Annotated in this window: 49 protein-coding genes, 1 tRNA gene, 1 rRNA gene and 1 other RNA gene (1 of these 52 running past the window's edge); 30 read left to right on the forward strand and 22 right to left on the reverse strand. The window is 53.9% G+C overall.

Going from position 1 to position 57671, the window contains the following annotated elements:
• The 3 genes from rrf to GNT65_RS18495 all read left to right on the forward strand — a co-directional run.
• Window positions 1-112 (forward strand): 5S ribosomal RNA (rrf, locus tag GNT65_RS18485); the annotation flags it as partial.
• A 36-nt stretch (window positions 113-148) separates the two neighbouring features.
• Window positions 149-225: transfer RNA gene (locus GNT65_RS18490), tRNA-Asp, on the forward strand.
• 607 nt (window positions 226-832) lie between these two features.
• Window positions 833-2107, forward strand: a complete 1275-nt coding sequence (locus GNT65_RS18495; protein WP_160798676.1) for a CinA family nicotinamide mononucleotide deamidase-related protein — start codon at window positions 833-835, stop codon at window positions 2105-2107.
• Between the two features lie 109 nt (window positions 2108-2216).
• Here the strand turns inward: GNT65_RS18495 and GNT65_RS18500 are convergent, their stop codons facing one another.
• The 3 genes from GNT65_RS18500 to argE form a co-directional block, all read right to left on the reverse strand.
• On the reverse strand, window positions 2217-2726 hold the full coding sequence (locus GNT65_RS18500; RefSeq protein WP_160798677.1) for a YceB family lipoprotein: 510 nt from the start codon (window positions 2724-2726) through the stop codon (window positions 2217-2219).
• 28 nt (window positions 2727-2754) lie between these two features.
• The gene (ppc, locus tag GNT65_RS18505) at window positions 2755-5391 is read right to left on the reverse strand and encodes a phosphoenolpyruvate carboxylase (protein ID WP_160798678.1); all 2637 of its coding nucleotides are present in this window, start codon (window positions 5389-5391) and stop codon (window positions 2755-2757) included.
• A 117-nt stretch (window positions 5392-5508) separates the two neighbouring features.
• Window positions 5509-6666 (reverse strand): acetylornithine deacetylase, encoded by a 1158-nt coding sequence (argE, locus tag GNT65_RS18510; protein WP_160798679.1) that lies wholly within the window; start codon window positions 6664-6666, stop codon window positions 5509-5511.
• A 268-nt stretch (window positions 6667-6934) separates the two neighbouring features.
• Between argE and argC the strand changes: the two genes are divergently transcribed.
• The 5 genes from argC to argH all read left to right on the forward strand — a co-directional run bounded on the left by argC (window position 6935) and on the right by argH (window position 12445).
• Window positions 6935-7915 carry an N-acetyl-gamma-glutamyl-phosphate reductase gene (gene argC, locus GNT65_RS18515; RefSeq protein WP_160798680.1) on the forward strand — a complete coding sequence of 327 codons (981 nt, stop codon included), beginning with the start codon at window positions 6935-6937 and terminating at the stop codon, window positions 7913-7915.
• Between the two features lie 28 nt (window positions 7916-7943).
• On the forward strand, window positions 7944-8729 hold the full coding sequence (gene argB / locus GNT65_RS18520; RefSeq protein ID WP_160798681.1) for an acetylglutamate kinase: 786 nt from the start codon (window positions 7944-7946) through the stop codon (window positions 8727-8729).
• Window positions 8730-8771: 42 nt separating this feature from the next.
• Complete coding sequence (locus tag GNT65_RS18525; RefSeq protein ID WP_160798682.1) at window positions 8772-9677, forward strand: ornithine carbamoyltransferase; 906 nt, start codon at window positions 8772-8774, stop codon at window positions 9675-9677.
• A 53-nt stretch (window positions 9678-9730) separates the two neighbouring features.
• Window positions 9731-10954, forward strand: coding sequence for an argininosuccinate synthase (locus GNT65_RS18530; RefSeq protein WP_160798683.1), 1224 nt, complete (start codon window positions 9731-9733; stop codon window positions 10952-10954).
• Between the two features lie 129 nt (window positions 10955-11083).
• Window positions 11084-12445 (forward strand): argininosuccinate lyase, encoded by a 1362-nt coding sequence (gene argH, locus GNT65_RS18535; protein WP_160798684.1) that lies wholly within the window; start codon window positions 11084-11086, stop codon window positions 12443-12445.
• 171 nt (window positions 12446-12616) lie between these two features.
• Here argH and GNT65_RS18540 read toward each other — a convergent pair whose 3' ends face one another.
• Window positions 12617-15181, reverse strand: a complete 2565-nt coding sequence (locus GNT65_RS18540) for a PBP1A family penicillin-binding protein (RefSeq protein ID WP_160798685.1) — start codon at window positions 15179-15181, stop codon at window positions 12617-12619.
• Between the two features lie 184 nt (window positions 15182-15365).
• On the opposite strand from GNT65_RS18540, the gene GNT65_RS18545 reads away from it, so the two are divergent.
• The 9 genes from GNT65_RS18545 (at window position 15366) to GNT65_RS18585 (ending at window position 24439) form a co-directional block, all read left to right on the forward strand.
• A complete protein-coding gene (locus tag GNT65_RS18545; RefSeq protein WP_160798686.1) occupies window positions 15366-16445 on the forward strand; it encodes a pilus assembly protein PilM in 1080 nt (359 codons plus the stop codon).
• Window positions 16433-17014, forward strand: a complete 582-nt coding sequence (locus GNT65_RS18550) for a PilN domain-containing protein (protein WP_160798687.1) — start codon at window positions 16433-16435, stop codon at window positions 17012-17014. Before GNT65_RS18545 ends, GNT65_RS18550 begins: the two co-directional genes overlap by 13 nt.
• The gene (locus GNT65_RS18555) at window positions 17011-17634 is read left to right on the forward strand and encodes a type IV pilus inner membrane component PilO (protein WP_160798688.1); all 624 of its coding nucleotides are present in this window, start codon (window positions 17011-17013) and stop codon (window positions 17632-17634) included. The genes GNT65_RS18550 and GNT65_RS18555 overlap by 4 nt, the downstream gene beginning before the upstream one ends.
• A complete protein-coding gene (locus tag GNT65_RS18560) occupies window positions 17631-18146 on the forward strand; it encodes a pilus assembly protein PilP (protein ID WP_160798689.1) in 516 nt (171 codons plus the stop codon). Before GNT65_RS18555 ends, GNT65_RS18560 begins: the two co-directional genes overlap by 4 nt.
• Window positions 18147-18168: 22 nt before the next feature.
• Window positions 18169-20220, forward strand: coding sequence for a type IV pilus secretin PilQ (locus GNT65_RS18565; protein ID WP_160798719.1), 2052 nt, complete (start codon window positions 18169-18171; stop codon window positions 20218-20220).
• A gap of 215 nt (window positions 20221-20435) precedes the next feature.
• The gene (gene aroK, locus GNT65_RS18570; protein ID WP_011864020.1) at window positions 20436-20951 is read left to right on the forward strand and encodes a shikimate kinase AroK; all 516 of its coding nucleotides are present in this window, start codon (window positions 20436-20438) and stop codon (window positions 20949-20951) included.
• A gap of 15 nt (window positions 20952-20966) precedes the next feature.
• Window positions 20967-22043: a 3-dehydroquinate synthase gene (aroB, locus tag GNT65_RS18575; protein WP_160798690.1), complete on the forward strand. Its 1077-nt coding sequence runs from the start codon at window positions 20967-20969 to the stop codon at window positions 22041-22043.
• Between the two features lie 16 nt (window positions 22044-22059).
• Window positions 22060-23547 carry an AAA family ATPase gene (locus tag GNT65_RS18580; protein WP_160798691.1) on the forward strand — a complete coding sequence of 496 codons (1488 nt, stop codon included), beginning with the start codon at window positions 22060-22062 and terminating at the stop codon, window positions 23545-23547.
• Between the two features lie 52 nt (window positions 23548-23599).
• The gene (locus tag GNT65_RS18585; RefSeq protein ID WP_160798692.1) at window positions 23600-24439 is read left to right on the forward strand and encodes a Dam family site-specific DNA-(adenine-N6)-methyltransferase; all 840 of its coding nucleotides are present in this window, start codon (window positions 23600-23602) and stop codon (window positions 24437-24439) included.
• Window positions 24440-24473: 34 nt separating this feature from the next.
• Here the strand turns inward: GNT65_RS18585 and GNT65_RS18590 are convergent, their stop codons facing one another.
• A complete protein-coding gene (locus GNT65_RS18590; protein ID WP_160798693.1) occupies window positions 24474-24647 on the reverse strand; it encodes a DUF2970 domain-containing protein in 174 nt (57 codons plus the stop codon).
• 8 nt (window positions 24648-24655) lie between these two features.
• The gene (locus GNT65_RS18595; protein ID WP_160798694.1) at window positions 24656-25000 is read right to left on the reverse strand and encodes a hypothetical protein; all 345 of its coding nucleotides are present in this window, start codon (window positions 24998-25000) and stop codon (window positions 24656-24658) included.
• Between the two features lie 211 nt (window positions 25001-25211).
• On the opposite strand from GNT65_RS18595, the gene rpe reads away from it, so the two are divergent.
• The 3 genes from rpe to trpS are packed head-to-tail and all read left to right on the forward strand — an operon-like array spanning window position 25212 to window position 27588.
• Window positions 25212-25886, forward strand: a complete 675-nt coding sequence (gene rpe, locus GNT65_RS18600) for a ribulose-phosphate 3-epimerase (protein WP_160798695.1) — start codon at window positions 25212-25214, stop codon at window positions 25884-25886.
• Window positions 25887-25888: 2 nt separating this feature from the next.
• On the forward strand, window positions 25889-26584 hold the full coding sequence (locus GNT65_RS18605) for a phosphoglycolate phosphatase (protein WP_160798696.1): 696 nt from the start codon (window positions 25889-25891) through the stop codon (window positions 26582-26584).
• Between the two features lie 5 nt (window positions 26585-26589).
• Complete coding sequence (gene trpS, locus GNT65_RS18610; RefSeq protein ID WP_160798697.1) at window positions 26590-27588, forward strand: tryptophan--tRNA ligase; 999 nt, start codon at window positions 26590-26592, stop codon at window positions 27586-27588.
• A gap of 64 nt (window positions 27589-27652) precedes the next feature.
• Here the strand turns inward: trpS and GNT65_RS18615 are convergent, their stop codons facing one another.
• Window positions 27653-28528 (reverse strand): LysR substrate-binding domain-containing protein, encoded by an 876-nt coding sequence (locus tag GNT65_RS18615; RefSeq protein WP_160798720.1) that lies wholly within the window; start codon window positions 28526-28528, stop codon window positions 27653-27655.
• A gap of 126 nt (window positions 28529-28654) precedes the next feature.
• On the opposite strand from GNT65_RS18615, the gene GNT65_RS18620 reads away from it, so the two are divergent.
• Entirely contained in the window at window positions 28655-29524 is an 870-nt protein-coding gene (locus tag GNT65_RS18620) for a DMT family transporter (protein ID WP_160798698.1), read from the forward strand.
• 21 nt (window positions 29525-29545) lie between these two features.
• On the opposite strand, the gene GNT65_RS18625 is transcribed toward GNT65_RS18620, so the two are convergent.
• From GNT65_RS18625 to GNT65_RS18640, 4 genes are all read right to left on the reverse strand, one after another.
• The gene (locus GNT65_RS18625) at window positions 29546-30115 is read right to left on the reverse strand and encodes a BON domain-containing protein (protein WP_160798699.1); all 570 of its coding nucleotides are present in this window, start codon (window positions 30113-30115) and stop codon (window positions 29546-29548) included.
• Window positions 30112-30705 carry a phosphoheptose isomerase gene (locus GNT65_RS18630; protein WP_160798700.1) on the reverse strand — a complete coding sequence of 198 codons (594 nt, stop codon included), beginning with the start codon at window positions 30703-30705 and terminating at the stop codon, window positions 30112-30114. Before GNT65_RS18630 ends, GNT65_RS18625 begins: the two co-directional genes overlap by 4 nt.
• Before the next feature lie 68 nt (window positions 30706-30773).
• Window positions 30774-31100 carry a YraN family protein gene (locus GNT65_RS18635; RefSeq protein ID WP_160798721.1) on the reverse strand — a complete coding sequence of 109 codons (327 nt, stop codon included), beginning with the start codon at window positions 31098-31100 and terminating at the stop codon, window positions 30774-30776.
• 14 nt (window positions 31101-31114) lie between these two features.
• Window positions 31115-33013, reverse strand: coding sequence for a penicillin-binding protein activator (locus GNT65_RS18640; protein WP_160798701.1), 1899 nt, complete (start codon window positions 33011-33013; stop codon window positions 31115-31117).
• Window positions 33014-33101: 88 nt separating this feature from the next.
• Between GNT65_RS18640 and rsmI the strand changes: the two genes are divergently transcribed.
• Window positions 33102-33944 carry a 16S rRNA (cytidine(1402)-2'-O)-methyltransferase gene (gene rsmI, locus GNT65_RS18645; protein ID WP_160798722.1) on the forward strand — a complete coding sequence of 281 codons (843 nt, stop codon included), beginning with the start codon at window positions 33102-33104 and terminating at the stop codon, window positions 33942-33944.
• Window positions 33945-34015: 71 nt separating this feature from the next.
• Window positions 34016-34361: RNase P RNA component class A (rnpB, locus tag GNT65_RS18650), an RNA gene on the forward strand.
• 124 nt (window positions 34362-34485) lie between these two features.
• Here rnpB and GNT65_RS18655 read toward each other — a convergent pair.
• The 3 genes from GNT65_RS18655 to GNT65_RS18665 form a co-directional block, all read right to left on the reverse strand.
• On the reverse strand, window positions 34486-35292 hold the full coding sequence (locus tag GNT65_RS18655; protein WP_160798702.1) for a substrate-binding periplasmic protein: 807 nt from the start codon (window positions 35290-35292) through the stop codon (window positions 34486-34488).
• A gap of 81 nt (window positions 35293-35373) precedes the next feature.
• A complete protein-coding gene (locus tag GNT65_RS18660; RefSeq protein ID WP_160798703.1) occupies window positions 35374-37062 on the reverse strand; it encodes a BamA/TamA family outer membrane protein in 1689 nt (562 codons plus the stop codon).
• A 181-nt stretch (window positions 37063-37243) separates the two neighbouring features.
• The gene (locus GNT65_RS18665; RefSeq protein ID WP_160798704.1) at window positions 37244-38464 is read right to left on the reverse strand and encodes a threonine/serine exporter family protein; all 1221 of its coding nucleotides are present in this window, start codon (window positions 38462-38464) and stop codon (window positions 37244-37246) included.
• 232 nt (window positions 38465-38696) lie between these two features.
• Between GNT65_RS18665 and GNT65_RS18670 the strand changes: the two genes are divergently transcribed.
• The 3 genes from GNT65_RS18670 (at window position 38697) to GNT65_RS18680 (ending at window position 41974) form a co-directional block, all read left to right on the forward strand.
• A complete protein-coding gene (locus tag GNT65_RS18670) occupies window positions 38697-39092 on the forward strand; it encodes an MAPEG family protein (RefSeq protein WP_160798705.1) in 396 nt (131 codons plus the stop codon).
• Window positions 39093-39232: 140 nt separating this feature from the next.
• Entirely contained in the window at window positions 39233-41542 is a 2310-nt protein-coding gene (locus GNT65_RS18675; protein ID WP_160798706.1) for a YgiQ family radical SAM protein, read from the forward strand.
• A 72-nt stretch (window positions 41543-41614) separates the two neighbouring features.
• Window positions 41615-41974, forward strand: coding sequence for a YkvA family protein (locus GNT65_RS18680; protein ID WP_160798707.1), 360 nt, complete (start codon window positions 41615-41617; stop codon window positions 41972-41974).
• 37 nt (window positions 41975-42011) lie between these two features.
• On the opposite strand, the gene GNT65_RS18685 is transcribed toward GNT65_RS18680, so the two are convergent.
• Complete coding sequence (locus tag GNT65_RS18685) at window positions 42012-42962, reverse strand: cysteine hydrolase family protein (protein ID WP_160798708.1); 951 nt, start codon at window positions 42960-42962, stop codon at window positions 42012-42014.
• Between the two features lie 113 nt (window positions 42963-43075).
• Between GNT65_RS18685 and GNT65_RS18690 the strand changes: the two genes are divergently transcribed.
• Window positions 43076-43984, forward strand: coding sequence for a LysR family transcriptional regulator (locus tag GNT65_RS18690; RefSeq protein WP_244952229.1), 909 nt, complete (start codon window positions 43076-43078; stop codon window positions 43982-43984).
• Window positions 43985-43994: 10 nt separating this feature from the next.
• Here GNT65_RS18690 and GNT65_RS18695 read toward each other — a convergent pair whose 3' ends face one another.
• The 7 genes from GNT65_RS18695 to GNT65_RS18725 all read right to left on the reverse strand — a co-directional run bounded on the left by GNT65_RS18695 (window position 43995) and on the right by GNT65_RS18725 (window position 52779).
• A complete protein-coding gene (locus tag GNT65_RS18695) occupies window positions 43995-45893 on the reverse strand; it encodes a methyl-accepting chemotaxis protein (protein ID WP_160798710.1) in 1899 nt (632 codons plus the stop codon).
• A 75-nt stretch (window positions 45894-45968) separates the two neighbouring features.
• A complete protein-coding gene (locus GNT65_RS18700; protein WP_160798711.1) occupies window positions 45969-47057 on the reverse strand; it encodes a porin in 1089 nt (362 codons plus the stop codon).
• 138 nt (window positions 47058-47195) lie between these two features.
• Window positions 47196-48176: a formate dehydrogenase subunit gamma gene (locus GNT65_RS18705; protein WP_160798712.1), complete on the reverse strand. Its 981-nt coding sequence runs from the start codon at window positions 48174-48176 to the stop codon at window positions 47196-47198.
• A 64-nt stretch (window positions 48177-48240) separates the two neighbouring features.
• The gene (locus GNT65_RS18710) at window positions 48241-48855 is read right to left on the reverse strand and encodes a TorD/DmsD family molecular chaperone (protein ID WP_160798713.1); all 615 of its coding nucleotides are present in this window, start codon (window positions 48853-48855) and stop codon (window positions 48241-48243) included.
• Entirely contained in the window at window positions 48855-49400 is a 546-nt protein-coding gene (locus GNT65_RS18715) for a 4Fe-4S dicluster domain-containing protein (protein WP_041511798.1), read from the reverse strand. Before GNT65_RS18715 ends, GNT65_RS18710 begins: the two co-directional genes overlap by 1 nt.
• Before the next feature lie 10 nt (window positions 49401-49410).
• The gene (locus GNT65_RS18720) at window positions 49411-51624 is read right to left on the reverse strand and encodes a molybdopterin-dependent oxidoreductase (protein WP_160798714.1); all 2214 of its coding nucleotides are present in this window, start codon (window positions 51622-51624) and stop codon (window positions 49411-49413) included.
• Window positions 51625-51813: 189 nt separating this feature from the next.
• Complete coding sequence (locus GNT65_RS18725) at window positions 51814-52779, reverse strand: LysR family transcriptional regulator (protein ID WP_160798715.1); 966 nt, start codon at window positions 52777-52779, stop codon at window positions 51814-51816.
• A gap of 548 nt (window positions 52780-53327) precedes the next feature.
• Here GNT65_RS18725 and GNT65_RS18730 point away from each other — a divergent pair.
• The 3 genes from GNT65_RS18730 to GNT65_RS18740 all read left to right on the forward strand — a co-directional run.
• Complete coding sequence (locus GNT65_RS18730) at window positions 53328-54023, forward strand: 4Fe-4S dicluster domain-containing protein (protein ID WP_160798716.1); 696 nt, start codon at window positions 53328-53330, stop codon at window positions 54021-54023.
• 9 nt (window positions 54024-54032) lie between these two features.
• Entirely contained in the window at window positions 54033-57071 is a 3039-nt protein-coding gene (locus GNT65_RS18735) for a molybdopterin-dependent oxidoreductase (RefSeq protein WP_160798717.1), read from the forward strand.
• Window positions 57072-57344: 273 nt separating this feature from the next.
• Window positions 57345-57671, forward strand: the 5' portion of a protein-coding gene (locus GNT65_RS18740; RefSeq protein WP_420853538.1) for a hypothetical protein. Its footprint extends 195 nt past the window's final position; 327 of the gene's 522 nt are visible here — the first part of the coding sequence; its start codon is at window positions 57345-57347; the stop codon falls past the right edge of the window.

Consider the following 57671-nt stretch of genomic DNA (forward strand, 5'->3'; position numbering starts at 1 on the left):
GAAACCATAGCATTGTGGTCCCACCTGATCCCATCCCGAACTCAGAAGTGAAACGCAATTGCGCCGATGGTAGTGTGGGGTCTCCCCATGTGAGAGTAGGTCATTTCCAGGCGCCTAATTTAGTATCTCGCGTAAGCGTTTTACTAAAGGAGCGGTAGTTCAGTTGGTTAGAATACCGGCCTGTCACGCCGGGGGTCGCGGGTTCGAGTCCCGTCCGCTCCGCCAACATTAAGACGAAAGCCCTAGCAGTGATGCTAGGGCTTTTTTCGTTGTGTGCTAAAAGCCTATAACCGAGAGCCGGAAGTTCAGTTGGTTAGATTCTTAATAAACAGGAAGCGGGCTGTCTCGCGTGCCGAAGGCACACGGGCCGGAATGCCGGATCATCGGTCCCATCCTCCCCAGCTCGTTAATACTCCGCGCGCATGAGCACATCGCTGTGCGATATGCGCCCACCAACATTAAGACGAAAGCCTCAGCAGAAATGCTGAGGCTTTTTTCGTTTCTGACTTTTCAAAATGCCTATACGTTAAGTCATCTAAATTCTGTATCTAATAGCCTATCCGCATCGCTAGCTTGTGATGCTGGCGGAGATCGTTGAGCCACCACTGCATCTGGCCTTTAAAGTGTACAGCACGAAGGAGTTGAGGCTAACAGGACCATTCCTACTAGTTTGTACATAAGTTCTCTTTTGCTTAGAACTAAAAATGCTGTAAACAGGGCATAACGCCTAGTAGCATGAATATCGAGCGAGCCGCCAGTTTGTCTATTGCTATTCCACGCGGCCTTACCTACCTTATGGCCAAGTGAAATGGCTTAGTTTCAAGGGATGGATATGAAAATAGAAATGATCTGCACCGGTGAAGAGGTGTTGTCCGGACAGATAGTCGATACCAATGCGGCATGGGCGGCAAATGCCTTGATGGACCAAGGTATAGAGATGCAGCAGCGGATCACGGTAGGCGATAGATTGGACGATCTGGTCGAGGTGTTTCGTCAACGCAGCGAGCATGCCGATGTCATCCTTGTGAATGGCGGGCTCGGGCCGACGAGCGATGATATGTCGTCCGAGGCGATGGCGATTGCCAAGGGTGAGCCCTTGGTCGAGTGCACCCTGTGGCGCGAGCGTATTCAGGAGTGGTTTACTCGTAATGGGCGACACATGCCTGAGAGCAATCTGAAACAGGCGATGTTACCCGCTTCGGCCATAATGGTGGACAATCCAGTGGGTACTGCCTGTGGCTTTCGTGTGAAGCTTAATCGTGCCTGGCTCTTCTTTACTCCGGGTGTGCCATTCGAGTTTAAGAAGATGGTTACCGAGCAGTTTATTCCTTTTGTGGAGCAGATCGCCGATAGCCATGTGGAAGTCGAGGTGCAGAAACTACTGACCATAGGTCAGGGAGAATCAGCACTGGCGGATAAGCTCGAAGGCATGTCTTTGCCGCAAGGCATGACCTTAGGCTATCGCTCCTTCATGCCCTATATCGAGATTAAGTTGTTTGCCCGAGGGGAAGCAGCCATCGGCGAATTAGACAGAGTGAAGGGCGAGGTGATCGCCCGTCTAGGTAATGCGGTCGTCGGCCACAACGTCACCTCGCTGGCACAGGTGATCCATAACGGACTGCTGGCTTCGGGTAAGCGTTTAAGTATTGCTGAGTCCTGTACCGGGGGCATGATAGCCAATAATCTGGTGGCCTTTGCCGGCAGCTCCAACTATCTGGACCAGGGACTGGTGACCTATAGCAACGAGTCTAAGGTGCGCGTATTAGGGGTTAAGCCTGCGACCCTTGATGACCATGGTGCAGTATCTATCGCCACGGTTGAGGAGATGGCCAAGGGCGCCAGAAGTCTGCTGGACAGCGATTATGCACTGGCGACCAGTGGTATTGCCGGGCCGGATGGCGGCAGCGAGGCTAAGCCAGTAGGGACTGTTGCAATTGCATTGGCTACCCGCCAAGGTGTCTATAGTCAGATGCTTAAGTTCCCGGCGCGCTCCCGGGAGCTGGTGAGACAGCTGAGTACGGCGGTTGCGCTTGATATGCTCAGGCGTGAGCTGCAAGAGTCGCCCGTATTGGTCGACTACTCCTCTTATCGGCGATTTGCAAGATAGCTAAATAGACTAGCCAAGGCGCCACGCATCATGGCGTCTTAATCTTTAATCCTTAATCAGAGTTGCCTCAAGAAAAGTTGCCTCAAACAGAGAGGCTCGCGAGGTGAGATTAATCCTTAAAGATAAGATTAATCTTGCCCGGAACGACCTGGATACGTTTGGTCATCTCGGCGATAAGCGCCTGATTACCCTCTTGGGTATCGAGCACATACACGGGCTGGGTCTCGAGGAAATGGGTCATGAATCCCATGATCTGAGGACTCACCTGGCCTATGGCCTGTTCGAGTTCCTTTGGGTTAGATCTCAGACTCACCAAGTTGAGTTCCTTTAGGTAGAGACCGTGCAGATCGGCTTCATACCAGGGCTTGGCCTCGAACTCGGCCGTCATGGTAGCATCGATGGGCATCAGCGGGTTGGCCACCTTGATTAGACTGTTGGCCGTGATCGCCATGGTGTCAGCCTTGTGGCCAAGCTTGACCTTCACATCATTGATCTTCATCTCTATGCCAAAGAAACGATTACCCTCTTTGACCTCGAAATGCATCTCGTCGTTCAGGTAGTTGGTGAGCTGGCGCTCGCTGATGCTGTATTGACTGACACATGCAGTCAGACTCAGCATCAGCAGGCCTACTAGGCTAGGCTTCTCATTACCCCGTGTTTCTCATGCCCGCCGCCACACCGGCGATGGTGAGCATCAGTGCCAGCTCGACATTGCTTGAGCCGGCCTCTTCCTTCCGAGTTCGGGCCAGTAGCTCTGCCTGGAGGAAGTTAAGTGGATCGATATAGGGGTTGCGTAGCTCTACCGACTCACGATTCCAAGGCGTGTGCGACATCAGGGCGTCGGATTGGGTTAGTTCCAATACCACCTTGATCCCCGTCGCCATACGGCTACGCAGGGCTTCGCCGAGATGATGTAGCTCTTTTGGCACCAGACAGGTCTCATAGTACTTGGCCAGGTTAGGCTCGGCCTTGGCGTAGACCATCTCTAGCATTGAGATGCGTGTTTCGAAGAATGGCCACTGCTGCTCCATTTCCCTTAATAGGTCGAGCTCGCCGTGGTCGGCGGCCTGTTGTAATGCCTCGCCTGCTCCCAGCCAGGCGGGGAGCATCAAGCGGTTTTGCGACCAGGCGAAGATCCAGGGGATCGCACGCAGGCTCTCGATACCGCCATCCACACGGCGCTTGGCGGGGCGACTACCCAGCGGCAGTTTTCCTAGCTCGACTTCTGGGGTTGCCGCGCGGAAGTAGGCGACAAAGTCGGGCTCCTCACGCACTATGGCGCGGTAGGCGGTGACCGAGTCACTGGCGAGTCGCTCCATCGCCTCACGCCATTCCGGCTTAGGCTCCGGTGGTGGCAACAGGGTGGCTTCCATCACGGCCGAGGTATAGAGCGCCAGGCTCTGCACCGCCAGCTTAGGCAGGCCGAACTTGAAGCGGATCATCTCCCCTTGTTCTGTCACTCGGATGCGGCCATCTACCGATCCTGGTGGCTGTGACAGGATCGCCTTATGGGCTGGTCCGCCACCACGGCCTATGGTACCGCCACGGCCGTGGAACAGGGTGAGTTTTATATCTGCCTGAGAGCAAACCTCAACCAGTTTTTCCTGCGCACTGTATTGTGCCCAGGCGGCGGCCATCACACCGGCATCTTTAGCCGAGTCTGAGTAGCCTATCATTACCTCCTGGCTGCCCTTGCAGTAGCCACGGTACCAGTCGATGGCGAATAGCGCCGAGATACAGCTGGAGGCGTTATTAAGATCCTCTAGGGTCTCGAAGAGTGGCACCACGCGCATGGGGTGCTGACATCCTGCCTCTTTCAATAGTAGGAGGACTGTCAACACATCCGAGGGTTGGCTGGCCATGGAGATGACATAGGAGCCCAGGGCCTTAGGTGACTGGCTGGCGATCAGTTTGACCGTGCTGATCACCTCGGCGACCTCGGCACTCGGCTCCCAGTTGTGGGGGATCAACGGGCGTTTGCCGCTCAGTTCCCGTAGCAGGAAGGCCTGTTTCTCATGCTCGTCCCAGTGGTCGAAGTCGCCAAGGCCCAGGTAGCGGGTCAGCTCGGCGATGACGTCGCTGTGGCGCTGTGCATCCTGGCGGATATCCAGGCGCAGCATATGGATACCGAAGCAGGCCAGACGACGCAGCATATCCAGCAGCAGGCCGTTGGCGATCAGGCTCATGCCCGACTCGGTCAGGCTGCGGTAGAGCAGGGTCAAGGGCTGCTTGAGATCGTCCTCGTGCCAGATAAGGCTATCGAGATCCACCTCAGGCGAATGCCCCTCGAGACGGGCATTTAGGTAATCTATGGTGTCGCGTAGTTTTTGTCTTAGTTCCCGCAGCACCTCGCGGTATGGTTCATGGCTGTTGTCGGTGAGAGCCAGTAGTTCTTCATTGGCCTCCTCCATCGACAGCTCGTTGACCAGCAAAACCACATCCTTGAGATAGAGGCGCGCCGCGGTGTGGCGGTTACGATCGAGCACCTCTTGGGTGACCTTGGCGGTGACGAAGGGGTTGCCGTCGCGGTCGCCGCCCATCCAGCTAGAGAAGCGGATGGGGGCTATGTCGCTGGGTAGCTGTTTGCCGGTGCGCTCTTCGACCTGTTCGTTGAGTTGGCGCAGGAAGTCAGGAATCGCTTGCCAGAGCGATGCCTCTATGGTGCTCAGTCCCCAGCGGGCTTCGTCGACCGGTGTGGGGCGCTCGTGACGTATCTCGTTGGTGTGCCAGATCTGGGCGATAAGCTGTCTGAGTCTGAGGTGATTCTGTTTTTTCTCGCGCTCGGTGAGCTGGGGGTTCTCCAGTGTAGCCAGACAATCGACCACGGCGGAGTATTTTTGAATCAGGGTGCGACGGGAGATCTCTGTAGGGTGCGCCGTAAGTACAAGATCGATATCCAGTGTCTGCAGGCACTCGAGCATCTTATCTTGGTCTATGCGCCCATTTAGCATGCGGCCCAGGAGTTGATCCACAGGATCGGGAACGCAGACCAGCTCGTCGCAGTTGCGGCTGATGGTATGGAACTGCTCGGCGATATTAGCCAGGTTGAGAAACTGGTTGAAGGCCTTGGCAAATGGTACCAGTTCTTCGTCGGGTAATGCGGCCAGTAGGGTAAGCATCTGTTCCCTGGCGGCATCGTTGCCTTGGCGTGAGCTCTTGGCCAGGTGTCTGATCTGTTCAATCTTGTCTAAAAAGGGCTCGTCCATGTGTGTGCGAATGGTATCGCCTAATATTTGGCCTAAAGTGCCCACATTGGATCGCAGCGACGCGTACATATCTGTCATAAATGCTCCATACCCACTAGTTAATCAATCACCATACCTAGGCTATCAGGTTTAGGTCAATACGGCATATCTTCATATCGTATGCTTATGTGTTCTATATCACCTTGCATGAATTTTTTATGGCGTCTTTATGCAGGCGTGGTAAATCAAGTGTTTTAGCAAGTCGACGGTTTTGTTGATGTAGGCGGTGTCCAGGTACTCATCTGGCTGATGTGCCTGCTCTATGCTGCCCGGTCCCCAGACCAGGGTTTGACAGCCCAGTTGCTGAATATAGGGAGCCTCGGTCGCATAGTTGACTACCTCGGGGGCCTGATTCGACAGCTCGGCGACCAGTTGTGACCATTGGGCGTCCGCCTGTCCCGCGAAGGGCTGGGAGCCGGGGTAGAGCTGGCTTATGCTGATGGCGCCAGGATAGCGTTGACTCAGCTCGGCCAGATATTGGGTGAGAAGTTGTTCCAAGACCTCTAACGGCAGGCCGGGCAGGGGGCGGATATCCAGGTGCAGATCGCAGCAGCCGCAGATGCGATTGGCGGCGTCGCCACCGTGGATATGGCCAAAGTTCATGGTGGGATAGGGGACGCTGAAGGCCTCTTCGCGGTAGTGCTCCGCCAGGTGTTGCTTCAGCTTGAGTAGCTGGCCTATCACCTGATGCATGATCTCTATGGCGTTGAGTCCCTTGGCGGGATCCGAGGAGTGACCGCTGCGTCCCGTGATGCGAATGCCTTGGGCCAGGTGTCCCTTATGCATGTAGACAGGCTTAAGGCCGGTGGGCTCACCTATGAGTGCATATTCAGGCGCGATAGCCTTAGACTGGGCGAAGGCCTTGGCGCCATTCATCGTGGTCTCTTCATCGGCGCTGGCGAGTATGTAGAGCGGCCGGATGAAGTCTTGGGTCGGCATCTGGCGCACCGCCTCTAAGACAAGGGCGAAGAAGCCTTTCATGTCGCAGCTGCCCAGTCCATACCAGCGATCATCCTTCTCCGTCAGGGTAAAGGGATCCTGACTCCAGCGTCCCTCATCGAAGGGCACAGTATCTGTATGTCCCGCCAGTAGTAGCCCACCGTGTCCCTGGCCGATCTTAGCCAGCAAGTTGTGTTTGCCCCGTGTGTTGGGAACGGGATGTATCTGGCAGTCGAAACCCAGATCGTCGAGCCACTGGCTCAGCAGGGTTACTACGCCTTGGTTGCTCATGTCGAGCTTGGCTTCGAGGGCACTGATGGACGGCGTGGCGATCAGCTCGCGAAAGGATTGTTTGATGTCGGGAAAGGTTTTCATCATTTGACCCAATTTAATTTAAAAATATCTATTCAATATTATTGCATAATTAGTTTGTTGTGTTAGTCTATCAAACAGCTAAAACGAGCGCCATTATTAAAGGCTTAACTTAGAGATAAAAAATGAACAATTTCTTCTTACTTTTTGCATATAAGGTTAGCTGTAATCACTTCCTGCGACGATAATCTTGTCATATTGGTATCTATACCAGGGCTTAAGCAGTGCCCCTCTCTTTTTTACCGTTAACACAATATAGAAGTCATAAAGTATGAAAAGCATAGCGATAATTGGCGCCAGTGGTTACACGGGTGCTCAAGTTACTTCACTGATCCAGGCCGATGATCAGCTTAAGATTCAAGGCCTCTATGTTTCTGAAAACAGCCTGGATAAGGGCAAAACTCTGGCTAGCCTGTATCCGGTGTACAGCCATATCGATCTTAGCCTGGTGCCGCTGACCGAGCAGGCCAAGCAGACCATAGTCGATGAGGCCGATGCCGTAGTATTGGCGACCGACCATGGTGTGAGTCTACATCTGGCGGCCTGGTTTTATCAGGCGGGGCTGGCGGTGTTCGACCTGAGTGGCGCCTACCGTTTTGTTGATAGCGAGCAATATCCCAAATGGTATGGTTTCGAGCATATCTATCCGGAGGTGTTGGCGGAGGCCGTCTATGGCCTGGCCGAATGGAACGCCGCGGCGATAGCCGCCAGCAAGATGATTGCCGTGCCTGGGTGTTATCCCACGGCCTCACTGACGGCACTAAAACCCCTGAAAGATCTGATGACAGACAGCCTGCCGGTGATCAACGCCGTCAGCGGCGTGACTGGCGCCGGCAGAAAGGCGCAGCTGCACACCAGTTTCTGCGAGGTGAGCCTGACGCCTTACGGCGTACTGGGCCATAGACATCAACCCGAGATAGCGACTCAACTAGGGCAGCAGGTGATCTTTACTCCTCATCTAGGCAATTTTAAGCGAGGCATCCTGGCCACCATTACCGTGCAGATGAAGCCCGGAGTGAGCGAAGCCGATATTGCCAAGGCCTATGAAGTGTATGAGTCGGCACCTCTGGTGAATGTGTACCATAATCAATTTCCTAAGGTTGACGATGTGGTGCATACCCCCAACTGTCTGCTGGGATGGAAGTTCGATCCCCTCAATGGCTATCTGGTGGTGGCGAGCGCAATCGACAATCTGATGAAGGGTGCGGCGAGTCAGGCGCATCAATGCATAAAGATTCATTTCAATTATTAATCTTGTCACCTGTGAGAGAGAAGTAGCTATGTCGGCAAATAAGAAAACCTTAGTGCTCAAAGTGGGTGGCGCCCTGATGCAGTGTGAGATGGGCCTGGCGCGCCTGATGGCAAGCGCGGCGAACATAATCGAGTCAGGACAATCTGTCATCTTGGTGCATGGCGGTGGTTGCCTGGTAGACGAGCAGCTCGAGGCCAATGGCATGGAGACGGTCAAGCTGGACGGTTTGCGTGTCACCCCAGAAGAGCAGGTGCCCATTGTTGTTGGTGCGCTGGCGGGCACCTCCAACAAGATCTTGCAGGCCAGTGCGGTCAAGGCCGGTATTACCTGTGTGGGCATGAGCCTGTGTGATGGCGCCATAGTGAAAGGCAGCATCAAAGACGAACAACTTGGCTTTGTGGGCGAAGTGTCACCCAATGACCCGACTTATTTGAACTTCTTGCTGGCCCAAGGTTGGATGCCGATTGTCAGCTCGATCGCCGTAGATGGCGATGGAAACCTGCTGAACGTCAATGCCGATCAGGCGGCGACCGTGATTGCCAAGTTGGTGGAAGGCCAGCTGGTGCTGCTGTCCGACGTGAGCGGTGTGCTCGACGGTAAGGGGCAGCTGATCAAGACCCTGGATAAGGCCCACGCCGATGAGCTGACCAAGTTAGGCGTCATCGAGAAGGGGATGAAGGTCAAGGTCGAGGCGGCATTAGAGGTTGCACAATGGATGGGACAGCCGGTACAGGTCGCCTCATGGCGCGACGCCGAGCAGTTGAGCGCGCTGGAGAAGGGCGAGTCTATCGGCACTCAGGTTATGCCACATTAATTAAACGGAACATGAGAAGAGTATTCATCTAGGAGTATATATATGAATCACCTACTATCGATAAAAGAGCTTACCCAGCAGCAGCTGATCGACTTACTCGCCCTGGCGAAGACGATCAAGGCCAACCCAGAAGACTATCGCAAGGCACTAGACGGTAAGAGTGTGGTGATGTTATTCGAGAAGCCATCGCTGCGAACCCGCGTAAGCTTCGATATCGGCATCAATAAGTTAGGTGGTCATTGTCTCTACCTGGATCAGCAAAACGGCGCCCTGGGCAAGCGTGAGCCGGTATCCGACTTTGCCGCCAACATCTCCTGTTGGGCCGATGCCATAGTGGCGAGAACCTTTGCCCACTCCACCATAGAGCAGCTCGCCGAGCATGGCAGCGTGCCTGTGATCAACGCGTTGTCGGACATGTATCACCCCTGTCAGGGATTGGCGGACTTTCTGACTCTGGCGGAACAGTTCGATGATGTCAGCAAGGTGAAGCTGGCCTATGTTGGCGATGGTAATAATGTGACCCACTCGCTCATGTATGGCGCGGCGCTGCTGGGTGCCAAGATGACGGTGATCTGTCCTCAAGGACACTTTCCCGACGGTCAGGTGGTGCTCGAGGCGCAAGCTATTGCCGAGGCTCATGGCGGCGAGTTGGTATTGAGCTCAGATGTCGAGGCGATCGCCGGCCATGATGCCATCTATACTGATACCTGGATCTCCATGGGAGACAACGCCAGTCTAGACGAGATCAAAGCCAAATTTGCGCCTTATCATGTGGATACCAACATGATGAACAAGGCGGGTGCCAGATTCTTCATGCACTGCCTACCCGCCTACCGTGGCGTCGAGGTGGCTGCCGAGGTGGTCGACGGGGCCGGCTCACTGATCTTGCAACAGGCAGAAAACCGCATGCATGCGCAAAATGCCGTGTTAGTGACCCTACTGAGTTAACGAACCTTCCCAATGGCGATTGGGTCAACGAATTGAGTATTTAGGAAAACGAAATGTCTATCGAAAACAACAAAGCATCGGTGAAAAAAGTGGTATTGGCCTACTCGGGTGGTCTGGATACATCGGCGATCATTCCTTGGCTGAAAGAGACCTATGATAACTGTGAGATCGTTGCCTTCTGCGCCGACGTGGGTCAGGGCGAGGCCGAGCTTGAAGGCCTGCATGAGAAGGCGATCGCCTCTGGCGCGTCCGAGTGCCATATCGTGGATCTGAAAGAGGAGCTGGTGGCCGATTATATCTACCCTACCATAGCGACAGGTGCTATCTACGAAGGCACCTATCTGCTGGGTACCTCTATGGCTAGACCTATTATCGCCAAGGCTCAGGTGGAAGTGGCACGTAAAGTGGGGGCCGACGCAGTGTGTCATGGTTGTACCGGTAAGGGTAACGATCAGGTGCGTTTCGAAGGCTGTTTCGCCGCCCTGGCACCGGACCTTAAGGTGATCGCCCCTTGGCGTGAGTGGAGCATGGTGAGCCGTGAAGATCTGCTGGACTATCTGGCGGAGCGCAACATAAAGACCACAGCTTCGGCCACCAAGATCTATAGCCGTGACGCCAACGCATGGCACATCTCCCACGAAGGTGGCGAGCTGGAAGATCCGTGGAACGAGCCAAGCAAAGAGGTGTGGACCATGACGGTTGCGCCGGAAGATGCACCCGATGAGCCAGAGTATGTGTCGGTAGAGATGCAAGCCGGCCGTATCACTAAGGTTAACGGCGAAGAGCTCACTCCATATGGCGCTCTGATGGCACTCAACGAGATCGCCGGCGCCCATGGTGTAGGGCGTATCGATATCACCGAAAACCGTCTGGTGGGCATGAAGTCTCGTGGCTGCTACGAAACCCCTGGCGGCACAGTTATGTTCGCCGCGCTAAGAGCGATCGAAGAGTTGGTACTGGACAAGAGCAGCCGCGAATGGCGTGAGCAGGTGGGTGCCAAGATGGCGCACCTGGTCTACGACGGTCGTTGGTTTACGCCTTTGTGTGAGTCCTTGCTGGGGGCCTCTCAGCCACTGGCGAATCTGCTAAACGGCGAAGTGGTGCTTAAGCTTTATAAGGGCCAGGCGCAGGCGGTGAAGAAACGTTCTCCTAATAGCCTGTATTCTGAGGAGTTTGCGACCTTTGGTGAAGACGAAGTCTATAACCAGAAAGATGCGGAAGGCTTCATTCGTCTCTATTCATTGGCGAGCCGTATCCGGGCGTTAAACGTCAAGTAGAGTCGACTAGGTAATGAAGGGGCGGCGCACGCCCCTTCATTTTAAGAGCAGAATTTAGAGCTTATTTGAGAGCTTATTTGAGAGCTTATTTGAGAGCTTATTTGAGAGCTGATTTTAGAGGATAGTGAGATGGCGTTATGGGGCGGAAGATTTAGCCAAGAGAGCAGTGCACTGTTTAAACTTTTCAATGACTCCCTGCCGGTCGACTATCGGCTGGTGGAAGAAGATATCGTCGGCTCCATTGCCTGGGCCGATGCCATTACCGGCGTGGGTATTCTCACCCAGGAAGAGTGTCAGTCACTCAAGCAGGCTTTGCAAGAACTGCTGGCCGAGGTAAAGGAGCAGCCGGAGAGCATCCAGGCTTCGGGCGCCGAAGACATTCATAGTTTCGTCGAGCAGTCCTTGATCGCCAAGGTCGGGGACCTGGGTAAGAAGCTGCATACTGGTCGTTCGCGCAACGATCAGGTGGCGACCGATCTTAAGCTCTGGTGTAAGAAGGAGGGTCAGGCCCTGCTCGAACTGCTGGCACAGTTAAAGGCAGCCTTGCTGTCACTTGCTGAGCGAGAGCTGGATGCCGTCATGCCCGGTTATACCCATCTGCAGCGGGCGCAGCCTGTGGCCTTCGGTCACTGGTGTCTGGCCTATGTGGAGATGTTTGAGCGCGACATCAGTCGTCTGCAAGACTGTCTGCAGCGCCTGGATACCTGTCCGCTGGGTACGGGGGCGCTGGCCGGTACCGCCTATCCCATGGACAGACATGCACTGGCCAAGTCATTGGGTTTCGCCGCACCAACCCTCAATAGCCTAGATACTGTGTCCGACAGGGATCATGTGGTCGAGTTATGTTCAGATGCCGCGATCAGCATGATGCACCTGAGCCGCATGGCCGAAGATCTCATCTTCTTCAACAGTGGTGAGGCGGGCTTTATCGAGCTTGACGATCAGGTGACCTCAGGCTCTTCGCTGATGCCCCAGAAGAAGAACCCTGATGCGCTCGAGCTGATCCGTGGTAAGACGGGCCGGGTCTATGGCAGCCTGATGGGGATACTGACCACAATGAAGGCCCTGCCTCTGGCGTACAACAAGGATATGCAGGAAGACAAAGAGGGCCTGTTCGACGTGATGGACAGCTGGTCTATCTGTCTGGAGATGGCGGCTCTGGTGCTCTCTGGCTTAAAGGTGAACAGAGAGAATACCCTGTCGGCGGCTCAGCAAGGCTATGCCAATGCAACCGAGCTGGCAGACTATCTTGTAGCCAAAGGCATGCCGTTCAGAGAGGCGCATCATGTGGTAGGTGAGGTTGTTGTCGAGGCGATTGCCCAGAAGAAGCCTATCGAAGAGTTTGAGTTGGCTAGCCTGCAGGCGTTTGCTGGTGTCATTGAGGAAGACGTGTATCAATGTCTGACGATTGACTCTTGCCTAGCAAAACGTGAGGCCTTGGGTGGCACCTCACTCACTCAGGTTAAGGCTGCGTTGGCCGCCAAAGGTTAAGTTGGATAACTTTTGTCTATTCAATCGATTAAAAAACCTGCAGTCGCAGGTTTTTTTACATCTAAAGTTTTATCTACACCAAAAAATTGGCGCTATGAATTCACTGAAAAATGGCCTAAGCCTAGAGGATTTCACTGGGCTGGTAGTGAGTGGTACCAGCCCAGTTGGTGACTATTGGAAGAGATCTTCCACAGAATCGTCGATAAAGATATCTTCCTGAGTCTGTGCCTCGGTGGCAAATTCCTTAGGCTCGGTTCCCTGGATGAAGTACTCGAACTTACTGGTGTAGTCTGTTTTACGGCTTAACTTACCCGTGGCCAGATCTATACGGGCCGAGACAATGCCTTCGGGCGGTACAGAGGGGAGTTCGGGTGTGCCTTGAAGGGCATTTTTCATAAACTCGTTCCAACCTGGGCCAGCTGTCTTGGCACCGGCCTCGGCACCCGAGATCTGATCTTTCGCGCCGTTGGTGTTCCAGGCGGTGCGGCCTAATTCTATGCTGTGATCGTCGAAGCCAACCCACACGGTAGTTGCCAATGTGGGTGAGAAGCCACTGAACCAGGTGTCTTTAGACTCGTTGGTGGTACCTGTCTTACCGGCGATATCGCGGCGATTCACCACGCGCGCGGCGCGCCAGGCTGTACCATTCCAACCTGTCCCCTTACTCCAGTCGCCGCCGCCCCAGATAACACTCTTCAGGGCCTCGGTGATCAAGAAGGCGGTCTGCTTGCTGATGATCTGCGGTGCGTGGCGAGCCGTGCTCGGACAGTTAGGATCATCTGACGCCAGATCTTCAGGGGCTGAGAGGTTTTGGTCAGAGAGCTCTTGTGCCATGGCGGCAAAAGGATCGTCCGATGGCATCGCCTGCAGTTCAGGTTGCTCAGGTGTACAGGCCAGAGTGGGATCGGCTTCTTCTAGCATCTGCTCGTAGGCGTTGTCGATACGCTTGATAAAGTAAGGTTCGACTCGGTAACCGCCGTTGGCAAATACAGAGAAGGCGGTGACCACCTGTAGCGGTGTCACCGAAGGAGAACCCAATGCCAAAGATTCATTTTTCGGCAAATCTTCGCGGTCGAAGCCGAACTTGACCAGAGTGTCTATGGCGCTTTCTAGTCCGGTATAGCGCATGGCTCGCACCGACATGACGTTGATCGACTGTGCCAGCCCGACCCTTAGTCGAGTCGGTCCGGTGTACCTATCGGGCGAGTTTTTAGGTCGCCATGCGGTGCCCTGGCGTATGTCGGCATTATTGATGGGAGCGTTGTTGATCAGCGTAGCCAGGGTATAGCCTTTCTCTAGCGCGCCTGTGTAGATAAAAGGCTTGATGTTAGAACCCAGCTGGCGCTTCGCCTGGGTGACGCGGTTGTACTGGCTGGTGTGGAAGCTGTAGCCGCCCACTAGTGTCTTGATGGCACCGTCCTTAGGATCCAGTGAGACGATGGCACTGGCCACCTCTGGAATCTGTGATAGCTGCCAGATGTTCCCGTTGTTGCGGATCCAGATCTGCTCGCCTACCTTGAGGATCTCGCCAGCGGTCTTAGGCGCCTTGCCTTGACGTTTGTTGCTGATAAACTTGCGCGCCCATTTGAGGCCTTCCCAATCCAAGGTGAGGGCCTCGCCCTTAGCATTGATGACCTTGACGCTCTGCTCGGCGACCTCGGTCACGGCGGCGGGCTCTAGCCCTTGGAAACTCTTGGTCTGCTTAAGCTGCGCGACGATTTCGCCTTGTTCTGGTCTGACTTGATTGGCCGACTCGCCTTGCCATAACACCTTGGTTGCGCCGCGGTAGCCGTGGCGTTCGTCATAGGCGTAGACGTTATTACGCAGCGCCTCTTGTGCCAGTAGCTGCAGGCGAGAATCGACTGTGGTGTAGATGTTGTAACCGCCGGTATAGGCCTCCTCTTCGCCAAGCATCTCAACCAGATAGTCGCGTGCCATCTCTGAGATATAAGGCGCGTAGAGCTCTATCTCGGCACCATGATACCTGGCCGTGACAGGGGCCTTGATCGCCTCTTGGTACTCTGCTTGGGTAATGTTCTCTTTCTCCAGCATGCGGTTGAGTACCCAATTACGGCGATTCATTGCACGGGCTGGGTTACGTATGGGGTTGGCGGCAGAGGGTGCCTGGGGCAGGCCCGCAATCATGGCCATCTCTGGCAGTGTGAGTTCTTCGAGCTCCTTACCATAGTAGACCTGGGCGGCGGCGCCGACACCATAGGCACGGTTACCCAGGAAGGAGCGATTGAGATAGAGGGTTAAGATCTCTTTCTTATTCAACGCCTTTTCGATTTTCAGTGCCAGAAAGATCTCTTTGATCTTACGTATGTAGGTCTTTTCTCTGGAGAGGAAGAAGCCGCGAGCAACCTGCTGGGTGATGGTACTCGCCCCCTGACTCTTCTTCCCTGTGGTCGCCAAAATAAAAGCGGCACGAATTATGCCTATAGGATCTATGCCTTTGTGTTCGAAGAAGCGGGCATCTTCTGTGTCGAGGACCGCATTAATTAATTGTTGCGGAACCTGCTCATATTCGACTGGTATACGGCGTTTTTCGCCAAATTGTGAAATGAGTTTGCCATCAGCGCTATAAATTCGTAACGGAGTTTGCAATTTTACAGTTTTAAGAGTGGTAACATCGGGGAGCTCGGGCAGCACATAAAAATAGGCCGCGGCAATTGCGCCAATACCCAAAAGGGCAAGGCTAAATAGAGCGATGGTAATTCGTTTAAACCACTTCACCAGATAATTCCAATAAATTTAGCAGGCACAATAGTATATAAGGCGAGCAGCTATTGGTGAAGCAAAAATGGTTGTCAAAAAAATGGCAATTGTAAAAGTTACAAACATTTTGTACAAATATCTATAACGAGTTGATTTTGTGCTAATCTAATCCCAGAAACTATAACAAAAGTGACGATGGACTATGCTTTCAAATTTATGGAAGCGTCAGGCTCCGCAGATGGTCGGGATCGATATCGGTTCCCACGAGATAAAAGCAATACTGCTGAGTAAGACTGCTGACGGTTATAAAATTTTGAGTCACGCAGCGGTGCCGGTTAAAAAAGGCGCCGTTAATGATCATGAAATAAGAGATGCTGATGCGGTATTAGAGTCCTTAAGGCTGATCAGACGATCTTTGCCTAAGAGTGTGAAATATGCGGCGGCTGCGGTTTCGGGGTCGGCTGTGATGACCAAGGTGATCTACATGGATGCTTCACTCAGTGAAGAGGAAATGGAGACACAGATCGAGATCGAGGCCGATAACCTTATTCCTTATTCACTCGATGAAGTCAGCATAGATTTTGAAACTCTCAGTGTTAACAGCGCCGATCCTTCCAAGGTAGATGTGTTGCTGAGTGCATGTCGTACCGAGAATATCGATGCCAGGGTCGATAGCCTGGACGACATTAATCTCGAAGCCAAAGTGATTGATGTTGAAGGGTATGCTTTGGGGCGTTCTTTCGAGTTGGTCGCGGCTCAGTTACCGGATGGCGCCGAAGATAAGGTGGTCGCCTTGGTCGACATTGGTGCCAACATGACGACCTTCGCCGTGGTAGAGAAAGGCGAGACGACCTTCATTCGTGAACAAGCCTTTGGTGGCGAACAGTTTACCCAATCGATCTTATCTTTCTATGGCATGTCCCATGATCAGGCGGAGAAGGCTAAACTCGAAGGCGATTTACCACGCAACTATATGTTTGAGGTGCTCTCACCTTTCCAGACACAACTGCTACAACAGATTAAGCGCACCTTGCAGATTTACTGTACTTCTAGCGGTAAGGATAAGGTCGATCATATCGTCTTATGCGGTGGTACCTCTAAGTTGGAAGGCATGGCTAATCTGCTGACTAACGAACTCGGCGTTCATACCATTATTGCCGACCCTTTCTTGGGTTGTTTGCATGCGGACGAGCAAGTGAAGACTCAACTACAGCCCAATATTAATAAATACATGGTCGCGTGTGGATTAGCGCTGAGGAGTTACTCTCAATGGCGAACATAAACTTATTGCCCTGGCGCGAAGAAGCGAGAGAAAAACAAAAACGCGATTACCTGGGAATATTAGCTGCTGTATTTATCGGTGCGGCATTAGTCGTTTATTTAGCCTTGACCGTTCTCGATATGATGACCGAAGAGCAGAGGGGAAGAAATGCCTACCTGCAGGGTGAAATTCAGCTATTAGAAAAACAAATTGCCGAAATCAAAAAGATTCGCGAGCGTAAAAAAGATATCGAGCGTCGTACCGAAATCATATTAAATCTACAACAGGCACGAAATTTACCGACCCACGTATTAGATGAGTTGGTGCGCGTCGTGCCGCCTGGAATATACCTATCCAGTATCGAAAAGAAGGGTAGCCTGTTGTGGATCCAGGGACGCAGCGAATCCAATAACAACGTCGCCAACATGATGCGTAAGATCAAGGCCTCTATGTGGTTGCATGATCCCAACATGCAGTCGATCGTGTCGCAAAATGATGAGATGCGTCAATTACAGCGTTTCAGTCTAAGGGTCTCTATCGGTGAAGAAGGTGCAGATGATGCCAAAGCAACACAAGGAGCGAGCAAATGAAACTCGATCTGAGTGAATTCAATGATATCGATTTTGAGAACATTGGTGGTTGGCCGACCCAGGTTAAGGTCGTATTTGCCGCTTTCTTGGCCATTCTGATTTTCGTCGCAGGCTATTTCCTGTTTGTTTCTGACTCCATAGACACTCTAAAGCGTGAGCAAGATAAAGAAATCACCTTAAGGGATGATTTTAAAGCAAAATATCAATTGGCGGCTAACCTCAAGCTGTATCGAGAGCAGTTGGCTGTGATGGAAGTTCAGTTCGCCGAGCTGTTGAAAATGCTGCCGTCGCAAAACGAGATGCCTGGTTTACTCGATGACCTGACCTTTGTCGCGACCGATTCGGGACTGGGGATTCAGAGCCTAGAGTGGCAGGAAGAGATACAGCGTGATTTCTATATCGAATTTCCTATTAGCATGTCGGTAACCGGTAATTATCATGAGATGGGACATCTGGTGAGTGGCGTGGCTAAGCTACCCCGTATCGTCAGTCTGCATGATTTTGTGATAAGACGCAGTGATAGCGGCGAACTCGCGATGGAAATTTTAGCTAAGACCTATCGTTTCAAAGAGGGGGCCCAGCTCCCTAAGAATAAGAAGGCGAAGGGGGCGAAGAAATGAAGAAGCTACCTTTGCTAATCTTAGCCGTGATGCTCGCTGGTTGTATAGGTGACCGCAGTGATCTCGAATTATTTGTCACTACGACCAAGGCCCAACATGTCGCGCACGTGCCTCCTTTGAAGGAGCCGCCAAAGTTTGAACATTTTGCCTATCAGGCAGAGTTGATGCGTAGCCCCTTCGTACCGCCTTCAAGAGAGTTGACCGAAGAAGTGGTCGACACGACCAAAGATTGTTTGCAGCCCGATCTGAAACGGCGCAAGGGTCGCCTAGAGACTTATGCGCTGGATAACCTTAAGATGCGTGGCACCTTGAGCGAAGATAACGATATCTGGGCCTTGATTGAGACGAATGATGGCAGTGTATATCGCTTGGGTGTGGGTGAATATGTTGGCTTGTATCACGGGCGAATTGCTAAAGTTACACAGCAAATGGTCGAAATAGTTGAATTAATTCCAGATGGGACAGGTTGCTGGGCTGAGAGAATGAGCAACATGGAACTGACTGGTGAATAACAAAGCGAAGGATGAGGGAATAATGGAATCTTCTGCCGCGAAAAGCGTTTTATTTAAAAAGTCCCCCCTGTTTAAAGTGGCCTTTGGCTTGGCTTTATTACTGGGTGTGGCGCCGTATTCTTCAGCTGCGAACCGTCTGATTGATGTTAAATACCATTCGATTGTCGATCACCAGTTAGAGTTACAACTGGTGTTTGAGGAAGCGGTCAAGGAGCCTGAGATCAATCTCAATGCTTCACCTGCACAGATCATACTGGGATTTGACGATAGCCTGTCTGGACTGGAAAAAGACAAACTACCGATCAATAACGTGGGCGTTAAGTCCATGTCTACGATGCAAGAAAACGATCAACTCAAGGTTATGCTGGATCTGGCTAAGGTGAAGGCATATCAGGGTAAGGTATTAGGTAATACCTATCGTTTAACGATAAACGATGAGGTGGCCAGTCGTAGTGATACCGCCGCCAATCCTTTTGTAAATGGCATTAAGAACATCGATTTCCATCGTATGGCTGATGGTGGTGGCGAGCTGCTGGTTAAATTGAATAACTCCTCTGTCGCGGCCAATGTGCAGCAGGTTGGCGCCAAGCTTGAACTTAAGTTTTACAACACAGACATTGGCTCAGATCTTCTGTATGTCATGGATGTTCAAGACTTTGCCACGCCGGTTAAGAGCTTCGAGACCTTTAAAGATGAATTGACGTCGCGCTTGCTGGTGGATGTTTCCGGTCAGTATGAGTACAACTATAAGCAGGAAGGTAACCTGTTTAGACTCAACGTACGCAAGGCCGAGCGCGCAGCTGTGGTCAAAGAGGAGAAGAAGTATGAGGGGCGTTCGCTTTCTCTTAACTTCCAAAGCATCTCGGTTCGTACCGTACTGCAGATCATCGCCGACTATAATGATTTTAACTTAGTGACCAGTGATACGGTTGAAGGGGACATCACCCTGAGGCTGGATGATGTGCCTTGGGATCAGGCGCTTGATCTGATTTTACAGACTAAGGGGCTGGATAAGCGTATCGAAGGCAACATTCTGATGGTGGCGCCAGCCGAAGAGATCGCTATTCGTGAGAGCCAAGAGCTGAAAAACCAGCAGGAAGTGAAAGAGCTGGCACCGCTTTACTCTGAATACCTGCAAATCAACTACGCCAAGGCGACCGATATTGCCGAGTTGCTAAAAGGGGAAGATGCTAGCCTGTTGTCTGCCCGTGGCACAGTGGCCGTGGACGACAGAACCAATACCCTTTTGGTGAAAGATACCGAAGAGAGTCTGGAAAACATTCATCGTCTGGTTGAAGTCTTAGATATCCCTATTCGTCAGGTGTTGATCGAATCACGTATGGTCACCGTAAAGGATGACGTCTCCGAAGATCTTGGTATCAAGTGGGGCATTACGGATCAACAAGGTAACAAGGGAACCTCAGGTAGCCTGGAAGGGGCGAACGATATTGCGAACGGTGTGGTGCCCGATATCGGTGACAGACTGAATGTGAACTTGCCGGCCGCAGTTACTAACCCAACCAGTATCGCCTTCCATGTGGCCAAGCTCGCCGACGGTACCTTGTTGGATCTTGAGTTGAGTGCACTGGAGCAAGAGAGTAAGGGTGAGATCATCGCCAGTCCTCGTATTACGACTTCTAATCAGAAGGCTGCTTATATCGAGCAGGGTGTTGAAATTCCTTATGTCGAATCGGCTTCTAGTGGTGCGGCGACGGTTCAGTTTAAGAAGGCTGTATTATCGCTACGGGTAACGCCACAGATCACCCCGGACAATCGCGTGATCTTAGATCTTGAGATCACTCAGGATTCTCAGGGTAAGACGGTAGATACACCGCTTGGTCAGGCCGTATCTATCGATACTCAGCGTATCGGTACCCAGGTGCTGGTGGATCATGGTGAGACGATTGTGCTTGGTGGTATCTATCAGCAACAACTGATCAATCGTATCAGTAAGGTGCCTGTATTGGGGGATATTCCATTCTTAGGTTATCTCTTCAGAAACAGTACTGATAAAAATGAGCGTCAAGAGCTGTTAATCTTTGTGACACCTAAGATCATCTCTGAAGAGCTCTAATCAGAATCACATATCAAATAAAGCCAGTGTCGATACGCTGGCTTTTTTATGCCTGAGTATAATTTCACAGAATTTACTTCCCCTACTTGCCTTTGAGGTGAGATAGCTGAGATAATCCGTGGTCAAGTCTCATTAGAGCAAGGTAACATTTAAGGTCGGCCTGATTTTTTGGCTGGCGTAGGCAAACTTTCCATATAAGATTCAGACGTAAAGCAATGGCTGAAAAACGTAATATTTTCCTAGTAGGTCCTATGGGGGCTGGCAAAAGCACTATAGGCCGTCATCTGGCGCAGATGCTTCATTTAGAGTTCCACGATTCAGATCAAGAGATTGAAAACCGTACTGGTGCTGATATCGCGTGGGTATTTGACGTTGAGGGCGAAGAAGGCTTTCGTCGTCGCGAAACACAAGTTGTTGCCGATTTAACCGAGAAACAAGGCATTGTATTAGCTACTGGCGGCGGCTCTATTCAGAGTAAAGATATCCGTAATAACTTGTCTGCTCGTGGTATCGTGGTTTATCTGGAAACCACTATCGATAAGCAGGTTGCGCGTACACAGCGTGACAAGCGTCGTCCACTACTTCAGGTTGAAGATCCGAGAGAAGTGTTGGAGAAGCTCGCCGAGATCCGCAATCCACTTTACGAAGAGATTGCCGACGTAATCGTCAAAACTGACGAGCAAAGTGCAAAAGTTGTTGCAAATCAAATTATTGACCAATTAGGTTTCTAAACATTAGGCGGTAGAATGGAACGGATTCAGGTTGAACTTGGTGTACGCAGTTACCCTATCTTTATTGGCCAGAATCTCCTCGAAAATAGCGAACATTTCGCCAGCTATCTTCAAGGCAAAAAAATTCTTATCGTGACTAATGACACAATAGCGCCCCTGTATCTCGCCAAGGTGCAGGCGCTATTGGCCTCTTACCAGATTGTCGATCCTGTCATCTTACCCGATGGCGAACAATACAAGACACTGTCGCAGATGGATGCGATTTTTACCTCGTTGCTGGCGCAGAATATGGGGCGTGATTCGGTATTGGTCGCCCTGGGTGGTGGTGTGATCGGCGATATGACAGGTTTTGCCGCTGCCTGTTATCAGCGTGGCGTAGATTTTATTCAGATTCCTACGACCCTGTTATCACAGGTCGACTCTTCCGTTGGGGGTAAGACAGCGGTTAACCATCCCATGGGCAAGAACATGATAGGCGCCTTCTATCAGCCTAAGATGGTCGCCATAGACACGGCTTGTCTGCATACCTTACCTGCTAGGGAATTTGCCGCCGGCATGGCCGAGGTGATTAAGTATGGCATCATCTGGGACGGCGAATTTTTTAGTTGGTTAGAGCAGAATGTTGAGGCGCTCAAGTCTCTGGATGAGGCGGCACTTACCTATGCCATTGCCAAATGTTGTCAAATCAAGGCCGACGTCGTGGCGCAAGATGAGACAGAGCAAGGTGTACGCGCCCTGTTAAATCTGGGGCATACCTTCGGTCATGCCATCGAGGCGGAGATGGGATATGGCGTTTGGCTCCATGGCGAAGCTGTGGCAGCTGGCACAGTACTTGCTGCGCTAACAGCATCTAAGATGGGCTTGGTGGATGAGTCAATTGTTTGTCGAATCGAAGCGATATTCGAGGCATTTGATCTGCCAACTCAGGCCCCTGAGGCGATGAACTTCGAGCAGTTCATCAAGCATATGCGGCGTGACAAGAAAGTACTGAATGGAAAGCTCAGACTCGTACTGCCAAAGGCCATAGGTCAGGCAGAGGTATATGGCGAGGTTTCCGAGTCCCTTCTGCAAGAGGTCATTAGCCGCGCCTAGTTTGTGTGGTGATTAAGTGACATTTCAAACAGCTATTCTCTTACCCAGTCAGGAGTCTCTGCTACACAGATTGCAGCACGTAGTGCTGTACGGCCAGCAGTTGACGGTCTTGACTGGTGAAGTGGGGGCTGGCAAGACCACACTCACCACGGCACTCGTAGATACGCTAGATGATGTCAGCTCTGCCCTGGTCGTGTGTCCTCAACATGTCGATAGCGCCGAGATCCGCCGTAAGATACTGGTGCAACTGCTGAGCGAACCGGTTTTCGACGACGAAGTTCCTCTGCCTGAAACCCTGCTGCGTCTGTGCGACGCCTTACCTACTCACTGTCATGTCGTGCTCGATGATGCCCAATATCTGCCTCTGGAGCTGTGGGCGGAGTGCATAGTGCTGAGCCAGTTGACCCTGCCGGGGAAAAAGCTCTCGTTGACACTAACCGCACCGGCGGATTTCTTGAACCAGATCTTGGCCCAGTTGCCTGAGACTCAGCGTCCGTTATTACTGCCGGTGGCCATAGCGCCATTGACTTCGGCAGAGCGAGAAGGACTCTACTACACCTTGTTACACCGTAGCGAGGAGACGCCTTTCACGCCGCGGGATATAGTCAAAGAACAGCTTCAGCGTCAGCAGGGCACGCCAGCCGAAGTGGTGAATCTACTCTATCTGGCATTGCATGGTGAGCCCGAAGTCCCTAAGAGAAGGCCTTGGCCTCTCTATTTTGCCGTGGGTGCTTGTGTCGCATGCTTGCTCGTTAGTCTCTATTGGCTATGGGGGGGATCTGAGCCGAAGGTTTCTCAGCCTAAGGTGCAGACGGTCGCTGCGGTGCGGGCGGAAGCCTTTAATAAGCGATACGCTCAGGTGCTGCTGAGTGACTATTTTACTCGGCGTGGGCGATTGAGTGAGAGAGTCCTAAAGTCTACAGATGTCACGGTGGAAGCTGCTGAATTAGCTAGGCTGTCAAAGACTCAGCTAGGAGATGAGCTAGAAAGTGAGATAGAAGAAGCGTCTTCTCAAGATGAGGTGCTAGATCATCAGGATGAGCACCAAGCCGAACAAGTGCCTTCATCACAGGAAGAGACGCTAGCACAAACGCAGCAGATGCATGCAAGTCAGGCATCAGGCGAGGCCGAAGCTGCTGATAAGCCGGTGGAAACCTTTGCCGCCGAGCCAGTGAGCGAGCCGAGTGAATCTCGCAATCTGGCAGCATCGACTACGTCATTGCCACATCCCGAAGGCTATACGCTGCAGCTGGCGACGGTGAAACGTCTGCAGTCCCTCGATGCCACGATTGCCAAGCTACCCGATGTTGATCAGGTGCAGATCGCTCGCTATAAAAGCTACTGGGTGCTGCTCTATGGGCAATACTCAGACAGGCAAGAAGGCAAGCAGGCCGCGCTCGATTTAGCCAAGACCGCTCAGTTATCTTCACCCTGGGTGAGAGCCTGGGTCGATTTATCCGGCTATGAGTTGCAACAAGGGTCTGTGGGTCGTGAAATTCATTAATAAACAGAGTACAATCGACGACTTGTTTTCATTGTGCACTCAATCGATTTAGATGATTAAAAAACAGAGAGCCTTCTTAAAATGGGCCGGCGGAAAATTTAAACTGGTTGATGCGCTCACCCAGCACCTGCCCGAAGGCGACAGATTGGTGGAGCCCTTTGTCGGCGCAGGCTCGGTATTTCTCAATACCCAATACAAGCGCTATCTGTTGTGCGATATCAATCAGGATCTGATCAATCTCTATAAAATAGTGCAGTCCACACCGGAAAAATATATCACCGAGGCCAAGGCGATGTTTGTCGAGGCCAAGAATGATAAAGAAGCCTATTACCAGGTGCGCAGTGAATTCAATCAGACCCGGGATCCCTTTCTTCGTTCTGTTTATTTTCTTTACATGAACCGTCATGGGTTTAATGGCCTGTGCCGTTACAACTCGAAAGGCGGCTTCAATGTGCCCTTTGGCTCATACAAGAAACCCTATTTCCCGGAAGAAGAGATCAAGGCCTTTGCCGAGAAGGCACAGGTGGCCGAGTTTAAATGCATAGGTTACGAAGAGGCATTAGATGTGACTCAGTCTGGTGATGTGGTCTATTGCGATCCGCCTTATGCTCCACTCTCGACTACGTCCAGTTTTACCACCTATGTGGGCTCGGGCTTTAGCCTGGATGACCAGGCGCTGCTGGCTCGTAAGTCACGTCATACGGCGATCGAAAGGGGGATACCTGTGCTGATCAGTAATCATGATATTCCGCTGACGCGAGAGCTGTACCATGGCGCCAGGTTCGATACCATTCAGGTGCAGCGCAATATCAGTCAAAATGGCAGCGGTCGCAAGAAGGTCGATGAGCTGATGGCGCTGTATGATGACAGCTACCACAACGAAAATGATTAGGCATTTAGCTTAGTCGGTCACCGAGCTTTTACTGCTAGGCCAGCACGAGTTTCACGATAAAGATGAGTGAAGCGACCAGGGCGAAGGCCAACAGAATTCCCATCACAATAAAGGGTACCGGCGAGCGGGACTGAAAGTCGCGAACGCGGTTTTGCTCTGTCTGCACGCCGAAGAAGGCGGCTAGGGTGCTCAGGAAGAGTTGCAGCAAGAGATAGCCTAGATGTGCTGGCTGCTGGTGGGCGTGACATCGTCCATGGGAGTGTCCTGATGGCCATGGAGCAGTTCGAGCAGATCGACAAAGTGCAGTTGATTAGAGCGGCTTCGACCCGTCAGCCAATTACTCCAGCTGACATTATCTGCCTGCTCGGCACAGCGGTTATTTGGGTGGCTGGCGGGGAGAGAGGAGTTATAGCTGGTGTTACTATCGCACACACAGGCCAGGTTGGTTTCATTTTCACTGAGACTCTGAACGCCAATGGCAGTAAAACCAACAACGGCGGCTGTGACGGTAAATACCGTTGCCGATTTCATCTTGGCTGAAGCTTTGGCCTTATCTCTCATCTCTACATCCTGTGAACATGGAAACCCCTCGTCAGAGCATTATAGCAAAGGCGTTTATATTTTGAACATAATTTTTCGGTGAGGCTATTTACCACAGGGGAAATTTACTCAATTCTGAACCAGAACACGTTTAATCGGTTATCGCCTATAGAGGCTGGGCTTGGCTATAAGGTAGAATAGCGTAATTCTTATTCAGATTAGTGAGTTTATCATGCGTCCATTTCTAATTGCTCCCTCTATCTTATCTGCCGACTTTGCCCGTCTCGGGGAAGATGTCGAGGCCGTGCTGAAGGCCGGTGCCGATGTGGTTCACTTCGACGTGATGGATAACCATTATGTGCCAAACCTGACCATAGGCCCTATGGTGTGTAAGGCGCTGCGTGATTACGGTGTGACCGCCGATATCGACGTGCACCTCATGGTGAAGCCTGTGGATCGCATCATTCCCGATTTCGTCGACGCCGGCGCCTCTATCATCACCTTCCATCCAGAGGCCTCTGAGCATATCGATCGCACCCTGCAGCTGATTAAAGAATCTGGTTGTAAGGCTGGCCTGGTATTCAACCCGGCGACTCCGCTGCACTATCTGGATCATGTGATGGATAAGCTGGACGTGATTCTGCTGATGTCGGTTAACCCAGGTTTTGGTGGCCAGTCCTTTATCCCGTCGACACTGGATAAGCTGCGCCAGGTGCGTGAGCGTATCGATGCCAGCGGTTTCGACATTCGTTTAGAAGTCGATGGTGGCGTTAAGGTCGACAATATCGCCGAGATCGCGGCGGCGGGTGCCGACATGTTCGTGGCCGGTTCGGCAATTTTCAATAAGCCAGACTACAAGGCGGTGATCGACGAGATGCGCGGCGAGCTGGCTAAGGTCGATGCTTAAATATGAAAGCCCAATCTATTAAGGGGATCGCCTTCGATCTCGATGGCACGCTTATCGACAGCGTGCCGGATCTGGCCGCCGCCACCCAAGGCATGTTAGCCGAACTGGCCTTGCCCCTGTGCGATGAGGAGCAGGTGCGTAGCTGGGTAGGTAATGGTGCTGCCAAGCTGGTGGAGCGTGCCTTGACCTTCGCCCGCGGCGAGGCGGCAACACAGGCGGATATCGATGCCGCCATGCCGCTGTTTAGCAAGCATTACGAGGCAAATTTGCAACAACACAGCCGTCTCTACGATGGCGTGAAGTCTGTGCTCGAGCAGCTGGCAGGCCTGGGTTATCAATTGGCGATTGTCACCAACAAGCCCTATCGATTCACTGTGCCCCTGCTGGAGGCATTCGGTATCGATCACCTGTTTAATCAGGTGTTGGGGGGGGATTCGCTGGAGAAGATGAAGCCGGATCCACTGCCCCTGACTCACCTCAAACAGGCGTGGCAGCTCGATGATGAGCAGCTTTTAATGGTGGGTGACTCCCGAAACGATATTTTCGCGGCGAAAGCGGCGGGTATTTCCTCGATCGGCTTGACCTATGGGTACAACTACGGTGAAGATATTGGGCTGAGCGGCCCGACGGCCGTTTGTAACACATTTAAAGAAGTATTGGCGCAGATAACAGGCAGCCAAATTGTATTGGAGCAATAAATTTTATGACTAAACCTATTGTGCTTAGCGGTGCCCAACCGTCAGGTGAATTGACCATTGGTAACTACATGGGTGCACTACGTCAGTGGGTTGCGATGCAAGATAGTCATGATTGCCTATATTGTGTGGTCGATCTGCATGCCATTACCGTACGTCAAGATCCGCAGAAGCTGCGTGACGCCTGCTTAGATACCCTGGCCCTATATCTGGCTTGTGGTGTCGATCCTAAGAAGAGCACAGTCTTTATCCAGTCGCAGGTTCCTCAGCACACACAGCTGGGGTGGGCGCTGAACTGCTACACCCAGATGGGTGAGCTTAGCCGCATGACGCAGTTTAAGGACAAGTCGCAGAAGCATGCCAACAATATCAACGTCGGCCTGTTCGGCTACCCGGTATTGATGGCGGCAGACATACTGCTGTATCAGGCAAACGAGATCCCTGTGGGACAAGATCAGAAGCAACATCTTGAATTAACACGTGATATTGCGACACGCTTCAACAACGCCTATGGCGAGACCTTCACCATCCCCGAGCCTTTCATTCCTGAGCATGGCGCCAAGGTGATGTCGCTACAGGATCCATTGAAGAAGATGTCTAAGTCTGACGACAACCGCAACAATGTGATCGGCCTGCTGGAAGATCCTAAGGCGGTCATGAAGAAGCTGAAGAAGGCGATGACAGACAGCGACGAGCCGCCTGTGGTGCGTTTCGATGTCGAGAACAAGCCTGGCGTATCTAACCTGTTGAGTCTGATGTCGGGCGTGACGGGCCAGAGCATCGCCAGCCTGGAAGCTGAGTTCGAAGGCAAGATGTACGGTCATCTTAAAGTCGCTGCCGGAGAGGCGGTTGTGGGTATGTTAGAGCCGCTGCAGGAGCGCTTCAAGGAGTACAGAGCCGATCAGAGTTTCCTCAATCAGGTGATGCATGAAGGCGCCGAGAAGGCTCAGGCCCGTGCCGAAGTGACCCTGAAGAAGGTCTATGACAAGATTGGTCTTCTGCTCTAATCGAGCAAATAAAAAAGCCGGCATCAGCCGGCTTTTTTTATGGAATAATCTTAAGGAAAATTCGCTAGCCCTGCTGGGTTAGCCAGTGAACAAAGGCCGCGATTGCCGGTTCCTGCAGGCGGCGCTGCTTGCAGAGGAAGTTAAACTCGAACCCCGTATCTATGCCAGCAAAGGGCAGCGCCATCAGGCGCTGCTTGGCGATATCATCCAGCACCATGAAGTCCGATGCCAATGCCACCCCCTGCCCGGCAATGGCGGCCTCGATCGCCATCAACACATGGCTGAAGAGCTGTTGCTGGCGTTCCTCTGGGCCTACGAGTTGGTTATGCTCAAACCAGCGCTGCCAATCCAGCCCGAGGGGCCCTTCGTCCACTGTCAGCAGCTGCTGGGTACTGAGCCAGTCGAGATCCAGTTTATCGCCGCTGTTGATAAGCTCGGGGCTGCAGACGGGGATCAGGCGTTCGGCGTGCAGTAGTTGCTGCCAGTAGCCCTTCTGATTCTGCTGACCCGTGATGAACATGTCGGCGCTGCTGTGGGACAGCACAGGGTCTTCGGTGATCATATCCAGACGTACCTGAATCTCCGGATGCGAGCGGCGAAACTCACTGAGCCTGGGGATCAACCATTTCACGGCAAAGGAGCTGTAAACCACCAGGCGTAGCGCCTCGGGTTTCTCGCCCAAGAACCTTTGATTCAGTTCCCCTAGCTCGTTGAAGATCCTCGCGGTTTCCTGAAACAGCTGTTCCCCCTTGTCGGTGAGCCTCAGGCTGCGGCCCTCGCGCTGGAATAGAGGCAAGGCGAAGTGTTCCTCCAGCTGACGAACCTGATGAGACACGGCACTCTGGGTAATGCACAGCTCCTGTGCGGCTCGGGAGAAGTGCTGCAAGCGTGCAGCCGCCTCGAATATCTGTAACGCCCTGAGCGGGGGGATCTTCCTCATCATCTGTCTCCTGTGCCGAACACCAATTAATGAATTTAATTCATGTATGATAAGAAATCATCATTTTAGCTACAGTATCTTGATCGTTATCATGCAGCCAGATAATTCTTGATGATGGAGGTTGTGATGCCGCGCAACCTGATGTTGGGCCTCGGCCTCCTGCTGCTGGGGAATGTGTTCACCGCCCTCTATGATGTGTCGATAAAGTGGTTGCCCGAGCAGAGCGATGCCACCATGTTTCTACTGCTGCGCCAGGTGACGGCGTTAGTGATGATGTTGCCGTTCTGGCTCTACGCCGGTCGACCAAGAACCGCTTTCTTAAAGCTGCACCTGATTAGGGCCAACAGCGGCGCGATCGGCGGTCTGCTGCTTATCTTGGGCCTGATGACTCTGCCGCTGGCGACCGTTAGCTCGCTGTTTTATTCCGCGCCTCTGATGATCGTCCTCATGGGGATGTTGTTCCTCAAGGAGCGACTCAGTAGTCAGCAGATCTTGGCCAGTATCTTAGGCTTCATCGGTATTCTCATCATACTCAGGCCCAGCGAGATCAACCTGGCTGCGTTGGCGGTTTTGGTGTCGGCCATTGTCTTTGCCGCCAATCAGTTGATGCTTAGGTGGCTGCCCAGCAGCGAGGCGGCAAGTGTTACAGTGATCTGCTACAACCTCTTGAGTCTGCCCTTAGTGATAGGATTTGCCGCCTGGCAGGGATTTGCAGGCTTTAGTTGGCCTGTGTTGGGTATCGCCCTGCTGAGTAATATCTTCCTACTCGCCTATCAGCTGTTTAGCGTGTTGGCCTACCGTAGGGCCCAGGCCAGCGAGATAGCCATTGCCGAGTACAGCGGCCTGCTGTTCTGTGTGCTGTTTGGTTGGCTCTGGTTTGACGAATGGCTGGATCCCTTAGGTTGGCTGGGTGCCGGTCTGATTGTGTTACCTAGCATCATATTACCGATCTTGACCCGCAGATGGCTTAAGTTGAGAGGGGTTGAGCTCGCCTAGGCGCCGGGTGCGCCCGGCGATTTAGCTGCTAGGTGTGTCGAAGACCTTGATGACCTTTCTGACCCCGGCGGTGTTGCGGGTAATATCTACCGCAAGATCGGCCTGATCGCGGCTGATGACACCGAGGAGAAAGACCTCACCATTTTCGGTGATCACCTTGATGCGAGTGATATCCAGATCCTTGTCATTGAGCATACGTGTCTTCACCTTAGTGGTGATCCAGGTATCGTTGCTGCGGGTGGTAAAGGAGGTTGGGTTACCTATGCGGATCTGATTGTGGATCTTGCCGCCCAGGTTGAGTTTCTGCACCGTGTTGATCGCCTTATCCCTCAGCATGGAGCTGGGGGCCTGGCCTATCATGAGTACGTTGCCATTCATCGCCACCCCGGTGATATTAGTTTGATTCTTAATATCTTCGTGGGCAGCCAGGGCGCTGGCGATCTGAAAGTCGGCGTTGGTGTCGTCCAGCTGGGTCGAGAAGCTACGCTCATCGTTGACCATCATGGCCCCGCCCACTGCGCCGACCATAACGGCCCCGGCGCAGCCTTGTAACAGCAAGAGTACGGTTAGGATTGGGAGCAGAGCTCTCATGCCTGATCATCCTGAGGGAAGAGGGTGCGGTCGATGTTGTCGCACAGGCAGTGGATCACCAGTAGGTGCACTTCCTGAATGCGTGCGGTGACGTTAGAAGGTACGCGCACCTCCACATCGTTTTCGCCCATGAGCCCGGCCATGGCGCCACCGTCTTTACCCGTGAGGGCAACGATTGTCATGTCGCGGCTCAGTGCCGCTTCCATTGCCTTGATAACGTTACCCGAGTTACCACTGGTTGAGATGGCCAGTAAGATGTCGCCAGGTTGGCCCAGTGCCAGGATCTGCTTAGAGAAGATCTCGTCATAGCTGTAGTCGTTACCTATGGCGGTAATGGTCGAGGTGTCGGTTGTCAGGGCGATGGCCGGTAGTGGCGGGCGCTCGATCTCGTAGCGGTTTAGCAGCTCGGCTGAGAAGTGCTGGGCATCGCCCGCGCTACCGCCATTACCACAGGCCAAGATCTTGTTGCCGCCTAGCAGACACTGCACCATCATCTCTGCCGCTTTCTCTATAGATTCGGGCAGGGCCTCCGCCGCATCGATCTTGGTCTGGATAGAGTGGGTAAAACTGTCTTTAATACGTTCTAGCATGGAATTATCCTTTAAAAATAAAACTGTTTAACAAGCCTTCACTCGCATGGTGGTGGCTGAGTGGAGCACTAAAAGGCGTTGGTGATCCACTGAATATCTTTGCCATCTATGGCCAGGAGATCGAATCGGCATTGTGCATCTATCTGTTTAAGCTGCATATAATGACTCGCCGCTCGATTAAGCCTTGCTATCTTGCCTCGGCTAACCGCCTGTATGGCGCCGCCAAACTGTTTCGATTGGCGGTATTTTACCTCAACAAAAATCCATTTTTGACCTTGGCGCATTATGAGGTCTATCTCGCCAAATGGATAGCGTACATTGCGTTCGACCAGCGTGAGCCCCTGTTGTTCCAGATAGGCCAGGGCGAGGTCTTCCGCCAGTTGGCCCTTGGTCAGGTGCTCTGCATCCGTCATAGTGGTCTCAAGTTGCCTCGCTGATAGCGTCCCCAACTGAGCTGACGGTTAATCGTACCATCGGGCGACACAGAAAGCAGGCCGCTACGACCCGAGTATTGGTAGCCGGGCAGGGCGCGCATCTGTGCCAATTTACTCACCAGCTGCAGGGCGTCGAAACCCATCACGTACAGGCGTTTCTGGCTGTTGCCCCAGGTTGGCCAGAGACGGGCGACCTCGGCGGTTTCGGCATTCGACTCGAGCAACCAGGGAATATCGCTGATGGTCAGGTTGTTCAGCTCCTGGGCGGCGGCGCGAGAGCGACTCTCGATACGGCTACGGCTGGTGGTGTATAGCGGTACAGGCTCGGCAAATACGCTGAAATTCACGTCGATAAAGGGCTTGAGCAGCGGCAGATCTTGATTGCTGGCGATCATATAGATGGCGTCGATGTCGCGGCGAGATCTAAAGTCGGCTTCGATCTTGCTGCCAAGCAGCGTCTTTATGCGAGCAATACGCTCCTTACTGTCGATCACACCGAGGGATTTCTGCACAGTGACTTTCATCTCGTCACCGCGCTTGTAGTAGTGGATCTCCGCCTCTTCCTGAGTCAGCTCTAGCCACTTGCCTTTGAACGCCTCGGCCATGCGGCGGCCCACGCCATCGTCGCTAGCAAGCAGCAGCGGTTTTTCTATGCCGTCGTTATAGAGTTTCTGCGCCGCATCTATCGCCTCATCTGTGGGCGAGAGAGCGAAGAAGAAGCGATCGTCTGATGGCGTAAAGTTGTCCACATGGTTAAGGAACAGCTGAGGCACCTTAGCCTGTATCTGATCTTGTGCCTGAGCATGAGGGACTGGCTGCGCACCGGGTTGTGTTTGAGCTGTCGTTTGCTGCCCGGCTTTCGCCTCAGCCTGTATCAGACTCTCCACTTCAGACTGTAGCAGGGGGCCAATGATGAAGTCGGCACCGGCGGCAATTGCCTGCTGCTGGGCAAGCTCTGCACCTTGGGCAGTATCGAAGAAGTTGACCGCTACCGAGTCATCCGGATTGGTCAGGTAGCTGGAGATGATCCCTTGCTTGACCGTGTCGGCGATGGCGGCTCTGGGGCCTGTGAGTGGCAGCAAAACGGCAATCTTCTTCGGCTTGTAGGGCTTGGTATTTAGCGCACGCTCCAGATCCGTCGGCAGTTTCTTTGCGCCAGGATGGCCAGGGTTGTCCTGCTGCCAGTTACCCAGTTGCTGCACCAATTGTTGAGGGTCTATGGCATAATGTTTGGCGATATAGGCCAGCTGCAGCCAGCCTGCAAAGATGGGGTTGCTGCTGTCCTGGCTAAAGGCCTGCAGTGTCTGCTCGTGCAGGGGCTGTAATATGCCCCAGATCTCGTCGTTGACCTCACTCGCCTCATTGCTCGGCAGATAAGTGGCCAGCAGGGTGAGTTCCTTGGCCTGCTCGATTGGTGCCTTGCTCAGTTGATAGAGGCGCGCCTTGAGTTGATGGTAGGAGACCATCTGCCAGTTGGCGAGTCGCCACTGGCTGGGATAGTTGAGTAGGGCCAGGGCCTGATCATAGTTATCGGTTTGCTCCAGCACACGGGCGCTCAGGTATCTGTGCTCGGCCAGGATCTCTGGCTTGTTGACCAGGCTAGATTTTATCGCCGTCAAGGTTTTACCGGCATTGCCCGTGTCGCCTTGGTTGATGAAGGCGTGGGCGGCGAGCAGCATCAGACGGTTCTTGTGTTCGGCATCTGTGGCCTGCTTGGCATCTGCCAGATACTCTGCTGGGCTTTGGGTGGCACTCACCAAAGAAACTTGGCTGCTGGTTTCTTTTACTGGGGTTGGCGCCGTGGCACAACCGAATAATATTGTGGCCAACACAGCGGCGGAGATTAATTTAGTTGTATTCAGTCTTTTTAACACAGGACTTCACTCTGGTAAGATGCTGGCTGTAGTTTAACCTTCTCTTACGCCTGACGAAAGTCTTGTGACAATCATTACAGAGGTAGATATGGACCTGTCGGTCGCACTTTACATAGTTCCTACGCCAATCGGTAACCTTGGTGACATCAGCAGCCGCGCCCTGGAGGTATTGAATCAGGTCTCCCTTATCGCCTGTGAGGACACACGCCATAGTGGTAAGTTATTGAGCCATTTCGGTATCGAGACCCGCAAGACGGCGCTGCATGATCACAACGAGCGCGACCGTGCCCAGGGGATCATCCAAAAGCTGGCCGCAGGCGAGTCGGTGGCGCTGATCTCCGATGCCGGTACGCCGCTGATCTCAGATCCCGGCTATCATCTGGTGTCACAGGTGCGTGAAGCCGGCTTCAAGGTAGTGCCCCTGCCGGGCCCCTGTGCGGCTATCACAGCGCTGAGCGCCTCGGGGCTGCCGTCGGATCGCTTCTCGTTCGAGGGTTTTCTGCCCGCTAAGGAGAAGGGCCGCATGGATAAGCTGACCGAGCTAAAAGAGGACCCCCGCACCCTGATCTTCTACGAGTCGCCCCATCGTATCCTTCACAGCCTAACCTCTATCGTGGCCGCGCTGGGAGCCGATCGTCAGGTGGTGATGGCCCGTGAAGTCACCAAGACCTTCGAGACCTTCCTCTCTGGCACTGCAGCCGAGGTGCTGGCGACCGTGAGTGAGGACCCCAACCAGCAGAAGGGTGAAATCGTGCTTATGTGTCACGGCCATCGCACAGATGAAGATGCCGGTGTACCCGCCCAGGCGCTGGATACGCTTAAGCTGCTGAGTCAAGAGCTGCCGTTGAAGAAGGCCTCGGCGCTGGCGGCGCAGATCCATGGGCTGAAGAAGAATGCCCTCTATAAGCTGGGGCTTGAACTGGATCTCTAGTCGGCAACTATCGGCTTGCGCTGCGTCAATATAAGGTGGTGCGCAGCGCCGCATTAGGCTATAATCCGCGCCGAGTTGGCCAGACAGTTGCCGCGCTCAATAGAGCGGGGAGGAAAGTCCGGGCTTCATAGAGCAGGGTACCAGGTAACGCCTGGGCGGTGTGAACCGACGACAAGTGCAGCAGAGAGGAGACCGCCAATCTTCGGATTGGTAAGGGTGAAAGGGTGCGGTAAGAGCGCACCGGGCGGCTGGTAACAGTCCGTTGCAAGGTAAACTCTACCCGAAGCAAGACCAAATAGGGTCCCGTATGGCGCTGCTCGCGTTGGGACCGGGTAGGTCGCTTGAGCCTGTGAGCGATTGCAGGCCTAGATGAATAACTGTCCACGACAGGACCCGGCTTATCGGCCAACTCAACCTCTTTATTTGAAAGGCCTCACAGCGATGTGAGGCCTTTTGCTTTTCAGGGCCTGTAAGGGATAGTTTGTCTGTAGAGTACACAGGCTTTCGATATCAGCCGACTTTGATTTAGTAAGAAATGGATTTAGTAAGGAATACTCATCTCCTGATACACGGCGGGATCTAGGTAGGCTGGTTTGGCATGCCACTTGGCATAGATGGCGTCTAACTTCCCTTGGAGGAGCATTGCGGCGAAAAGCTGGTTGAACTGCCGAACGGTTTGGTGAGGGACGTAAGCTTTGTTGAAGGCAATACTGTAATAGACTTGGCGGTCTGCGCTGAAAAAGTTGAGATCTTTCAGGCCTATTTTGGCGGCGTAGAAATACCCACCCTCCCGATTGGCGTAGTATGCATGAAAGCGTTTTTTTTGCAGCATCTTAAGAGGGAGTTCATTGCCCCTGACATACACCTCAGTGTTGAAAGGGAGCTGCTTAGCATCGAGCAGTTTCTGTTTTTGCAGATTGAGAGAGCGGGCAGTATTTGACGGTCCGTAGACCCCCACAGTGCTCTTGGCGAGTTGGCTAAGCTCGGTAATAGGATAGGACTTGAGGGAGAAAAAACCGTACTCTGTCTGTACTAATGGTACAGAAAACCACATGTTCTTTGCGCGATCAGGATTCCAGGCTAAGAAGCGTGCCGGTACTTCACCAGTGTCGAATAGGAACTGGGCGCGTCGATTGGGACGAATTGCTACCTCACAGGGATCTGTCCACTCTTTGCAGACCTGCTCGACCAGTTCGACTAAAACCCCCTGTGCTTTTCCTGATTGGCTTAGGTAGCTGTGTGGTGCAAACTCGTGAAACAGGACTTGAAGTGGTTCAGCATTCGCCTCGGTGACAGGACAAAATAGTAGCTGAGCCAGAAGCAGTAATTGTAAGCCGCTATTTTTCATTGGCACTCGCCCTTCTCATCGGCAAGGTAGAAATAAGTATAGGCGCCTCATGTTTTGGCTGCGTATAAATTAATGTCGGCGTTAAAAACGGCTTCTGACCTGAAAGCGCCATTCCCAGCTGTTGACCTCTGCGCCGCTGGTAAAGGGTAGTGTGAGGTCTATATGGGCTACATGGCCGTAGCTGGAGCGGGAGGAGAAGATGCGAGCGCCTATGCCTATGCTGCCTATGGGACCCGAGAGCTCGTTGTCTTGATCCGCACCGCCGCTGGCCTGACCGATATCGGTAAATACTGCCCAGCCGAGTTCGGCCAGTTGATACAGGTTGATGTTGGGATAGTTTCTGATCTCGGCGCTCAGTAGCCATTGATTGTCGCCATGTTGATAATCGTTGGGGTAGCCGCGTATGCCTGTGTCATCGCCCAGGGCGAAGGGGGCGTCCAAGTAGTTATTTTGTGAGGTGCTTAGGCGGACCTTGGAATAGGCGGTCCACTTAGGGTTGATCTGGTAGAAGAACTCGGCGATCGCATTGACCTTGAAGTAGTCCGGCTGGCTGGTGGCAAATACGCCCTCGCCGTCCATTCTCAGCAAAATTAGTTGATCCTCGTTCTTATATCCCCCGGAGGAGTACCAGTTGATATGGTAGCCCAAGGCGTTGCTGCCGGACGTGTCCTGGGTCTCTATACCGAATTTGACATAGTGTTGCCAACCTAAGTTGATGTCTTCGTTGTGGTTAATCAGGTAGACGTTGTTGAGCACCTTATAGTCGTCTTCGATAAACTGGTAGGCGACCCAGGGGTAGAGAAAGTCTCTGTCTTGGGGTAGGTCGTCGTTCGGATACAGAGGGACGTTGGTGAAGCTGTGTTTATCCTGGGTGACGCCCGCGATGAGGCGAGAGCGCCAATTATCCAGCTTATTCAGGCGCCAACCATATTGGGCGTTGGCGTATTCAACCTTATGCTCAAATTCATTCACGTCGAAGCCGTTCTGCTTGATGGTGTCGGTGCGCTTATCGTTGATAAAGCGGCCCGAGTACATGTTTTGGGTATCGAGTCGATAGAAGGGCTTAGTGAAGTCTAAATAAGTGGCCTGGCCATCGCTGTTGTCATAAAAGTTTGCGGTGAGGGTCGAGTGTTTCACCAACCAGTCGGTGGGGACGCGAAAGGCCAGCTGATAGCCGGTACGATCTACGCTTGATTGATATTTCAGGCGGGTGCGTACCCCCAGCCCCAGCAGGTTATCCTCTTTGATGCCGAAGGAGAACTTACTCTCACCGCCACTGTGGCCGGCGCTAAAGGTGGGCAGTAACGACCAGTTGTCCCAGGTCTCCACCAATATGGTCTCGCCTTCGTCAGTCTCCTCCGAGTTGGTATCGGGATCCCGCTGGGCATAGCTGATTCTGGCGTCACGAATATAGGGCTCATATCGCAAGATTCGCTGGGCCTCGTCGAGATCTTTCTGCGAGACCTTATCCTTATCGCTGAAGCTGAGCTTGTTGAGTATGGTCGATTCCAGCGTGTTGATGTGTAGGTAGTTGGCCCAGCGATGGATAAAGAAGGCGTCGGGGTCTGACTCGTCGAAGATGGCATTGCTGACCACCACTATCTTGTTGATCGGCTTTTTGCTGTCAGGCTGTGTATCGTCCCGAATGCCAGCCTCTGTGCTTTGGCCTGGGGATGCCTGAATCTTTGCCGTATGCTGGGTTTCGGCCGAGCAGAGACCGCTCGCCAATAGGCAACCAAATAGCAAAGAGTTGCGCGCACCAGTCAGCATAGTGATCATCCTAATCTTGCTTTTATCTTAAAGGAGGATTCAGGGGTTAAAAATTAAACACAATTTAATAACACACCCGCAACACCAAATAGTCAAGCGGCGAAGATAAAATAAGATGATGATTTTACTTGCGCAAATCCTGATGCAGGCACATAGACTGCATCAGGACTTGGCTCGTCACTTAGAGGGTGCGACGGGGCGGCACGGCTACGTTGGCGAAGATGAGTCCGGCGATGAGCGACATGAAGATCAGGAAGATCTGTGTGCCTATGTGTGACTGGTTGAGCATGGTCTCACCCAAGATCAGGGTGTTGAGGCCGATATAGGTCTTGCTACCGGGTACCAAGATCACTATCCCTTGCAGCAGGGCGATGGAGGCGGGCGACTTCATCCAGCGGGCATAGAGGTTAGAGTAGATACCTACCGCCAGGGCGCCGAAGAAGATACCGATAGATTCCCCCAGGTAGATCCCCGCCAGCATGGCCGAGAAGAAGGCGACGATACCGGCAAATATCCCCCAGGGAGAGTCCTTTAGCCTGGCCTTGAAGATGATCACCAGCGCGGTTGAGAGTATGGGAACGGCAGACCAGATGGCCCAGCGGGGCAGAGGCTCTGGCTCGAAATAGATCGCCTCGCCAAAGATGGCGTTGCCTATCACCATGCCGAAAATCGCGCCGAAATAGAGTTTAAACAGCAACATGGAAGCATCCATGATGCGCGCCGTGCCTGAGATCAGATCCCGCGCCGACAGCTCGGCCAGTCCCAGGGTGAGTGCCAGCCCGGGGATAAAGACGATGATGCCCGAGAGGATCACCACGGGGATATTGATATAAGGGTCGAAGTAGGCGATGCCGCAGGCGGCGATGGCGCACAAGATGGCGGCCAGGGGTTCCAAGGTCTCGGCTATGCGCTTGGAGTGCTCGGCGCGGTAGACCAGGCCATAGACCATGAAGCCGAGTATCGCCGACCAGAAGACATCGTTCCAGCTGGTGCCCATCAACATGGCGAAGGCGCCGGCGGAGCAGCCGAAGGCCAGTAGGGTCAGCAGCGGGCCATAGGGATTGGGCTTGTTGGCAATCTCTTCGAGGCGTTCCAGTGCCTCGGTCAGGGTACGCTTGCCCGAGAGCACCTCTTCCACCAATTCGTCGGTACGGGCCAGGGAACCCAGATCCATCTCGCCAGGCTTAACGCGAGCCATATGGTTGTATTCCTGATCCGTATCGTGTTGCAACACGAAGGTCATGGAGGTTGGCGAGATCAGAAAGTAGCCTTCGATACCTAAGACATTAGAGATCGATTGCAGATGGCCCTCTAGACGGTAGGCAGGGGTACCAAACTTGTGCAGGGCCTTACCTAATTTTATGATAAATCTGCGTTTTTCGAGAAACTCTGCGTTATCCAATTGTACAGTCCATGATGGTGAAATCTGGGGGTGATGCTTAAGCGAGCGCATCTTAACCTATCTTGTACCAAAAAGGTTAATGGCTTGGGAATTTTTTTAAATTCGGGTTAAGTTAGCCAAGGATAGAATCGACCAGTGGTTTTCGCTGGTTTGTTAGGGTCTTAATTAGGACTTTTATTTGTCAGTGTTAAAGACTGGCGAGAAATTAGATGGTGTCATTAAGGATAGAGATATGTCGGTAAGCGTTTCGGGATTTTATATTGCACTCACGGCCATCATGGCGGTGTTCTTCACCTATCGCGTGGTACGCCTGCGACGCGGGCTCAAGATAGGCCTGGGTTCAGGCGGCAGTGAAGATCTGCGCCTGGCGAATCGGGTACATGCCAATCTCATCGAGAATGCCCCAATCGCGCTCCTCTTGCTGCTGGTGACCGAACTCAACGGCCTGGCCCCCGTCTACCTGCATGCTGCCGGCACCCTATGGCTGGTGGCGCGCATCTTACACGCCATCGGCCTAACTCAGGGGCGCGGCGGCTATCACTTCGGCCGCTTCTGGGGCGTGCTGCTCAGCTGGCTGGTGATACTGGCCCTGGCGGTGGTGAATCTGTTTTACTTCATCTTGGCATAGAAAATCGCCATCCTTGCTGCTTTTTTGTTCACACCTAAGCGGTTTTCACTGTTATACTCCGCCTCCTTTTAGTGATCGTCATGCCTTGGTGCATGGCGACTACACTTACTCTTTGGTTTGAAAGTTAGGCAGTATCATACATGCAGGTCGAATCCACACTCTTTACCTATCCCAAGTATCTGGGCCGCAATGAAAAGCCGGCGCCCTTCTTGCCCATGTCGCGCAAGGAGATGGCCAAGCTGGGCTGGGATAGCTGTGACATCATCATCGTCACGGGTGACGCCTATGTGGATCATCCCAGCTTCGGCATGGCGGTGATAGGCCGTATGCTGGAGGCTCAGGGCTTTAGGGTCGGCATCATCTCCCAGCCCGACTGGTCGAGCAAAGAGGACTTCATGAAGTTGGGTAAGCCCAACCTCTACTTCGGCGTAACCGCGGGCAACATGGATTCCATGATCAACCGTTATACTGCCGAGCGCCGTCTGCGTCATGACGATGCCTACACGGCTGGTAACGTGGGTGGTAAGCGTCCGGATCGCGCCGTGACCGTCTATACCCAGCGCTGTAAAGAGGCCTTCAAGCAGGTGCCCGTGGTGATCGGCGGCATCGAGGCCAGCCTGCGCCGCATCGCCCACTATGACTATTGGTCAGATAAGGTGCGCCGCTCGGTGATCTTAGACGCCAAGGCCGATATTTTGGTTTACGGTAACGCCGAGAGGCCGCTGGTGGAGCTGTCCCATCGTCTCGCCGCCGGTGAGAGCGTTAGTGATATCCACGATGTGCGCGGCACCACAGTGATCCGTAAAGAGCCCCTGCCGGGCTGGAAGGGGATGGATTCACGCAAGTTGGATCAGCTGCACAAGATAGATCCTATTCCTAACCCCTATGGCGCCGATGACGTGGGCTGTCAGAATCTTTCTGGGCCTAGCGATACCAAGGTGTTCGATAACGACGCGCCTAAGCCTATCTCTGTGCAGCCGCCGCGCCCCAAGCCCTGGGAGAAGACCTATGTCTTGCTGCCAAGCTATGAGAAGGTTGCCGGCGACAAGTATCTCTATGCCCATGCCTCGCGCATCCTGCATCAGGAGCAGAATCCAGGCTGTGCCCGCGCCCTGTTTCAACCCCATGCCGAACGCGCCATCTGGGTAAACCCTCCGGCCTGGCCGCTGAACACAGACGAGATGGATGGGGTGTTCGATCTGGCCTATAAGCGAGTACCGCATCCCGTCTATGGCAAGGAGAAGATCCCCGCCTATGACATGATCAAGACCTCGATCAACATCATGCGTGGCTGCTTCGGCGGTTGTTCCTTCTGTTCTATCACAGAGCATGAGGGCCGCATCATTCAGAGCCGCTCCCAGGACTCGATCATCAAAGAGATCAAGGACATTCAAGACAAGGTGCCAGGTTTTACCGGGGTGATATCAGATCTCGGTGGCCCGACCGCCAACATGTATCGCCTGGGCTGTACCTCGGTGAAGGCCGAGAGCACCTGTCGTCGACTCTCCTGCGTGTTCCCCTCTATCTGTGGCCACCTGGATACCGATCATCAGGCGACAATCGATCTCTACCGCGCCGCACGCGACGTGCCTGGAATCAAGAAGGTACTTATTGCCTCTGGCGTGCGTTACGACCTGGCCACGGAAGACCCCCGCTATGTGAAGGAGCTGGCCAGCCATCATGTGGGCGGCTACCTGAAGATCGCCCCCGAGCATACCGAAGAGGGTCCGCTGAACAAGATGATGAAGCCGGGCATGGGGACCTACGACAAGTTCAAGGAGCTGTTCGACAAGTACTCTGCCGAGGCGGGCAAGAAGCAGTACCTAATCCCTTACTTCATCTCGGCCCACCCGGGCACCACGGATGAGGATATGGTGAACCTGGCGCTCTGGCTCAAGGGGCAGAAGTTTAAGCTGGATCAGGTGCAGAACTTCTATCCGTCGCCTATGGCCAATGCGACCACCATCTACCACACCGAGCTGAACTCGCTTAAAAACGTCAAGCACAGCAGTGAAGTGGTCGAGGTGCCCAAGGGCGGGCGTCAGCGTAAGCTGCACAAGGCGCTGCTGCGTTATCACGACCCGGCCGGTTGGCCCATGATCCGCGAAGCCCTGATTAATATGGGTAAGGAACACCTGATCGGCGGTGGTGTGAACTGCCTGGTGCCGGCCGAGACCCGCCAGGAGCGTCAGGGGTATCGCGCCAAGGGCGCCAAGACGCCTGCGGGTAAGAAGGCGGTGACACGTTTCAGTGCCAACCAGTTCGATGAGCGTAAGGGCAATGGCCAGGGCAAGGCTCAAACTAAGCCCGGTGCTAAGTCCGGTGCTAAAGGCAAGCCGAGCGGTAAGGGCGGTTCGGGTAAAGGTGATTCGGGCAAGGGCGGCTGGAGTAAGCCCGGCAAGCGTCCGGCGAAGAACGCCTGGGGCACCACGCCTAAGCATCAACGCTAAACAACTTCTGGTCAAAACGACAAAAAAAGGGGAGTATTTAACCACTCCCCTTTTTATTGCATGGAGCTTCTTATGAGCGACTCAGATCGTGGTCAAAATGGTGATGCGGGGGTCGATGGTTACAGTGACGACGGCTTTTGGCACAAGGTTAAGCAGTTTGCCAAGCAGGCCGGGCGTGAGGTGATCGACAATGCCCTGTGTCTCTACTATGCGGCCCAAAGGCCGGATACGCCCAAGTGGGCCAAGACGGTGATCTTCGGCGCCCTGGCCTATTTCATCACGCCGCTGGACGCCATACCCGATCTCACACCCGTGGTGGGATTCTCTGACGATCTCGGCGCCCTGGCCGCGGCGCTGGCCATGGTCAGCATGTATGTCGATGACAGCGTGAAGCGTCAGGCGGCCGAAAAGTGCTCGGCCTGGTTCGACTGATGCCTCGATTGTCAGCTCTATTGACTGTTTAACTGAATTAGCCCGCCAGTCGTTCCCGAATCAGCCAGTCGTTCAGGCTGATGGCCTTGGCGCCACCAAAGCTCAACGAGATGAGGTTTGCCACCACCAGTTGCTCGCCGCTCAGATCTTGGCTCTCCCAGGAGAGGCTTGGGGCGGCAATGGCATCACTTATCACCTCGCACTCGAAGCCTGCCTTGACGGCGCTGCGACACAGAGTCTGCACACAGGCCTGAGCCATGGCGCCGACAACCACTAGCTTGTCTATGCCCAGCTCGACCAGTGTTTGAGACAGGGCGGTGTCGATAAAGCTGTCCACATGATGCTTGACGATGACGGGCTCATTGCCCTTGGGGGCGACAATGTCGGCGATCTCAACCCCTTGGGTGCCCGCCTGGAAGAAGCTCGCCTCGGGATCCTTGAAGATATGCTGCACATGGATCACCGGCAGTCGATTGGTGCGAAAATGGTGTAGCAGCTTGGCCGCGTTGGCCGCCGCCTGTTCGCAGTTATCCAGCGCGAAGCGGCCACCCTTAAAGTAGTCGTTTTGCAGATCTACCAGTACCAGGGCGCTGCGCATCTGTGGCGCCAGCGGCTCGCTCAGCTGGGTCAGCACGCTGAAATCATCCTCTTCCAGATACCACTGGTCATCGTCGGCCAGGGTCCACAACTCCTTGCTGATAAAACCGCTGGCGATGTTCATGCGCCAGTTGGCAGAGAGTATCGCCTGCCTGTCGCTGAGCACCTTGATCTCCACATTGCGATAGACCAGCTCCCCCGGATTCTGCTGGGCAAAGCCGAGCCAGAACTGGCCAATCGCCTCTATGCCCTCGAAACGGCCGAAGGGGGAGACCTGCATCTGCGCCCCAGGCAGATAGCGGGCAATACAGTTGGCAAAGGCTTGACGGTTGAAATCGGCAATCCAGGCTTGGCTGGCTTGCATGACGGCTTGGCGGATAGATTGACTCATGTTGGCTCCTCGTTAGTTATTCGAACTAGTCGTTTGAATTAGTTACTTGAATCTATTGAGGGGTCAGTCTATTGTTATTTTTTATTGTGATATTTAGGTCTTGGTTGATAAGAATGTTCAGAAAAAACGAACAAAAGCGGTTGGCATATCAGATGCTGGTATTCGATGAGGTGGTCAATCAGGGCTCCTTTACCGCAGCGGCCGAGGCGCTCGGTCACACCAAGTCGGCGGTGAGCCAGTATGTGAGCCAGCTGGAGCAAGATCTCGGCGTCAAGTTGCTGACCCGCAGCACCCGCCAGTTGCATCTCACCGCTCAGGGGGAGGCGATGGCTCAGCGCAGTCGTCAGCTGTGGCGCCTGCTGACCGAGACCCTGGAGGCGGCTCATGACCAACAGGCGGTGCCCGGCGGCCGTATGGCGATCACCGCGCCCCTGGCCTTCGAGGCGCCGCTGCTCACCCCCATCATTGCCGATCTCTGTCGCCAGTATCCTCAGCTGCTGCCTGAGATGCACTATGACGATGCGAGGCTGGATATCTTGCAGCATAACCTGGATATGGCGATCTCCGTCGGGCCTCAGAAAGACAGCGGCTATCATGCCATCCCCATCGGCCGACTCGACAGTGTCCTGGTGGCCGCGCCCAGCTATATCAATCGCAGCGCCGCCATCACGGCAGAGAGCCTGCGGGGACATAGCCTCATCGTCCTACCCTGGCAGCGGCCACTTGTGCTAGAGGGGCCTAGTGGACTGGCCTTCGAGGCGGTTAAGGAGATTAAGGTCAACACCTCCATCAGTGCCATCAACAGTGCCATCGGTGGTGTCGGCATCGCCCTGGTGCCCTCTATCTTTATCGAGACTGAGCTGTCCCTGGGCAAGCTGCAACGGGTGCTACCCGAGTACGGCGGCCCGTCGCGAGAGGTGTTTGCCATTCACGCCTACCAGCAGCAGTTGCCCCTGGCGCTGCGCCTGGTGGTGGAGAGGTTGAAAGAGGCCTTCAGGCAGAAGGCCCCGGTGAGCGCTTGAACCTTGTGGCTTAATCGAGTTTGAACTGTCCCACTATCTGTTCCAGCTGCTGATTGGCTGTGGCCAGGTTGACGGTTTCGTTGCGGCTCGACTCGCCGCTGCGAGCCAGGTCGGTGGCCATATCGCAGATGGCGCTCATGTTGCGGGTGATCTCGGCCGAGACAGAGCTTTGCTCTTCGGCGGCGGTGGCGATCTGGGTGTTCAGGTCGTTGATCTGATTGACCGAACCACCTATGGCGTCGAGATCCATGGCGACCCTCTCAGTGGTGCTCGCGGTTTCCAGACAGGTCTGCTTGGTGACCTCCATCGAGTGGATTGCGCTGTTGGAGGCGTCCCTGAGATTATTCACTGTCTCCTCTATTTCCGCCGTGCTGTCCTGGGTGCGCGCGGCCAGGGCCCTCACCTCGTCGGCCACCACGGCAAATCCTCGTCCCTGTTCGCCGGCTCTAGCCGCCTCGATGGCGGCGTTGAGGGCCAATAGATTGGTTTGATCGGCGATGTCACCAATCACCTTGAGCACCTGGGTGATGTTGATGGTGTCGCGGTCGATCTGGCCTATCTTATCGGCGGTGTGTTCTACCTCTCTGACCAGGCGATTGACCGTTTCTGTGGCCGTAGCCACCACCTGCTTCGATGCCAGCGCCTGTTCGTTGGTGAGCTGGGTAAAGGAGGCTGTCTCGCTGCCATTTTGGGCTACGTCGTTGGCGGTGGCGCTCATCTCTTCCACCGCGGCAACGATCTGTTCTGTCTCCTTGGTATGGGCCGACAATATGTGGCGATTGGTCTCTGTCTCCCCATTGAGTCGCTCGACACTGCCTGAGATATGGGCCGAGGCCTGTAGCACCTCACGCATCATGGCCTGCAGGTTGGCGATAAACTGATTGATCCCCATGGAGATCTGCCCTAGATCGTCCTCGCTATGTATCTCGAGCCGTTTGGTGAGATCGCCGTTGCCCTTAGACAGTTCGGTAACCATGGCCTTGAGGGACAAGATAGGGCGATAGAGGAGGTACAGGACCCCAAGCAAGATGCTGATGGCGCACAGCAACATGACGGCGGAAGAGACGAGGGCGCTGGTGAGGGCCTGATCGACCACGGCATAGGCGCTCGACTTGTCCAGGCCGATGAAGAGGAACCACTGCTTGCCATTAACCAGGGGAATGGCTTTCGAGAAGCCCAGTTTGTCGACGCCGTCGATACGGTATTGTTGCATCACCTCGTCGCTGCCGATGATCTTCTGCTGCACCTGAGGTAGGCCGAAGTCGCTGAAGCGGCTGCCACTGACCAGGGTGGGGGACTCTGACGCCAATACCTTGCCGGTTTGATCTGTGATGAGGGCGACCGCCCCAGGATAATCGATGGCGCTGACGACTTCATGAAGATAGGTGAGTTCTATGTCACCCAGGACCACACCGTCACCCAAGTTCTTCAGGATGGAGATCACCTTGTGGCCTGTGCCGTCGTCAATGTAGATGTCGGTGACGTCCAGCTGATTGGTGCTCTTACCCTGCTGATACCAGGGGCGGATTCTGGGATCGTACTTGCCGGGAATCGCCCTGCCGTTGAGCCATTTGTCGCCGGTTTCGGTGGAGTAGGCGCTGCCGTCATCGAAGCCGAAATAGATACGGGCGACCCCGGAGAGATCTGTGGCGAGGCGCGCCGTGTTGACATAGTTGTCCCGATAACTCCCCAGGCGGTAGTGCTGGGCCAGTTCATCCATGGCCTGGGCCTTGGCACCGAACCAGGTGGCGACCTTGGCCGACTCGTTGCGGGTGACGCCGGTGAGTTTGTCGTTAACCCTGGCGATGGTGGCCTCTTTAATCTGGACGTAGGAGAGCCAGTTCGAGATCAACAGGCAGAGGGCGACTAGGGTGACCATGGAGGCCACGAGTGATTTCTTGAATCCCATCAATTACTAACTCCATGAGGTGTGGAATAGAAGAGGCCAGAGATGGCCTCTTCGGGAGGGGGCCTGGTCGGGTGGTTAGCCTTTCCAGTTTAGGTTGAAGTCATAGCGGAAGCCGACGGTAACGGCGCGATCGTCGTTTAAGTTGTCGTAGTGCTTGTCCAGGTATTCCAGGTGTACGCGTACGTTGGCCAGCGGGTTCCATTCCAACGTGGTGTTGAAACCGTCATAGTCCATAGAGCCGATATCCTCGATACCGTCTTTGAACTGGAAGTAGCCCAGCTTGATTTTGTACTCGTCGCTCAGAGGATAGGCCAGGGCGGTATCTAAGGTGCTGCCGCTGCGATCGCCACCTTGCACCTGATTGTCGAAGTTGTATTGCTTGTCCTGGTAGCTCGCCGCCAGGTAGAGGCCGTTGCCGAAGGTGTAGGCCACCACACCGCCCAGGGTCTGGTTGTCGCCGTTTACCTGGCCGTTGTCCAAACTGTCTTGGGTGACATAGCCCAGACCCAGATGCAGGGCACCGACATCGTAACCTAGGCCTATGTTGACCAGATCCGCGCCTGTGTCGCCCTTATCGCCGTCAAACTGGGCGCCGGCCATCCAGGTGAAGCCGCCAGTCACCAGCTTGTAGGTAACGAAGTTGTCGACGAAGAAGGGACTTTCATGGTCGTAGGCATAGGGGCTGTTGCCGTGGTTGAAGATATCCACGTATTCGGCGATCAGGCTGTACTGGGCCGGACGCTGTTTACCTATGCCCACCTGGCCGTAGGGTGATGCGATGGCCACATAGGCTTGTCTCGCCTTGCCGAAGTTGCCTGAGTTGGCGATATCGACACTCCATTCGCCCTGGGCGATGGCGCGCCAGCCATCGGCAAACTCGGTGCTGGCCTTGATGCCGATGCGAGAGAGGGCGTCTCTCACATCCCAGGTTTCATCCGTGCTGTCGTCGAGGTAGCTGAGTGTCGGACGGATAGAGCCGTAGAGGCTGACTTCGCTGTTCTTGAACTGAGACGGTGCGGCCTGGGACTCTAGTTGGGCGATGCGTTGGTTGAGTGCCTCGACCTGCTCACTCAGGGGCTGCTCGGCGGCATAACCCTGAGTAGTAGTAAGCGCCATTGCGGCGGCGATCATTGAGGTGCGAAAAATAATCTTATGGTTTTTCATGGCTGTCTGCCTTCAATTGGTTTTCTTAGGCGTGCGAGTCTCCCTCCTGCCATCTGGTCGATGGAGGATAGGGGGGCTGCAGGCATTTAAAAAAGGGAGTGGACAGGCCCATGACATCTGCCATGGGCCGGGTATGGGTTAAACCTTGCCAGCCTTCTTCAGGTCGGCAAACCAGAGGTTGTGGTGCTGCTTGGCCCAGTTTTCGTCACAGTAGCCAGAGGTCATGTTTGACATGCCGCCTTCGGACATCACGGTGGCCATGAAGATATGCACCACAGAGAAGGCGCTGATGATGACGGTTGAGGCAATATGCAGTATCAGCATCAGGTTGGCCGTGTTCTTGGTGACGCCATAGGTCTCGGGGAACATCATCGCCAGGCCCGAGACCACCATGACACCGCCGAATAGGGCGAAGACCCAGAACCACAGCTTCTCACCCGCGTTGGCAAAACCCGCATCTGGATGCTGCTTCTTGCCGAAGTTGATGTAGCCGCCCAGTACGGCAAACCATTTCAGGTCATAGCTTGCGGGGAATTGCTTAGGCGCCCACATTAGCACCATCAACACATAGCCGAGGATGAAGGGGAAGGCCATCAACTCGTGTAGGCTGCTGGATAGGCCTGCCAGGGCCGACCAGGAACCGGCATTCATGCCAGGCTCGAAGTAGAAACGGCCGCCGCCCAGCACCAGACCGGTGAGGATCAGCAGGATGCAAGGGATGGCACCCAGCCAGTGCACGCTGACGCTAAGGCCTGACCAACGCTTGATCAGCTTACCCGAGAAGCCATGGTCCAGCTTAGATACACCGTTCACCACCACGAACAGGATGAAGAGGGCGGTTACGCCAAACAGGCTGGCAAATAGGGCGAAGGCGATGGTATCGGTCGCGCCCAGGTAGCCCAGCAGCGACTCGTCGGCCTGCTGTGGAATCGATGCCGGCATCAGCAGCTCAGGCTGAGTCGGCATGCCACGGATCTCAGGAATGTCGCCAGGGATGGCGTGTTCCTGAATGGTTTGCCACTGCTGCGGCTGCAGGGTGGCGGTCTCTTCGGCCAGTGCATAACTGGATGCAAACAGACCGAGCACAATAAGGCTTAACCATCTTATTGCTTTACTCATTGAAAACTCCTTGCGACATCGCTTGTCGCGTTGGAATCTGCCTGTCCCCAGGCAGACTCGTCGATCATTCGGCGCCGTCTAGGCTAGGCGCCGCTTGAAGTTGTTGATTGATAAACTGCAGTAGCTCGTGAGCCAACAGTTGCCAGAAAGGCTGTTTCGCATGTTTGGCTATGCCCTCGCAGAAGGGAGTTATCCAGCGCCCTAGATGGGTTTGGAGAAACTCCGCCGCGAGTTCATTGAGCGCCTCGACATGTTCACTGTTTTCCAGCGTTTGTTGCTCGGCGGCCATGGCGTGTAGGCAGTAGAGGAACTCGAGTTCGTTACCGATAAAGTCGGCCGGCTCGTTGAAGCTATCGTCGATGACCAGACCAATTTGTTGGTAGAACTCGGCCACCTTGACGGTCTCCTCGGTGAAGATCTGATGATTGCCACTGAGGTAAACCGATTCATAGGGGGCGACTAACAGCTTGTATGGCCCGATACACATGCGATTAAAATCAAACTCCAATTCGGATGCGTCGTCACTGAACTTGCGTGCCTCTATGAGTAGCGGGCTGTCTGGCGACTCCTGCTCCAGGTAGGCGATTAAGCCTGCGAGAGCCTGAGTATCCGAGGGCGCGAACATCATAGATTTGAAGGCATGGTAAGCCATTGCCGTTGGGCCATATTCAGCTGTCATTATGCGCGTTCCTTAATGATCACTAGGTTAGGTTTGGTGATGCAATCGCCATAGCCTATGCCTTGTTTGCTTGCCGATGGACGCTTGAGCACCTCTTGCAGATTGCCCACATCCAGACACTCTACCGGGCAGCCACTCACACACGCGGGTTTCATGCCGCGGTCCAGCAGCTCCACACACATGTTGCACTTGTCGGCCTTGCCATCGTCCTCGCGGATGCTGACCGCCGCATAAGGACAGGCGCTGGCGCACAGGCCACAACCGGTACACTTCTCACGGTCCAGCACCACGATACCGTCATCGCGCACATGGTAGGCTTTCGCCGGACAGACCATGAGGCAGGCAGGGTTTTCACAATGCATGCAGGCGTGGGACAGCCAGACATCGATGGCGCCATCGTCGCGCTTCACTTCATAACGATCGACTTTGCGGAATCTATGGTTTTCGGGCAGTTCATTGTGGATCTGACAGGCAACGGTACAGGCACCGCAACCGACACAGTTCTCTTGTCTGAACACAAAGCCCACTTTCTTATTTAACGACATCATTTACTCCTTAGGCTTTGGCTATCGCGACGCGAGTGGAATGATACGCAGAGCATCCACCCATGTCGGTCAAGGTGTCGGTGGTGAGGTTGTTGGTACAGCTGTCTTTGCCCTGTGGGTCCATGCGACGCCAGTTGTTCTTCGGCGCCATGACAGTTCCTCTGATCACCTGGGTAGAGACCTGAGCGATAAAGTGGGCCTCACCACGTTGGTTGCTGAGTCTTACCCTGTCGTTGTTCTTAATGCCCAGCTCTTTGGCATCTTCGGCGTTGATCTTGGCGAAGTAGGCCGGGAAGTTACGAATGTACTTCACGTTGTAGAAAGAGCTGTTGGCACGCTGCGGAATGGCAGGAGACAGCAGACGGAACGGCAGTGTCTTCTCTTCCTGTACCATCTCATCTTCCGGCAGGCCGAAGTCGATCACTGGGTGGTAGCCGGCTTCTTTCATCATTTCTGAGTAGAATTCGATCTTGCCGCTTGGCGTCTTATATTTGCCATCGCCGAAGTAAGGGCGTTGGTCATAGACGGTGACAAACTTGTCGCGAATGATCTGCTCATAGGTGATGTTATTGTGTCTGAAGGCGGGCTCTTCCGTGTCGAGGAAGTCACGAAGGATCTGCTCATAGTCCACACGCATCTCAGGGAAGCGGTCTAGCCCCATGCGGGCGCCCAGCTCCTTGAAGAAGATCCAGTTGTCTTTAGACTCGCCGAGTGGTTCGATCACCTTCTCAGAGGTCTGCATGTGATAGCAGTTGTAGTCGGTACCCATGTCTGGGAACTCGAACTGGGTTGCTGCCGGTACGATAATGTCTGCCAGCTCTGCGGTGTCTGTCATCAGGAAGTCGTGAACCACCAGGAAGAGGTCATCACGCATCGCGCCACGGCGACAGGCATTCGAGTCCGGAGCAACCGAGACGAAGTTACCGTTGTAGTTGATCACCGCCTTAATCGGTTTGATCGGCTTGCCATAGGCCGTTGGGTTCTCTGGGTCGAGCGCCTTGGCGATCTCCGTCATGTTGACGTGGCCAACCGTGTCTGGGTTCGGGTGGATATGATCCGCACGGCCCTTGCTGTAGTTCAGGCTGTCATCGGCCTGGGTGTTGTCATAGATGAAGCCGTTACCTATCTTGCCGTACTGGCCGGCAACCGCGTGCATCATGGCGATGGCGCGAGACATGCGGGCACCGTTGTAGTTACGCTGCATACCGTAACCCAGACGCAGTACAGACAGCTCTGACTCGCCATAGACGCGGGCGAATTCGAACATCTTGGCCTTAGGCACGCCGGTGACACGCTCGATCTCTTCGTAGCTCATGGTGTTCAGGCGTTCGAGCAGCTGGTCGTAGCCAAGGGTGTTGGCCTTGATGAACTCGAGATCCGCCAGATCATTTTCCACCAGGTACTTCATGATACCTGTCGCCAGGTGGGTGTCGGTACTCGGTTTTGGCTGCAACCAGATATCGGCCTGAGAGGCGATAGGGGTACGCACTGGGTTAACCACCAATAGCTTGGCGCCACGGTCACGGGCCTGGTTGATGAACTTGATGCCGTGTACGTTGGTGGCTGTCTCGTTCTGGCCCCAGGAGATGTAGCAGTTGGTGTAGATGTTGTCGTACGGATCCGGGCCCTGGTAGGTACCTGTCACCGACTTCAAGCCTTCATAGGCGGCGAACACACACACCTTACGGTCGAGCTTGCGGGCACCGACGGCGTTGAAGAAGCGGCTAGGTCCGCCGTATTTACCGATAACCCCTTCGTGGCCCGAGTAGCTGTAGGGCAGGATAGAGTCGGCGCCATGATCTTTGATGATCTGCTGCAGACGGCTGGCTATTTTGTCATAGGCCTCATCCCAAGAGATGCGGCGCCATTTGCCTTCGCCCTTCTTGCCCGCGCGTTCCATCGGGTGCAGGATACGGTCGGCGGCATAGGTGTATTGCACATAGGCATGGCCTTTCACGCAGGGAGAGGTGCCCATCTTCTTCAGCTCTGAAGCGCCTTCAACATAGGTCATGCGACCATTTTGTACCGTGAACTTCAACAGACAGCGGTCGGCGCAGTTACGTTGGCAGGTGTGGTACTTAATTTCTCCTTGGCGTTTCAATAGTTTGTCGGGCGCGCCGCCTTTTTCGCCTGCACTGGCTATGCCGGGCATAAGGCCGGATAGCGAGCCGACGACGGAGCTGGCTCCGACACCTTGCAAGAAGGTGCGTCTGTTCATTTTCATAAGTGTTCCCCATCTTGATGCGTCTTAAGACGCTTTTTACAGACATTGCTCAAATGTTTGTGAGTCAAAGACTCGCTGCATACCTGTTTTGTTATCGTTTTTCGATTTAAAAAGATGGCAAGACCAGCTGCGAAAGGGGTATGCAAGGGTGCCTCAAGTAGCCTGTCGATCTCGCCATCAAAACCTTTGTCAGCGTTCCGCCGCCCTGCGCCAGGCGCTTTCCAGGCCGCAGATGAGCTTCGACTTCACCCAGTTGTAGGCCGTTGACTGATTCACGTTGCCATACAGGAGGTAATTGCCTATCTCGCGGTTTTCACGACGACGAATGCGGCAACGCTTGGCCAGCTCTTCGGGCAGCTTGACCCACTGCACGCCGGGCAACATGTCGACGAACTCACGGGTAAATTCGTTGCAAACTAAGGTGATGGCGTCAGACTCACTCAGCAGTCGCATGGCGGTGGCGACACTGTCTGTGTAGCCTTCCACCTCCATGCACAGATCCTCTTCGCGGCAGAGGTTGACCAGCAGCGGACAGCTCAGATCGTCATAGTTGTCTATCTCAAGACAGGCATATTGGGTGATGTTGGCGAGGGTGAGTTCCTGCTTGAGGATCGGATGGCCGCTGCGTGCCAGGATGTAGAGATTGTCGGTGGCGGAAAACATCTCGGCGTTGAGGTTCTTACCGTTAAAGCCTTCATAGACCACCACGAAGTCGACATCGCCATTGGCGAGATCGCTGCTGCAGTCATGGGTCAGTACCCTGACATCGAACTTCATGTTGGGTGCCTCGGTGAGGATCTCGTTGCGGATCACCTGTTGTACCGGGTAGATAAACTCATCGTAGGCGTGAATAACATATTGGCCGCCCGATTCTTCCGGGGTAAATACCGAGTGCTGCATCTCGAGTTTTTGATAGTGAGCCACCAACTCTCTGGCCATAGGGATCAGCTGGTGGGTCTTCTCTGTCGCGACAAAACCGGAACAACGACGAATAAAGAGTGAGTCTTTAAATATGTCTCTTAATATCTTGAGGGTGCGGCTTACACCTGAAGGCGTAATACCCAGTTCATTGGCAGCCTGATGGCTCTGCCCGTGTTCATAGACGGCGATGAACACTTTTAATTGATTGTAATTAAGTTGGTCAATCTTATTCATGGTTGTGAACTGGGTAAATATATTGAGTTATTATCATCTATATATATCTACACACGTTCAGTGTTGAAAGTCACATTTTTTATATGGTCATTATTTAAAATTTGCATTACTTCTCATGTTTTAATATCTGCATTTTGCAAAATGCGATATTTAAAATTTGCAGACGCTATATATCTTTCAGGGTAACTGGTACGAACGAACAACTTGTAGGTGGGCTATAGGCTAGGCCTTGCTATCTCTAGGGTACGACTAAGTATCTGTTTAGGTGGGATAACTGTTCGATTTGTGAACTTTCGATTTTATTTCATCAAATTTAAATTTATTTTTAATATGAGATGTTCGTCTTTTTACCGCTACTATTATACCCGCTCTCTATAAATAATTTCGTCGAATTTATATTTTTATTTTATTCGTGATCTCTATTTGGTTTTCAATTTATAGCTTTATTGTCTGTTGCAAGTTTTATTATTGCCTGTGTATTTTAAATAATAAGAAACCTTCCAGAAGTCATGTTTTTATTTTAGAAAAACATAGTTAAGGAACTCGTTATGTTAGATCGGCGCTCGATATTAAAAATGGCGGCAGGTGGAGCACTGCTCTCATTGGTGCCCGCCAGCACGCTACAAGCGAAAACCCTTGGGAAACGCTATGCCATGGTGTTTGACGTCAGACGTTGTACCGGATGTCTCTCTTGTACCGTTTCATGTTCCGTTGAAAATCAAACCGAGGCGGGTCGATGCCGCACTCGCGTCAATCAGGCGAGCCTGAGTCTAGGTGAGCGCATCGCCACCCTTGCGGTGCCGAATCAATGTAACCAGTGTGATAATCCTGTTTGCACTCAGGTCTGTCCGGTGGAGGCGACCTACAAGCGCAAGGAAGATGGCATAGTGGTGATTGACCATGAAGAGTGCATTCATTGCCAGCTGTGTGTCGATGCCTGTCCTTATGGCGCCCGTCGTAAAGACGAGAGTCTGGATAACCCGCCCGAGAAGTGTAATTTCTGTATTCACCGCGTCACCCAGGGGCTGTTGCCTGCCTGTGTCGAGACCTGTATCGGCGGCGCCCGTACCTTTGGCGATCTCAACGATCCCGACAGCCAGGTGTCTAAGCTGGTGCGTGACAACAAGGTCTACGCCATGCTGTCCGAGGCCGGCACCTCGCCCAACATCTTCTATATTGGCTTGCCGACATCGACCGATGATCAAGCCATTTTGAATCTCAATTACCTCGATTGGCAGCGTTAGGAGTCAAAGATGGATAGACGTAAGTTTTTAACTCAGGCCGGCCTAGTGTCTGCCGCGACCATCACAGGCGCCGCCTGCAGTCGAGTCGACGCCGAGTCTGAGCCTAAGAAGACCCAGGATATTACGCGCTTCGGTCATCCTGTGGCGGCCGAGGGGGGCTTCGATGGCGAGGGTAAATGGCAAAAAACCGCAGGAGTGCGCACCGCCTATTCCCGCTGCTTTAGCTGTTACAACATCTGCGGCCTCAGGGTGCGTGTGGATGAGAAGACTGACAGAGTCTTGAAGGTTGGGGGCAACCCCTATTGTGAAAACAACTCTGGTTCGCCGTTGCCGCTGAGCACAGAGGTGAAGCAGAGCTATATCGCCCTGGCAGGCGAGGCGGGGCTGAAGAATCGCGCCACCACCTGTGCCAAGGGGGCGAGCTGTGTCGATTCGGTGGACGATGAGCGCCGGGTGACCCGGGTGCTGAAACGTGCCGGCAAGCGTGGCAGTGGACAGTGGGTCACCATCAGCTATGAACAGGCACTGCAGGAGATAGTTGAAGGGGGCGATCTCTTCGGTGAAGGCCATGTGGATGGGCTACGCGCCATTCGTCAGCTGGATCAGGAGGTGAAACCGGGCCACAGCGAATTTGGCAGCAAGGCGAATCAGCTGTTTGCCACCTTCTGCGCGGAAGATTATTTGCGTGGAAGTTTCTATTCTCGTTTCATGATGCAGTCATGGGGCACGGTTAACCTGGGGACTAAGCATGCATACTGCGGCGCCGCCCAGGCAACGGGTTATAGCCTGGGGATGGCGGCCGGATTCGAAGAGTGGCTCAACGATGTTGATTGGGAAAACGTCGAGTACGGCCTGTTTATGGGCACCAGCCCAGGCTCCTCGGGTGTCAGCCTGAACCGCGTCGGTCGAGGTCTTGCCAACAGCCGGGTGGATCGTGGCTTTAAATATGTGTGTGTCGACCCCCTGCTGCGTACTACGGTCGCGGCCGATACCAATGCCACCTGGCTGCCGGTGAAACCCGGTCAGGATGCGGCATTCTCCTTTGGTGTGATCCGCACCATGCTCGAGGAGCAGTGGTTTAATAAGGCGCACCTGGAAAATCCGAGCCAGAAGGCGGCCGAGGCCGCGGGTGAACTTAACTACACCAACGCAGGTCACCTGGTGGTGATGGATCCTAAGCATCCAGAGTATCGCAAGTTTGCCAAGGCAAAAGATTTTGGTTTAGGTGGCGACGAGGCGCTGATCATCAAGGCGGGCACTCAGACCCTAGCATCGGCGGAGTCAGGCGATAAGGCCGAGCTGTTTGTCAGCAAACGTGTCACCGACAGCCGTGGCCGTAAGGTGACCCTGATGTCGTCTCTCTCTCTGCTGCGGGCCGAGGCTCAGCGCACCAGCATGGAGGAGTACGCCAAGCGTAGTGGCATTGCGATCAAAGATATGCGTCAGGTGGCAAAAGACCTGGCGCACTATGGCCGTAAGGCCTGTGTGGCAGGCAACGGCGGCACCAACTCATCCGACGGTTTCGTGATGGGCTGGATCTGGGCGACGCTTAATACCCTAGCGGGCTCCCATGACGCCAAGGGCGGCGCCATCTATGGCAATGGCCCTATCGGCGGCATGGAGGGCCTGTACGATCTGGCCAATATCGAAGGCGGCGTGTCGCTGGACGGCATCGTTAACGCCTGTCGCGACGGCGCCTACGAGGCCTCTACCGAGTATCGCTTCAAGGTGGATCAGGGCAAGAATCCTTATCCCGCCAGTACCCCTTGGCACGAGGTGCTGCCTGCCATGAATGCGGCCGAGCAGTGGACCAGCCATGCCAACGGCGACCCCTACAGCGCCAAGGTGTTGTTCAACTGGCGCAACAACTTCCTCTACAGCGCGGCATCCATCAGCCAGGAGGTGGTGGCCAGCATCGCCGATCCTAAGCGCTTGCCGCTGGTGGTGGGGATCGACTGCCACATGAATGAGACCAATCGCTACGCCGACTACCTGATCCCGGATCGCTCCATGCTCGAAGAGTATGCGGCGGATCGCATGTGGGGCTCTCATAAGTTGGGTGTGGTGGCGGCATCGCCTGTGGTGACCCCGAGAACCGAGAAGAATGAGGCGGGTGAGCATATCTGTATGGAGCAGTTGCTGATCGATATCGCCCTCAGGCTCGACTTGCCTGGCTTCGGTAAGGGCGCCCTGGCGACCAGCGATGGCCGTAAGGTGGACCTGTTAACCTTCGAGGATTGGCACGCCAGATACCTGGCCAACGTGGCCGCCCAGTGTGAGCAGCTGCCTAAGGTAACCGAAGAAGATCGTCTCTGGGCCGGGCTGGATTACGCCATGAAGCCGCTCAAGCCAAGGCTCACCGCCGAGGAGGCCACCAGGGTAGAGGCCCTGCTGTCTCGCGGTGGCTATTACCAGGACGATGAGCGTTATGAAGGCGACTTCATCAAGGGCGCCGGGCCTAAGTGCCTGCAGATCTATCATCAGGAGGTGGCGCAGCTGCGTCATGCCTATTCGGGTGAGTTCTATCCGGGCACGCCGACGTTGCAGGAGCATAAGTTCTGGAACGGCGACTCCTGGGAGAGCCATTGGCCTCAGAGCGAGTACCCGCTACTGTTCTCCAGTTACAAGGCGACGGTGCGCTCTAACTATGCGGTGGCCTTCAAGCGGATCGGCGAGATCAGTCCCACCAATTTCGTTTATATGCACACAGATACCGCCAAGGCCCAGGGGCTCAATGATGGCGATAGCGTGCGCATAGTGACCGCCAACGGCAAGCCCTGTGTCGGCACCCTGCAGACGGATGTTGGGGTCGCCAAGGGAGCCGTCTGTGTCTCCCACGGCTTTGGCCATAGCGAGGGCTTCGGCGGTGACGATCGCATCATCAACGGCGAGAAGTTAGCGGGGATCGCCAGTCGCGCCGGTGGCACGGCTGTGAACCAGATGATCCCTGCGGATCCAACCCGTAACGGCGCCGCCAGTATGCTCAACGACTACTGGACTGGGGCCAACTGTCGCCACGGTATCCCGGTGCGGGTGGAGAAAGTGTAAAAATTGACATCAACATTAATCATCATCCTGTAACTAGATCTTTAGTGACATAGTTATCCTGTAAACCTTTCCCCCGTCGCCTCGGCTTCGGGGGCTTTTTTTATTCAGCTTTAATTTATCTGTTCGTGCTAGTGTGGGTGCTCAATCCAAAGGCTCATGAAAAAGGAGCATAAAAACAAGATGACTAAATCCCTATCACTATCCCTTGGCGCCAAATCACTTAGCGTCAAATCACTTGGTGTTAGTGCCGCCCTATTGTTAGCCGCGCCAGCCATGGCTACCACGGTCGAACAGATTCAGTTCTTCGATGCCATTGCCGCCCATTGCGGCCAGGCCTTCGAGGGCAAGGTGACGGCCGGCAATAGCGCCGACTCGGCCTTCTCTGGCAAGCGTCTGGTGATGCATGTGCGCGAGTGCAGCGATAATGAACTCAAGGTGCCGTTTCATGTGGGTGAGGATCACTCCCGCACCTGGGTGATCACCAAGACAGACAAAGGACTGCGCCTCAAGCACGACCACAGACACCAAGATGGCAGCGAAGACAAGGTCACCATGTATGGCGGTGACACCCAGGATGGTGGCAGCGCCGAGCTGCAATCT

It is taken from the genome of Shewanella insulae, assembly GCF_009831655.1.
Classification (GTDB): Bacteria; Pseudomonadota; Gammaproteobacteria; order Enterobacterales; family Shewanellaceae; genus Shewanella; species Shewanella insulae.

Coding starts and splice junctions, on each gene's coding strand:
- GNT65_RS18495 (WP_160798676.1), top strand. CDS start 833: ATGAAAATAGAAATGATCTGCACCGGTGAAGAGGTGTTGTCCGGACAG.
- GNT65_RS18500 (WP_160798677.1), bottom strand. CDS start 2,726: ATGCTGAGTCTGACTGCATGTGTCAGTCAATACAGCATCAGCGAGCGC.
- ppc (WP_160798678.1), bottom strand. CDS start 5,391: ATGACAGATATGTACGCGTCGCTGCGATCCAATGTGGGCACTTTAGGC.
- argE (WP_160798679.1), bottom strand. CDS start 6,666: ATGAAAACCTTTCCCGACATCAAACAATCCTTTCGCGAGCTGATCGCC.
- argC (WP_160798680.1), top strand. CDS start 6,935: ATGAAAAGCATAGCGATAATTGGCGCCAGTGGTTACACGGGTGCTCAA.
- argB (WP_160798681.1), top strand. CDS start 7,944: ATGTCGGCAAATAAGAAAACCTTAGTGCTCAAAGTGGGTGGCGCCCTG.
- GNT65_RS18525 (WP_160798682.1), top strand. CDS start 8,772: ATGAATCACCTACTATCGATAAAAGAGCTTACCCAGCAGCAGCTGATC.
- GNT65_RS18530 (WP_160798683.1), top strand. CDS start 9,731: ATGTCTATCGAAAACAACAAAGCATCGGTGAAAAAAGTGGTATTGGCC.
- argH (WP_160798684.1), top strand. CDS start 11,084: ATGGCGTTATGGGGCGGAAGATTTAGCCAAGAGAGCAGTGCACTGTTT.
- GNT65_RS18545 (WP_160798686.1), top strand. CDS start 15,366: ATGCTTTCAAATTTATGGAAGCGTCAGGCTCCGCAGATGGTCGGGATC.
- GNT65_RS18550 (WP_160798687.1), top strand. CDS start 16,433: ATGGCGAACATAAACTTATTGCCCTGGCGCGAAGAAGCGAGAGAAAAA.
- GNT65_RS18555 (WP_160798688.1), top strand. CDS start 17,011: ATGAAACTCGATCTGAGTGAATTCAATGATATCGATTTTGAGAACATT.
- GNT65_RS18560 (WP_160798689.1), top strand. CDS start 17,631: ATGAAGAAGCTACCTTTGCTAATCTTAGCCGTGATGCTCGCTGGTTGT.
- GNT65_RS18565 (WP_160798719.1), top strand. CDS start 18,169: ATGGAATCTTCTGCCGCGAAAAGCGTTTTATTTAAAAAGTCCCCCCTG.
- aroK (WP_011864020.1), top strand. CDS start 20,436: ATGGCTGAAAAACGTAATATTTTCCTAGTAGGTCCTATGGGGGCTGGC.
- aroB (WP_160798690.1), top strand. CDS start 20,967: ATGGAACGGATTCAGGTTGAACTTGGTGTACGCAGTTACCCTATCTTT.
- GNT65_RS18585 (WP_160798692.1), top strand. CDS start 23,600: ATGATTAAAAAACAGAGAGCCTTCTTAAAATGGGCCGGCGGAAAATTT.
- GNT65_RS18595 (WP_160798694.1), bottom strand. CDS start 25,000: ATGAGAGATAAGGCCAAAGCTTCAGCCAAGATGAAATCGGCAACGGTA.
- rpe (WP_160798695.1), top strand. CDS start 25,212: ATGCGTCCATTTCTAATTGCTCCCTCTATCTTATCTGCCGACTTTGCC.
- GNT65_RS18605 (WP_160798696.1), top strand. CDS start 25,889: ATGAAAGCCCAATCTATTAAGGGGATCGCCTTCGATCTCGATGGCACG.
- trpS (WP_160798697.1), top strand. CDS start 26,590: ATGACTAAACCTATTGTGCTTAGCGGTGCCCAACCGTCAGGTGAATTG.
- GNT65_RS18615 (WP_160798720.1), bottom strand. CDS start 28,528: ATGAGGAAGATCCCCCCGCTCAGGGCGTTACAGATATTCGAGGCGGCT.
- GNT65_RS18620 (WP_160798698.1), top strand. CDS start 28,655: ATGCCGCGCAACCTGATGTTGGGCCTCGGCCTCCTGCTGCTGGGGAAT.
- GNT65_RS18625 (WP_160798699.1), bottom strand. CDS start 30,115: ATGAGAGCTCTGCTCCCAATCCTAACCGTACTCTTGCTGTTACAAGGC.
- GNT65_RS18630 (WP_160798700.1), bottom strand. CDS start 30,705: ATGCTAGAACGTATTAAAGACAGTTTTACCCACTCTATCCAGACCAAG.
- rsmI (WP_160798722.1), top strand. CDS start 33,102: ATGGACCTGTCGGTCGCACTTTACATAGTTCCTACGCCAATCGGTAAC.
- GNT65_RS18655 (WP_160798702.1), bottom strand. CDS start 35,292: ATGAAAAATAGCGGCTTACAATTACTGCTTCTGGCTCAGCTACTATTT.
- GNT65_RS18660 (WP_160798703.1), bottom strand. CDS start 37,062: ATGCTGACTGGTGCGCGCAACTCTTTGCTATTTGGTTGCCTATTGGCG.
- GNT65_RS18670 (WP_160798705.1), top strand. CDS start 38,697: ATGTCGGTAAGCGTTTCGGGATTTTATATTGCACTCACGGCCATCATG.
- GNT65_RS18675 (WP_160798706.1), top strand. CDS start 39,233: ATGCAGGTCGAATCCACACTCTTTACCTATCCCAAGTATCTGGGCCGC.
- GNT65_RS18680 (WP_160798707.1), top strand. CDS start 41,615: ATGAGCGACTCAGATCGTGGTCAAAATGGTGATGCGGGGGTCGATGGT.
- GNT65_RS18685 (WP_160798708.1), bottom strand. CDS start 42,962: ATGAGTCAATCTATCCGCCAAGCCGTCATGCAAGCCAGCCAAGCCTGG.
- GNT65_RS18690 (WP_244952229.1), top strand. CDS start 43,076: ATGTTCAGAAAAAACGAACAAAAGCGGTTGGCATATCAGATGCTGGTA.
- GNT65_RS18695 (WP_160798710.1), bottom strand. CDS start 45,893: ATGGGATTCAAGAAATCACTCGTGGCCTCCATGGTCACCCTAGTCGCC.
- GNT65_RS18700 (WP_160798711.1), bottom strand. CDS start 47,057: ATGAAAAACCATAAGATTATTTTTCGCACCTCAATGATCGCCGCCGCA.
- GNT65_RS18705 (WP_160798712.1), bottom strand. CDS start 48,176: ATGAGTAAAGCAATAAGATGGTTAAGCCTTATTGTGCTCGGTCTGTTT.
- GNT65_RS18710 (WP_160798713.1), bottom strand. CDS start 48,855: ATGACAGCTGAATATGGCCCAACGGCAATGGCTTACCATGCCTTCAAA.
- GNT65_RS18715 (WP_041511798.1), bottom strand. CDS start 49,400: ATGTCGTTAAATAAGAAAGTGGGCTTTGTGTTCAGACAAGAGAACTGT.
- GNT65_RS18720 (WP_160798714.1), bottom strand. CDS start 51,624: ATGAAAATGAACAGACGCACCTTCTTGCAAGGTGTCGGAGCCAGCTCC.
- GNT65_RS18725 (WP_160798715.1), bottom strand. CDS start 52,779: ATGAATAAGATTGACCAACTTAATTACAATCAATTAAAAGTGTTCATC.
- GNT65_RS18730 (WP_160798716.1), top strand. CDS start 53,328: ATGTTAGATCGGCGCTCGATATTAAAAATGGCGGCAGGTGGAGCACTG.
- GNT65_RS18735 (WP_160798717.1), top strand. CDS start 54,033: ATGGATAGACGTAAGTTTTTAACTCAGGCCGGCCTAGTGTCTGCCGCG.